This window comes from Pseudomonas sp. AN-1, assembly GCF_034057115.1.
In the GTDB taxonomy this organism is placed as follows: Bacteria; Pseudomonadota; Gammaproteobacteria; order Pseudomonadales; family Pseudomonadaceae; genus Geopseudomonas.
This window is the reverse complement of record NZ_CP139195.1, coordinates 2035167-2090534: the sequence shown is the minus strand read 5'-3', so window position 1 is coordinate 2090534 and position 55368 is coordinate 2035167. Positions and strand designations below refer to the sequence as shown.

The window sequence follows — 55368 nt, the reverse complement described above, 5'->3', positions numbered from 1 at the left end:
GATCCTCGCCCTCGGCGAGTGGGTGATGCACGAGGCCTGTCGCCAGGCCGTGCGCTGGGGCGAGGCGGGCCTGCCGGCGGTGCCGGTCAGCGTCAACCTGTCGCCGCGCCAGTTCCAGCATCTGGACGTGGTCGAGCTGGTGCGCCGCGCGCTGGAGGACAGCGGCCTGCCCGGCGCGCTGCTCGAGCTGGAGATCACCGAAGGCGCGCTGATGGCGCAGAACCTGGAGACCCAGGTGCGTCTGGCCGAGCTCAAGGCCCTGGGCGTGCACCTGGCGGTGGACGACTTCGGCACCGGCTACTCGTCGCTGGCCTATCTCAGCCGTTTCCCCATCGACAAGCTGAAGATCGACAAGAGCTTCATCGACGGCCTGGGTCAGGACGCACGCGCCGACAAGATAGTCGCCACCGTGATTGCCATGGGCCAGGGCCTGGACCTGCAGGTGGTCGCCGAGGGCGTGGAGACTGCCAGCCAGCTGGAGCTGCTGCGTGCGCTCGGCTGCGATGCGGTGCAGGGCTACCTGTGCGGCCGCCCGCTGCCCGCCGCCCAGGCGGGAGCGCGGCTGGCCCGCGAGCGCGATGGGGTGCCGGCCTGACGCCGTTCAGATCGCCAGCAGCGTGCGCAGCCAGGCGCTGACGTCGGCGGCGCCGGCCAGGCGCAGGCCCTCGCCGAGGGCGTCGGCGTCGGCCTGGCTGCGCGGCAGGAGGAGGAACTCCGGGCCGCCGCTGTCGCGCAGCAGGTTGAGGCGGGCGTAGGGCATGCCGGTGAGCAGCAGGCGCATGAAGCGCGCGTCGCTCCAGGCCGCGGCCGGCATGGCCAGTACATGGTAGCCGGCATCCAGCTGGTCGAGGCCGCTGCGGCTCAGGCGATATTCGCTGAGCAGCGCCGGCAGCTGGATGGTCAGGCCGCGGCGGCGGGCGTAGGCCACCGCACAGGCGAAGGCCGGCGCGGCCTGTTCGCCGCTCCAGAAGTAGCGCTCGCCGCGCCAGCTGGCCTGGCGCAGGTAGAGGGTCTCGCCGCTGGCATGGTGCGGCAGGGCCTGGGCCAGGGTGCGGCTGAAATCCTTGTAGCTGATCAGGCGGATGCTGCGGCAGGCGGACGAGGCGGCGTAGTCCTCGAAGCGGTTGAAGCGCCAGCCCGACTCCGGGGCGCCGCCGAGACCGTCGATCCAGCGCAGGTCGAACTCGCCGATCTGCCGTTCCTCGACCCGGATCAGCGCGCGCAGCGCGCCATGGGCGGCCGCCTTGTCTTCCTGCACCGGACCGGACAGGGCGCCGCGCGGCAGGTCGGCCAGGCGCTGCAGCGGCGGGCCGTCCTGCCACCAGATGCTGTCCGGCACCTCCGGCAGGGGAGCGAAGGGCAGGCGCAGACGCGCCGCCTGCTCGCGCAGCTGCTGGCTGCCGCGCCCGCCCAGCCCCAGACGCTGGAGCAGGGCCGCGAGACGCTCGGTCAGTGTGATGGGTGGCATGGTCATGCCCGAATGCTTCCTGCACACAGATGGATTATAGGCGGGGGAGTATGCCGCACGGACCTTGCCCCAAGGCCTAACAGAAGCCAAGACTACCCGACTTCGGCCGTCAAAAGAATGCTGGCGTTCTGTTGCCAGGCCGCTCTGGAGCGGCGGATTGCCGGCGGCGGCTTCGCCGCCCGGCGGTCACTGGGCTATAATCTGCGCCCTTCTGGCCTCCTGATGACCCCTGCCCATGTACGCTCTGGCTCGCGAGCTGCTGTTCAAGCTGTCCCCGGAAACCTCCCACGAACTGGCCATCGACCTGATCGGCGCCGGCGGCCGCCTCGGCCTCAACCGCCTGGTGTGCCAGACGCCGCGCCTGCCGGTGACGGTGATGGGCCTGGAGTTCCCCAATCCGGTCGGCCTGGCCGCCGGCCTGGACAAGAACGGCGACGCCATCGACGGTTTCGCCCAGCTCGGTTTCGGCTTCATCGAGATCGGCACCGTGACCCCGCGCCCGCAGCCGGGCAACCCCAAGCCGCGGCTGTTCCGCCTGCCGCAGGCCGAGGCGATCATCAACCGCATGGGCTTCAACAACCTCGGCGTCGACCACCTGCTGGCGCGGGTGCAGGCGGCCAAGTACCGCGGCATCCTCGGCATCAACATCGGCAAGAACTTCGACACCCCAGTCGAGCGCGCGGTGGACGACTACCTGATCTGCCTGGACAAGGTCTATGCCCACGCCAGCTACGTGACGGTCAACGTCAGCTCGCCGAACACTCCCGGGCTGCGCAGCCTGCAGTTCGGCGACTCGCTCAAGCAGCTGCTCGAGGCCCTGCGCGTGCGTCAGGAGGAGCTGGCGGTGCGTCATGGCCGGCGCGTGCCGCTGGCGATCAAGATCGCCCCGGACATGAGCGACGAGGAAACCGTGCTGGTCGCCCGTGCGCTGCTGGAGACCGGCATGGATGCGGTGATCGCCACCAACACCACCCTGAGCCGCGAGGGCGTGGAGGGGCTGGCGCATGCCGACGAGGCCGGCGGCCTGTCCGGGGCGCCGGTGCGCGACCGGAGCACCCACACGGTGCGCGTCTTGGCCGGCGAACTGGGCGGACGCCTGCCGATCATCGCCGTCGGCGGGATCACCGAGGGTGTGCACGCGGCGGAAAAGATCGCCGCCGGCGCCAGCCTGGTGCAGATCTATTCGGGCTTCATCTACAAGGGGCCGGCGCTGATCCGCGCGGCGGTGGATGCCATCGCCGCAGCCGGCAGGGCCTGAGGCCGGAAACAGGCAGGGCTCCCGCGGGAGCCCTGTGGTGGATGGATGGAAGAGCCGGTCGGAAGGTGAAGAGTGGGCTCAGCCTACGGCGTTCAGCTGGTTGAGACGATGGACGCCGGCGGTGCCGGTCATGCCCTCCCAGTTGTCGACCCGGCCCTCGCGCCAGCCGTTGAGCCAGGCCTGGCGTGCGGAAGGTTGGGTGAAGGGGCACATGTCGCGGGATTTGCCGCTGACGCCATACTGATAACCGCGCAAAAAGGCTCGTTCCAACGGATCACGCTTAAGTCTTCTCATCGGGTATTGCCCTCGGTCGTTGACTGTACTGTTCCCGTTGGCCTCTCGGGAGGCCTGGCAGAGGTTCTGCCACCTGCTGCTCGCTGCCGGCGTGGCGAGCGTGTCCCGCAGCGCTTGCGGCCGCGGATCTGTCTTGAGTTCTAAAGCAATGTCCGGGACTCTGTGAATGATCGTTTTGTCATAAAAAAATAATCCTAATGCTTTCATTGCGTTGGAGAGGGGACATATCCCCGTGGCAGACGGGCTGGCTCGCCTGGGCAGCCCTGTTGCGCCGATACTGAATACCCGACGGTGAGGCCGCCTGCGGCGCCCGCCTTCCGACGAGGGGTCATCCGCGACCCTGCGTCACACCCCATGACGGGCTCTGCCCCTGGAATACCGCATGTCCGATCTGTACCCGCTCGTTCTCACCAGTCCCAAGGGGCTGGAAACCCTGCTCCTCGAGGAGGCCGCCGCGCTCGGCCTGCAAGACGGCCGCGCCCAGGTGGCCGCCGTGCAGGGGCAGGGCAGCCTGGAAACCGCCTACCGCCTGTGCCTGTGGTCGCGTCTGGCCAACCGCGTGCTGCTGGTGCTCGGCCGCTTTGCGGTGGACAGCGCCGAGACGCTCTACCAGGCGGTGCGCGGCATCGACTGGAGCGAGCACCTGCTGCCCACCGGCAGCCTGGCGGTGGAATTCTCCGGCCGCGGCGCCGGCATCGACAACACCCACTTCGGCGCCCTCAAGGTCAAGGACGGCATCGTCGACGCCCTGCGCGCGCAGTCCGGCCAGCGGCCGTCGGTGGACAAGTACGAGCCCGACCTGCGTATCCACGCGCGCCTGGAGCGCGGCGAGCTGGTGCTGTCGCTGGATCTGTCCGGCTTCAGCCTGCACCAGCGCGGCTACCGCCTGCAGCAGGGCGCCGCGCCGCTCAAGGAAAACCTCGCCGCGGCGATCCTGATCCGCGCCGGCTGGCCGCGCATCGCCGCCGAAGGCGGCGCACTGGCCGACCCGATGTGCGGCGTCGGCACCTTCCTGGTCGAGGCGGGGATGATGGCCGCCGACATCGCGCCGAACCTCAGGCGCGAGAAGTGGGGCTTCTCCAACTGGCTGGGCCACGTGCCGGCGATCTGGAAGAAGCTGCACGAGGAGGCCGAGGCGCGCGCTGCCGCCGGCCTCGCCCGCCCGCCGCTGTGGATCCGCGGCTACGAGGCCGACCCGCGGCTGATCCAGCCGGGGCGCAACAACATCGAGCGTGCCGGCCTGTCCGAGTGGGTGAAGATCTACCAGGGCGAACTGGCCACCTTCGAACCGCGCCCGGACCAGAACCAGACCGGCCTGGTGGTGTGCAACCCGCCCTACGGCGAGCGCCTCGGCGACGAGGCCAGCCTGCTGTACCTCTACCAGAACCTCGGCGAGCGCCTGCGCCAGTCCTGCCTGAACTGGGAGGCGGCGGTGTTCACCGGCGCCCCGGAGCTGGGCAAGCGCATGGGCATCCGCAGCCACAAGCAGTACGCCTTCTGGAACGGCGCGCTGCCGTGCAAGCTGCTGCTGTTCAAGGTGCTGCCGGAGCAGTTCGTCACCGGCCGCAACGAGTCGGCCCAGCCGGCGCCGAGCCAGGCGCGGATGATCGGCGGCCAACTGGTCGAGCGCCCGCCGGCGGTGCGCACCGAGCCGGCGCGGCTGTCCGAAGGCGGGCAGATGTTCGCCAACCGCCTGCAGAAGAACCTCAAGACCCTCGGCAAGTGGGCGCGCAAGGCCGATGTCGAGTGCTACCGCCTGTATGACGCCGACATGCCGGAGTACGCCCTGGCCGTCGACCTGTACCGCGACTGGGTGCACGTGCAGGAGTACGCGCCGCCGCGCTCGATCGATCCGGACAAGGCGCAGGCGCGCCTGCTCGACGCCCTGGCGGCGATTCCCCAGGCGCTGGACATGGATCCGGCGCGGGTGGTGATCAAGCGCCGCGAGCGCCAGGCCGGCAAGAAGCAGTACGAGCGCCAGGATCAGCAGGGCCGCTTCATGGAGGTGAGCGAGGGCGGCGTCAAGCTGCTGGTCAACCTCACCGACTACCTCGACACCGGGCTGTTCCTCGACCACCGCCCGCTGCGCCTGCGCATCCAGAAGGAGGCCGCCGGCAAGCGCTTCCTCAACCTGTTCTGCTACACCGCGACCGCCACCGTGCATGCGGCCAAGGGCGGCGCGCGCAGCACCACCAGCGTCGACCTGTCGAAGACCTACCTCGACTGGGCGCGGCGTAACCTGGCGCTCAACGGCTTCTCCGACAAGCACCGCCTCGAGCAGGGCGACGTGATGGAGTGGCTGGAGGCCGATCGCGGCGAATACGAGCTGATCTTCATCGATCCGCCGACCTTCTCCAACTCCAAGCGCATGGAAGGCGTGTTCGACGTGCAGCGCGACCACGTGCACCTGCTCGACCTGGCCATGGCGCGCCTGGCCAGGGGCGGGGTGCTGTACTTCTCCAACAACTTCCGCAAGTTCCAGCTCGATCCGGCCCTGGAGCAGCGCTACGCGGTGGAGGAGATCAGCGCGCAGACCCTCGATCCGGACTTCGCCCGCAACCCGAAGATCCACCGCGCCTGGCGCCTGACTGCCCGGTAGGGAGCGTGACCAGGTAGGGTAGAGGACTCGCGCAGCGATCCTCTACCAGTGCCCGAGCAGGGGACTGGGCGGTGGAAAAGACCTGCGGTCGTTTTCCACCCTGCCGGACTACCGCCCATGAAAAAACCGCCTGTCCGGTGTCCCGGGCAGGCGGTTTTTCGTTGGCAGCTCAGCGGGCCAGTCCGGCGCTCAGGCTGCCCGGCTGGCGGTACAGCTCCTGCAGCACCTGGTCGAGGATCGCCGAGGCGCCCCACGGCCGCGGGTGGTTGAGGATCACCACCGCCGCCCAGGTGTGGCCCTGGGCGTCGCGGCTGTAGCCGGCCAGGGCGCGTACGTTGTTCAGGGTACCGGTCTTCAGGTGCGCGTTGCCGGCCAGCGGGGTGTTGCGCATGCGCTTGCGCAGGGTGCCGTCCATCGCCGCCAGCGGCATCGAGGAGATGAACTCGGCGGCATACGGGCTCTTCCAGGCCGCATGCAGCATGGTGGCCATCTCCCGCGCGCTGATGCGCTCGCGGCGCGACAGCCCGGAGCCGTTCTCCAGCACCAGGTTCGGTGCGCGGATGCCCTTGCGGGTCAGCCACTGGTCGATGGCCCGGTAGGCGGCCGCGGCATCGTTGGCGTCGCCCGGCAGGCGGTGGCGCGCGCCGATCGACAGGAACAGCTGCCGGGCCATGGTGTTGTTGCTGTACTTGTTGATGTCGCGAATGATCTCCACCACGTCCGGCGACCAGGCCTGGGCCAGCAGGCGGGCGTTGCCCGGGGTGGCGCCGAGGCGGTCCTGGCCGCTGATGCTGCCGCCCAGCTCGCTCCACAGCGCGCGCACGGTGCCGCCGGTGAAGGCCGGGTGGTCGAGCAGCGACAGGTAGCGCTGGCCGCTGCAGCCTTCCGGGATCTGCCCGGCGGCGATCACCTCGAGGCTGCCGTCGGCCTGCGGCTGGAAGTTGTAGGTCACCTGCGGCCAGCCCGGGCAGGCGGCCGGGGCGGTCACCTTCACCCGGTTGTCGATGCGGATGTATGGGATCGGCGGTTCGGCCTGCACCGCGGCGCCGCGCGCCTCGCCGCGCACGATCAGGCGCAGGGTCTTGAGGTTGACCATCAGCGCGTCGGGCTCGACCAGATAGGGCTTGGTGCGGTCGCCGCCGTCGTCGTCGAACGGCGTCTGGCCGTCGGTGCGGAAGTGGTTGCGCTCCAGCACCAGGTCGCCCTGCACCTGCTGCACGCCGGCGTGGCGCAGGTCGCGCAGCAGCAGCCACAGGCGCTCCATGGTCAGCTTGGGATCGCCGCCGCCCTTGAGGTAGAGGTTGCCCTGCAGCACGCCGTTGCGCAGCGGGCCGTCGGTGTAGAAGGCGGTCTTCCACTGGTGGGTCGGGCCGAGCAGCTCCAGCGCGGCGTAGGTGGTCACCAGCTTCATGGTCGAGGCCGGGTTCACCGGGCGGTCGGCGTTGAGGTAGCTGGGGGTGCCGGGGCCGTCGAGGGGGATCAGCGCCACCGACAGGGCGTCGCTGCTCAGCTTGCTGGCCTTGAGCGCCTGCTCCACCCGCGGCGGCAGGCTGGACGCGCTGGCAGGCAGCGGCAGGGTGGCGGGCAGCAGCAGGCCCGCGAGGCCGAGCAGGCGCAGCGGGCGGGCGATCTCGGATGCCTTGGCGAGCAAGGACTTGGTTACGCGCAACAGCATGGGGCGTCTCAACGTTCGCGGACGAAAGAATCGGGCAATTATGCCTCAAGCCCGCTATTTCGGGGCTTTTCGTGCCGAACGGAGCCCGCTGTCATGGGCCTGACCTGCGGAAGCTGGTAGAGTGCCGCACCCCATACGTTCGAGGATGCATCCATGGCTACCAATCGTTCCCGCCGCCTGCGCAAGAAGCTCTGTGTCGACGAGTTCCAGGAACTCGGCTTCGAGCTGATCCTCAACTACCGCGAGGATCTCGAGGGCGAAGCCGCCGAGGCCTTCCTCGGGCAGTTCCTCGACCAGGCCATCGAGGCCAACGGCCTGATCTTCATCGGCTGCGACGAGTTCGGCATGGTCTGCCTGAACAAGCGCGGCTCGGTCAGCGCCGAACAGCGCGCCGCCGTCGAGGCCTGGCTGCAGGGCCGCGGCGAGCTGGAAAGCTTCAAGATCGGCGAGCTGGCCGATGCCTGGTACCCGGAGAAGGCCATCAACGCCTGATCACCGCGTTTCCCCGCAAAAGCCCCGCGCCACGCCCGTGCCGCGGGGCTTTTGCGTTTCAGACCGGGCTGGAGCGGCCGGTCATCTCGCGGGCCATCTCGGTGGCGTAGCTGTCGGTCATCCCGGCGATGAAGTCGATCACCCGCAGGTAGGCCTGGTACAGCGGGCGGTGCGGATCGGGCGCGTTGTTGCCGAGCAGGTCGAGGATGCGCCGGTTCTTGAACGACGGCGTGCGCCCGCCGTGTTGCTCCAGCACCGCGCCGCAGAAGGCATTGAGGAGGATCTCCAGGGTGGTGTAGGCGCCGATCTCGTGCAGGGTCTTGCGCTTGTCCTGGAAGATCTTCTGCCGCGCCAGCGCCTTGGCGCGCAGCACGCACTGCTTGGCCGGGCCGTGCATGTGCTCGACCAGGTCGCCCTCCAGGCTGCCGGCGAGCAGCGCGTCGTGCTGGGCGACGAAGGCCCGCGCCGCGGCATTGGTCAGGTGCTCGATGGCCTTGCCGCGCAGGATCGCCAGCTTGCGCCGGCGCGAATCCCTGGGGCCGAGCTGGCGGTAGGTTTCCGGCAGGTCGTCGCCGACCAGGTCGAGCAGCAGCGCCTCGACCTCGGGATAGTCGAGCAGGTCCATCTCCAGGCCGTCCTCGAGGTCGATCAGGCCGTAGCAGATGTCGTCGGCCGCCTCCATCAGGTAGACCAGCGGATGGCGCGCCCAGCGCTCGGGCTCGAGCTGTGGCAGCTGCAGCTTGCGGGCGATCTGCTCGAGCAGCGGCAGCTCGCTCTGGTAGCAGCCGAACTTGTGCTTCTTGTAGCCCTGGGCGTCGGCGTGGCGGGCGCTCCACGGGTACTTCAGGTAGGTGCCGAGGGTGGCGTAGGTCAGCCGGGTGCCGCCGTCGAACTGGTGGTACTCCAGCTGGGTCAGTACCCGCAGGCCCTGGGCGTTGCCCTCGAAGCCGAGGAAGTCGGCGCGCTCGGCTTGGCTCAGGGCGTCCAGCCAGCCGCGCTCGTCGGCGAGCTGGAACCAGTGGCGGATGGCGTCCTCGCCGGAGTGGCCGAACGGCGGATTGCCGATGTCGTGGGCCAGGCAGGCCGACTGCACGATCACCCCCAGGTCACCGGGGTCGCACCAGATCGGCAGGGCGTCGCGCAGCATCTCGCCGACGCGCATGCCCAGCGAGCGGCCGACGCAGGCCACCTCCAGGCTGTGGGTCAGGCGGGTGTGGATGTGGTCGTTGCTGGAGACCGGGTGCACCTGGGTCTTGCGCCCGAGGCGGCGGAAGGCGCCGGAGAAGATGATGCGGTCGTGGTCCTTGTGGAAGGCGCTGCGGCCGAGCTCCTCGGAGCTCTGCACGGGTTTGCCCAGACGTTCGCGGGTAAGCAGGGTGTGCCAGTCCAAGGGGAGTCCTCAGCAGTCGCAAAGGCTCCAGCTTGCGGCTTGCGGCAGTGGCCGGCAAGCCCCGCCGGGGTAGCGGGGGGAGGCGGGGAGGCCAGGGCGCCGGCGTCGATGTCGACCAGCAGCAGGCGGCGACCCTGGTCGATGCAGCGGCCGGCGGTCAGGCAGTACTGGTTGCTGGTGGCGTCGCGGTAGGTCGGTGACAGGGTCAGGCGCTGTTCGTCGAGGCCCTCGGCCAGCAACTGGTGGAACCAGGGGCGCCACGACCAGTTGTGGCGCAGGTAGACGGGTTCCTCGTGCCAGGCGCCGCCGCGCCACTCGCAGTTGGGAGTGATCTGTTCGCCGCTGCGGTCGCACTGGTAGATACGCAGCAGCCAGGGATGCCCGGGTGCCGGCAGGGCGGCCGCCGGCCCCCGCTGCTCCGCCCAGGGGCGCAGGTGCTCCAGCAGCTCGCCGAGCTGGCGGCGCAGCTCGATCAGCCGCGCGCGCTCGGCCAGCTTGAGCTGCACGTAGTGGTCGCGCACCTCGGCGAAGCGCGCGGCGAAGGCGTCGGCGGCGAAGAAGCCGGGCTTGCCGGCGGCGAACAGGAAGCCCTGCACGTAGCGGGCGCCGCACTCGAGGGCGAAGTGCAGCTCGTCCTCGGTCTCCACCCCCTCGGCGATGATCCGGCAGCCGGTCTTCTCGGCCATCTGCGCCAGCGCCTTGACCAGCTCGCAGCCGGGGCCGCCGCGGGCGGCGTCCTGGAACAGGCGCATGTCCAGCTTGAGGATGTCCGGCTGCAGGGCCAGCACCCGGTCGAGCTGCGAATAGCCGGCGCCGAAGTCGTCCACGGCGATGCGCGCGCCGGCCTGGCGGTACTGGCGCACGGCCTGCAGCAGGCAGGGGATGTCGCCGTCCAGCTCGGTGATCTCGAAGACGATGCGTCGCGGGTCGATGCGGTAGCGCTCCAGCTGGCACAGGCTCGGCAGCGCCTGGCCGGGGCTCAGGCAACTGATCCAGCGCGGCGAGATGTTCAGGCTGAGGAACCAGTCCGCCGGCGCGTGGCGCAGCTGGTCGAGGGCGTGCTCGCGCACCTGGCGGTCGAGCCGCAGCAGGTCGGCCTGGTCGCTGGCCGGGTCGGCGAACAGCGCGCCGGCCGAGTGCAGCTGGCCGTCGGCGTCGCGCAGGCGGGCGAGTGCCTCGACGCCGGCGATCAGGCCGGTGGCGGTATCGACGAAGGGTTGGAACACGGCGAAGGGTTGGCCGGCGAACACGTCAGGCTCCAGCAGTGCCCGCAGGGGCGGTGGGCGGCTGTCTAGCAAGAATGCGGCCAGGTTTGCGCATGCACCGTGCTGGAGCATGGTCGTGCGCGGGCGTGCGGCGCCGCGGCGCAGCCCTGCACAGCCGCGGGGCGGTGGCGGGCTATGCTGGTCGAGGCAGGGGCAGGGCCGGGTGCGTCCGGCGTCGCCGGCCGCCTTGGCGTGCACGCTTTTGCAGCAGTGCTGCCTGTGGCTGGTGCGCGACGGCATGGCTCTTGCTTGGCTCAGCGGCGTGTGCGTCTGCGCCTGCCCGTTGGCGGATCTGGCGCGAAGGTCGACAGGACGTTGCCACACACGTCCAAGCCACTGATTCATAACAAGAAGCTACCCCGATCGCGGCACCAGGGCGGATTTTGCCCAAGGGTGTGGCGATCAAGACAAGCGGTTCGCAAGGTGGTGCACGCCTGTCCGTGGTGCGCCGATGGTCATCAGTGACCCGCTTTGGTGCTTCCCTGCCTACCGGAGGAGCGCGTCGCGCCGATGGAAAATCTTGATACTGCCGTAGCGAGCCTGGTCCATGGCTCCAACACCCTGTTCATCCTGCTCGGCGCGGTCATGGTGCTGGCCATGCACGCCGGTTTCGCCTTCCTCGAGGTCGGCACCGTGCGGCAGAAGAACCAGGTCAACGCCCTGTCGAAGATCCTCGCCGACTTCGCCGTGTCCTGCCTGGCCTACTTCTTCGTCGGCTACTGGCTGGCCTACGGAGTGAGCTTCCTCGAGCCGGCCGGCGCGCTGACCGCCGAGAACGGCTACGCGCTGGTGAAGTTCTTCTTCCTGCTGACCTTCGCCGCGGCGATCCCGGCGATCATCTCCGGCGGCATCGCCGAGCGCTCCCGCTTCGGCCCGCAGCTGTGCGCCACGGCGCTGATCGTCGCCGTGGTCTACCCGTTCTTCGAGGGGCTGATCTGGAACGGCAACCTCGGCCTGCAGGCCTGGCTCACCGAGCGCTTCGGCGCCGCCTTCCACGACTTCGCCGGCTCGGTGGTGGTGCACGCGGTCGGCGGCTGGCTGGCGCTGGCGGCGGTGCTGCTGCTCGGCCACCGCAACGGCCGCTATCGCGACGGCCGGCTGGTGGCCTTCGCGCCCTCGAACATCCCGTTCCTCGCCCTCGGCTCGTGGATCCTCATCGTCGGCTGGTTCGGCTTCAACGTGATGAGCGCGCAGACCCTGCAGGGGGTCAGCGGCCTGGTGGCGGTCAACTCGCTGCTGGCCATGGTCGGCGGTACCCTGGCGGCGCTGCTGGTCGGCCGCAACGATCCCGGCTTCCTGCACAACGGCCCGCTGGCCGGCCTGGTGGCGGTGTGCGCCGGCTCCGACCTGATGCACCCGATCGGCGCGCTGATCACCGGCGGCGTGGCCGGCGCGCTGTTCGTCTGGGCCTTCACCGCCACCCAGAACCGCTGGAAGATCGACGACGTGCTCGGCGTCTGGCCGCTGCACGGCTTGTGCGGCATCTGGGGCGGCATCGCCTGCGGCATCTTCGGCCAGAGCGCGCTGGGCGGCCTCGGCGGGGTCAGCCTGGCCAGCCAGCTGATCGGCTCGCTGCTCGGCATCCTGGTGGCGCTGGGCGGCGGCTTCGCGGTGTACGGCCTGCTCAAGGCCAGCCTGGGCATCCGCCTGAGCGCCGAGGAGGAGTACTACGGCGCCGACCTGTCGATCCACAAGATCGGCGCCACCAACCACGAATAGCCCCGCGCCAGAAACGCAGAAGCCCGCTTTCGAGCGGGCTTCTGCGTTTGCGGGCCGGTTACTGGGTGCCGGCCAGCAGACGCGCCTCGGCGCGCTCGATGCACTCCAGCGGGCCGGCGAGCAGCAGCGCGTCGCCTTCGCGCAGCGGCAGGTTGTCGCTCAGCTCCAGCTCGTCGCCCTCGCGGCGCACGCCCTGCAGTTCCACGCCCAGCCCGCTCAGCTTCAGCTCGGCCAGGCTGCGGCCGCAGGCGTAGGCGTCCTGGCTGAGGTTGACCGCGTGCAGCAGCACGCGCGGGCGGCCCTGCTGGTCGAGCAGGTTGGCGCTGGCGCCGTGGTAGAAGCCGTGCAGCAGGTGGTAGCGATCGCGGCGCACCTCGTCCATGTGCGCCTGCACCCGGCGCTCGGGCAGGCCGAGCATGACCAGCGCGTGGGAGGCGAGCATCAGGCTCGACTCCAGCACCTCCGGCACCACCTCGCTGGCGCCGGCCTCCAGCAGGCTGGCCAGGAAGCTGTCGTCGCGGGTGCGCACCAGGATCGGCAGCTCGGCCGACAGCGCCCGCGCCGCCTTGACCGTGGCCAGGGCGTGCTGGGGGTTGTCGGCGGCCACCACCAGCAGGCGTGCGCGGCTCAGGCCGAGGGCCTCCAGCAGCTCGCCGCGGCGCGCGTCGCCGAAGTGCACGTGGTGCTCGCCGGCCGCCGCCTCCTGCACGCGGATCGGGTCGTTGTCGAGGGCGACGAAGGGGATGCCCTCGCGGCGCAGGAAGCGGCCGATCGACTGGCCGACCCGGCCGAAGCCGCAGATCAGCACGTGGCCCTCGTGCTCGGCGCAGGCGCCGGCGATGTCCTCGGCGCGCGCCTCGGCATCCGGCTGCCGGCCGAGGCGGGCGGCCAACTGCGGCGCCGCGCGCAGCAGCAGCGGAGTGACCGCCATCGAGCAGAAGGTGGCGGCGAGGATCAGCCCGGCCAGCTCGCCGTCGACCAGCCTGGCCTGCTGCGCCTGGGCCACCAGGGCGAAGCAGAACTCGCCGCCCTGGGCCAGCGCCAGGCCGCTGCGCCAGGCGCTCTCGTTGCTGCCGCCGCGCAGGCGCACCAGCAGGGTGACCAGCGCGCCCTTGAGCGCCAGCAGCAGCACGGTCATGCCGAGGATCACCAGGCCGTGGCTGGCGAACAGGCCGACGTCGATCAGCATGCCGACGCTGACGAAGAACAGGCCGAGCAGCACGTCGCGGAACGGGCGGATGTCGGCCTCGATCTGGTGGCGGTAGTGGCTCTCGCCGAGCAGCATGCCGGCGAGGAAGGCGCCGAGGGCCATGGACAGGCCGAGCAGGTGGGTCAGCCAGGCGGTGAGCAGCACGATGACCAGCGCCAGCAGCACGAACAGCTCGGCGGCGTTGGCCTGCGCCACCTCGTGGAACAGCCGCGGCAGCAGCCAGCGGCTGGCCACTAGCAGGCCGCCGAACAGCAGCGCGGCCTTGCCCAGGGTGATCGGCAGCGCCCAGTACCAGGCCTGCTCGCTGCCGCCGGCGACCACCGGGATCATGGTCAGCAGCAGCACCGCGACCAGGTCCTGGAACAGCAGCACGCCGATGGCGTTCTGGCCGTGGTCGCTGAACACCTCGCCCATGCTGCTCAGCTCCTTGGTGACGATGGCGGTGGAGGACAGCGCCAGGCCGCCGCCGACTAGCAGCGCGGCCGGCAGGGCCAGGCCGGCCAGGTGCAGCAGGCCGGCCAGCGGCAGGGTGCAGGCGAGCACCTGCAGGCTGCCGAGGCCGAACACTACGCGGCGCAGCGCCAGCATGCGCGGCAGGGAGAACTCGAGGCCGAGGCTGAACAGCAGGAACACCACGCCGAACTCGGCCAGCAGCGGCATGTCCTCGTGCTGCTGCAGCCAGCCCAGGCTGCCCGGGCCGAGGGCCAGGCCGACGCTCATGTAGGCCAGCAGCGGCGGCAGCTTGAGGTGGCGGAACAGGGCGATGACCAGCAGCGAGGCGGCCAGGATGATCAGCAGGTTGACGAACAACGGCAGTGCTCCATGCGAGGGTTCGGCTGGACAAGCGGGATACCCGCGCCCGGGTGTCGGTGGCGGGCGACGGGGCAGGTAGCGCAAATGCTAAACTGCCGCCGGTCTGTTCACCATGAGAGATGTCATGCTGCCCGCCTGCCAACTGTTCGGAACCCTCGGCTGCCACCTGTGCGAACTGGCCGAGGAGGTGCTGATGCCCTTCGTCGGTCTGGGGCTCGAGGTGGAGCTGGTGGATATCGCCGAGCGCGAGGAGTGGGTCGAGGCCTACGGGGTGCGCATCCCGGTGCTGCGCCGGCTGGACAGCGGCGCCGAGCTGGGCTGGCCGTTCGCTGCGCCGCAGGTGGCGGCGTTCCTCGGCCTGGCCGAAGGGCAATAGCCGGCTGGGCAGCGCCGCCGCACCGGCGCCCGGGGAGTGACGCCAGCGCGGCAGCGCCGGTACGACCCGTCAGACCCCGGCGAGCAGCGCCTGCAGGCTGCCGTCGGCCTCCATGCCGAGGATGATGTCGCAGCCGCCGACCAGCTCGCCGTTGACGAACAGCTGCGGATAGGTCGGCCACTGCGAGATCTTCGGCAGCTTCTCGCGGATGTGCGGGGCGGTCAGCACGTTGACGAAGGCGAACGGCTTGCCGAGCTTGTGCAGCGCGCCCACCGCGGCGCGCGAGAAGCCGCACTCGGGCGCCTCCGGCGTGCCCTTCATGTAGAGGATCACCGGGTTGGCGGCGATCTGCTGGCGGATGCGTGCTTCGGTGTCGAGAACCTGCATGGTCGGTCTCCTCAGCCGTGCACGGCGACGCGCTGTTCGGCGACGCGCCGTTCGGCGCGGGCCGGCTGGCGCGGGCGTGCCTGCCAGGCGGCGTAGCCGCCGTCGAGGCTGTAGCAGTGGGCGAAGCCGTAGTCGCGGAAGAACTCGACCATCTCCTGGCTGGCGCGCGCCTCGTCGCCGCAGACGATCAGCTGCACCTGGCGCGGGGTGTGGCGCACCAGGGTACGCAGGGTCATGTCGCTGAGGTGGATGGCGCGCGGGTCGTGGCCCTGGCAGTAGGCGCGGGCATCGCGCATGTCCAGCAGCATGACGTTGTCCGCCCCGCTGAGCAGGGTCTCGGCCTGTTCGGCGCTGATGCGTTGGCAGTGGCTCATGACTCTTCTCCGAAACAGTCGTGATAGGTGGGGCAGGCTTGGCAGCTGGGCGAGCGGCACACGTAGGCGCCGTCCTGCTCGCACAGCTGGCGGTAGAAGAACTTCTTCCAGCGCATGTTTTGGACGTTGCGCGCGGCCAGCCGCGGGAAGTTGTATTCGAGCAGCGCGCGCAGCTCGTCGCGCGAGGCGAGGCCGAGATCGCGCCACAGGTGGTCGCCGCCCAGGCAGGCGGCGGCGACCACTGCGGCGACCACCGCCTCGCCCGCGCGCCCGGCGCGGCCGGCGAGCAGCAGGTCGCGCAGCTCCCGCCACTCGTCGCGGCGCAGCTCCAGCAGCTCGGCGCGCAGCGCGTCGCGCTCGCGGGCCTGCGGCGGAGCGCCAAGATACTGCCCGGCGCGCTCGGAAAAGCAGGCCTGGATCAAGGCCGTGTGGGTTTGCGGGTCGAGACCGAGATGCAGCGGCAGGCAGCTGCGTCCGGCGCGCTGGGCGGTGAGGATGCGCTGCAGCCAGTCCAGGTTGGGATCGCGTTCCACGCACTCTGCAGGGAGGCGGGCGAGGGCGGCGCGGCTCATGGCTGCGGCTCCTGCGGCGCGTGGCAGCTGGCGGTTGCCTCGGCGCCGTGCACGCAGCCGTCGAGCGGCGCGGCCGGCTCGGCCAGCCGGTGTCCGGCCGGCAGCAGCGCGTTGAGCGCCGCCACGTCGAAGCCGGCCAGATGGTGCTCGCCGAGGCGGATCAGCGGGCGGCGGATCAGGATCGGGCTCGCCAGCAGCAGGGCCAGCGCCGCTTCGGCATCCAGCCGCTCGGGATCGACCTCTCCCGACTTCACCGCCGGCGCTGCGCGGTTGAACCAGTCGGCCACCGGTCGCCCGGCGAGGAACGGCGCGAGCGTCTCGGCGCGCCACGGCTCGCCCAGCAGGTCGCGCACCTCCAGTTCCAGCCCTGCCGCGCGCAGCAGGCGCTGCTGCCGGGCGTTGCCGCCGCAGCCGGGTTTTTCGTAGAAGATCAGGGCACCCATGCCGGCCTCCTCAGCGCGCCTGGATTTCGCGCATGGCTTCAAGCAGGCGCTCCGGCGGGATGCCGGTCAGCGAGCCCGGCGGGTTGGCCGGGCTGCCGTCGGCGAGCAGGATCGCCCCCTCGATCGGGCAGATGCTGGCGCACTGCGGGTCGGCGAAGTCGCCGTCGCACTCGGTGCACTTGTGCGCGTTGATCCTGAAGTGCTGGCTGCCCTGGTAGATCGCCTCGCTCGGGCAGACGTCGACGCACGCCCAGCAGTTGACACAGGATTCCTCGATTTTCAGCGCCATCGGGCACCTCCTCGCATGGTGGGTTTCAGGCCTTGGCGCGCAGCGGCGCGGCGTCGGCGTCCAGCCGGCCGGCGGCGATCATTTCCTGGTAGACCGCCAGCACCGCTTCCTCGATCGGCTCCATGGCGTGCTCGCCGTTGGGCTGGATGCCGGCGGCCTCCAGCTGGCCCCACGGCTCGTAGCCGATCTTCGAGCAGAGCACCGCCTCGCAGCCCCTGAGCGCGCGGATGCTGCCGTTCAGCGCCGACTCCTTGTCGCCGCAGCTGTCGTCGCCGACGCAGTACTGGTCGACCTTGCGGTGGCCGATGAAGCGCACGCCCTTGCCGGAGGCCTCGTAGATCAGGAACTCGCTGGCATGGCCGTAGTGCTGGTTGACCAGGCCGCCGCCGCTGGTGGCCACCGCCATCAGCACCGGGCGGTAGTGGCGGGCCGGGGCGCTTTCCTGCGGTACGCCGAGGCCGGCCAGGCGCGCCTTCTTCGCCGCCTTGTCGTCCAGCTCCTCCTTGATCGCCGCGTGGATCGCGGCGCGCCTGACCATGGCTGCCGCGTAGTCGATGTCCATCGACTCGATCTTCTCCAGGGTGAACTCGTCGCCGCGGTCCTCGCCGAGCAGGCCGACCGCGTCGGCGCGGCACTGGCGGCAGTGGCGCATCATGTTCATGTCGCCGGCGCAGGCGTCCTGCAGGTCCTGCAGTTCTTCCGGCTCGGGGCTGCGCTGGCCCATCACGCCGTAGAAGGTGCCGTGCTCGGCCTCGGCGATCAGCGGCATGACGTTGTGCAGGAAGGCGCCCTTGGCCTTGACGATGCGGCTGACCTCCTTGAGGTGCTCGTCGTTGACCCCGGGGATCAGCACCGAGTTGACCTTCACCAGGATGCCGCGCGCCACCAGCATCTCCAGGCCCTTCTGCTGCTGCTCGATAAGGATCTTCGCCGCCTTGCGGCCGCGGATGCGCTGGTTGTTCCAGTAGATCCACGGATAGATCTTGGCGCCGACCGCCGGGTCGACGCAGTTGATGGTGATGGTCACGTGGTCGATGTTATGGCGGGCCAGCTCGTCGACGCAGTCGGGCAGGGCCAGGCCGTTGGTGGACACGCACAGCTTGATGTCCGGGGCCTGCTCGGAAAGCATGCGGAAGGTCTCGAAGGTGCGCTGCGGGTTGGCCAGCGGGTCGCCGGGGCCGGCGATGCCGAGCACGGTCATCTGCGGGATGGTGGCGGCCACCGCCTTGACCTTCTTCACCGCCTGCAACGGGTCGAGCAGCTCGGAGACCACGCCGGGGCGCGACTCGTTGGCGCAGTCGTACTTGCGGTTGCAGTAGTGGCACTGGATGTTGCAGGCCGGCGCCACCGCCACGTGCATGCGCGCGAAGTAGTGGTGGGCCTCTTCCGAGTAGCAGGGGTGGTTGTGCACCTTGGCGCGGATGTGCTCCGGCAGGTGGGACAGCTGGTCGTCGGTGCTGCCGCAGGAGCCGGAGGAGCAACCACCGGCGGCGTGCTGCCCCGCATCGTTCTGCCCAAGTACGCTCAGTTCCATGGTTGGTCTCCGGAGGAAAGAGAGATTCACCATTAGCTGAGCAAGTGCCGTGCCGTTCGTTTATGTCATTGTTTTTGAAGAATTATTTGTGGAGCTGCTGGCCTTTTTGTCAGGCTGCCGACAGGGGCGCGGGCGGGGCTTTGTCGGATAGGCGACAAGTGGGGCGGCGAGAGCGATCGCATGGAGGGTTGCCGAGCCCGCTGTAGGGGCGAATTCATTCGCCAGCGTGGCCCCGGTCAGGCGAATGAATTCGCCCCTGCAGGTGGAGTCATGCGCGTGCCCTGGCCGCCGCCGGGCACACGCCGCGCAACTCAGATCTTGCGCATGTGGATGTTGAGGGTCTGGATGCGGTAGGCGATCTGGCGCGGGGTCATGCCCAGCAGGCGCGCGGCCTTGGCCTGCACCCAGCCGGCCTGCTCGAGGGCGGCGATCACCCGCTCGCGGTCGTCCAGCGCCTCGTCGGCCAGGTTGACCTCCGGCAGCGGCGCCAGCGCCACGCTGTCGTGGTCGAGGCCGCCGAGCGACACCACGTCGCGGCTGATGGTGCCGTCCTCGCTCATGATCGCCGAGCGCTCCAGGCAGTTCTCCAGTTCGCGCACGTTGCCCGGCCAGCGGTGGCCCATCAGCAGGCGGATGGCGCTGTCGGTGATGCTCAGCTTGCGCCCCTGCAGACGGCCGATCTTGGCGAGGAGGAATTCGGCCAGCTCGGGGATGTCGGCGCTGCGCTCGCGCAGCGGCGGGATGCGGATGGCCATCACGTTGAGGCGGTAGTAGAGGTCCTCGCGGAACTTGCCCTTCTCCACCTCGGCCTCCAGGTCGCGGTTGGTGGCGGCGACGATGCGCACGTTGACCTTCACCGTCTGGTTGCCGCCGACCCGCTCGAACTCGCCCTCCTGCAGCACGCGCAGCAGCTTGGCCTGGAACATCGGCGAGATCTCGCCGATCTCGTCGAGGAACAGGGTGCCGCCGTCGGCCTGCTCGAAGCGCCCCTTGCGCTGCTTGACCGCGCCGGTGAAGGCGCCCTTCTCGTGGCCGAACAGCTCGGACTCGAGCAGGGTCTCCGGCAGCGCCGCGCAGTTCAGGCGCACGAACGGCTGGTGGGCGCGCGGCGAGTTGTAGTGGATGGCGCTGGAGATCACCTCCTTGCCGGTGCCCGACTCGCCGAGCACCAGCACCGTGCTGTCCCACTTGCCGACCCGGCGCACCTGGTCGAACACCCGGCGCATCGCCGGGGTGTTGCCCACCACCATGTTCTCGAAGCCGTACTTGCCGCGCACCTCGCGGCGCAGTTCGTCGCGCTCGTTGGCCAGCTCGCGACTGTCCTCGAGGTTGACCACCAGGCGCACGGTCTGCGCCAGCAGGTTGGCGACTATCTCCATGAAGCGCGCGCGGTCGGGCAGCAGTTCGTCGGCGCGGCCCTCCGGCTGGGCGGCCAGCACGCCGATGGTGTTGCCCTCGTGGGTCTTGATCGGCACCGCGATGAACGGCAGCTCGAGATCGTAGAGCGCCAGGCGGTCGAGGAAGCGCGGTTCGGACGAGATGCGCCCGAGTACCACGCTGTTGCCGTGCTTGAGCACGTTGCCGATCACCCCCTCGCCGATGCGGTAGCGCACGTTCTCGCAGGCGCTGACCACCGCCTGCGAGTCGCTGTGGATGGCGCCGACCTGCAGGGCGCCGTGCTGCGGGTCGCTGATCGACACCAGGCCGTGCAGCAGGCCGAGGTGGTCGTGCAGCACGGCGAGGACCTGGGCGAGGATGTCCTCGATCTGCTGCACCCGGCTGAGGGTGCGGGAAATGCGCGCCAGGGCCTGCAACTGCTTGTCGTAGAGGTCGGCACGCGAGGTGGTGCCGGGACGCTGGGCGAGCTGGATACTGCTCATCGGCCTGCTCTCCTTGGATTCAACCGGCGGCGCTGAAGGGCAGTTCGACCACCACCCGGCAACCGTCGCGATAAGTGGTGTCGATGTGCACGGTGCCGGCGTGTTCGCTGACGATCTCCTGCACCATGGCCAAGCCCATGCCGTGGCCGGCGGCGTGCGGCGGCTTGGTGCTGAAGAACGGTTCGAACACCTTGAGCGCCAGCTCGGCGGGGATGCCCGGCCCGCTGTCGACGATCTCCAGGCGCACCACCTGCTGGTTCTCCACCCGGGTGCTGATGAACAGCTCGCGGCGGCTGACCTGGCTGTGGGCGACGGCCTCGATGGCGTTCATCACCAGCTGCTTGATCACGCTGCGCAGGCGGCTCTCGGCGCCCATCACCCAGGGCAGGCGCAGCGCCGGCTGCCAGTCGACGACGATGCCCTGGGCGAGCAGCTCGTCGGTGCACAGGCTGATCACCTCGCGGATCAGCTGGTTGACGTTGACCGGCATCTTGGCCTCGGCGCGGCGCACCGGCATGGCCCCGGACAGGCTGTCCAGCGCCTCCTGGCCGGCCATGCTGGCCTCGCGCATGGCACTGAGCACCGGGTCGTTGCCGGCCTGCTCGCCGAGGCGGCGCTCGAGCATGCGCAGCGCCGCGCTGATCAGGTTGACCGGGCCCTGCAGGCGGTGGATGGCGCCGCTGAAGGTCTCGCGCATGCCGTCGAGCAGCTCCTCCTCGGCCATCAGCGCCTTCAGCGCGTTGAGCCGCGAGTCCTGCTGCTTCTGGCGCAGCTCGGAGATGTCGTTGAGGGTCAGCAGCAGGTAGCGCTCGGCGCCGGGGGCGAAGAACACCTGGGCGCGCTCGTCCTCGACGTGGATGGCCATGCCGTGGCAGGACAGCCAGCGCGGCGCATGGCCGCCCAGGTCGAGGGGGATCTCCTTGCCGGAGAAGGCGCGGCCCTCGCCCTCCAGCGCCGCGAAGGGTACCGCGAGGTTCTCGCGCACCAGCGCCACCAGGCTGTCGCCGCTGCCGCCCTCGGTCAGCTCGCGGGCCAGGCGGGCGAAGCTGGGGTTGGACAGCACCACGCGGTTGTCGCGATCGAGCACCACCATGGCCGCTGGCGCCGCGCCGACCACCGCCTCGATCATCAGCCGCTGGTTGCTGACCCGCTGCTCCAGCTCGTGCAGGTCGCTGGTGTCGCGGTGCATGCCCAGGTAGTAGAGGGTCTCGCCGCGTTCGTCGAACACCGGCGCCACGGTCAGCTCGGCCAGGTACAGGCTGCCGTCCTTGCGCCGGTTGACCAGCACGCCGGACCACGGCTTCTTCTGCGCCAGACGGCTCCACAGCGCCTGGTAGACCAGCCGCGGGGTGGTGCCGTTGGACAGCATGGATTCGTTCTTGCCGATCACCTCCGCCAGCGCGTAGCCGGTGGTGGTGCTGAAGGCGCGGTTGGCATAGAGGATGTTGGCCTTGAGGTCGGTGATGGAGATGGCGATGGGGGCGTGCTCCGCCATCTGCCGGAATGCCTCGGGGAGCAGCTCGGCGCCGGCGGCTGGCGCCGGCACGTCGCTGCTGCGGGACGGTTTGCCCTGGGTCATGGGTTGAGCCTCATCAGTCCACGGGAGTGGCAGCGCCGCGCCGGTCGAGCGGGGCGCGGCGGACAAGGGGGTTTTGCAAAGGCCATGCCGCTGTCCGCACGGGCGCGGGAGTGGCGGAAGTGGCGGGGCAGAGCGGTTCGTCGCGCCGGCGACGGGCTTTTCTGTGGGAAAGCCCACGGATGGCGTCGCGATGGCGGCCGTTGTCTGTCGCAAAGCCGACAAGACCGGCGCCGGCGCCGCGGCGGCGGGCGGATCTGCGCGCGCTTCCCTTGATCTGGATCAGGTTTTCCGCGGCCTGCAGCGCCGCGCAGGGTGTCGCCCGAGCCATGGCACGCTTGCTGCAATTCCCCCCGGCAACGGGATGTGCCCGACAAGGGTGCAGCCCAGGGTTCAGCCGGGAGGGTGGGTCGCTATGGAATATGTGCTGTTTCTGATCGGCACCGTGCTGGTCAACAACGTGGTGCTGGCGCGTTTTCTCGGCCTGTGCCCGTTCATGGGGGTGTCCAGCAAGCTCGACCCGTCGATCGGCATGGGGGTGGCTACCACCCTGGTGATGACCCTCGGCGGCATCAGCAGCTGGCTGCTCGAGCACCACGTGCTGCAGCCGCTGGGCATCGGCTTCCTGCGCATCCTCGCCTACATCGTGGTGATCGCCGCCATGGTGCAGCTGATCGAGATGATCATCCGCAAGGTCAGCCCCTCGCTGTACCGCGCCCTCGGCATCTACCTGCCGCTGATCACCACCAACTGCGCGGTGCTCGGCGTGCCGCTGATCAGCGTGCGCGAGGGCCACAGCCTTGTGCAGGCCGGCCTGTTCGGCTTCGGCTCGGCGCTCGGCTTCACCCTGATCATGATCATCTTCGCCGGCCTGCGCGAGCGCCTGCAGCTCGCCAGCGTGCCGGCGGCGTTTTCCGGTCCGCCGATCGCCTTCGTCACCGCCGGCCTGCTGGCGCTGGCGTTCATGGGCTTCGGCGGGCTGATCTGAATGGCTGACCGGCAGGCGCCGGCGAGGAGAGCGAGATGCTGATGGCAACCCTGGCCCTGGCCACCATGGGTCTGATCCTGGGCGGCGGACTGGGCGTGGCGGCGCGCAGGTTCGCGGTCACCGACGAGAATCCGCTGATCAAGGAGATCGAGGCGCTGATGCCGGGCAGCCAGTGCGGCCAGTGCGGCTTCCCCGGCTGCGCCGGGGCGGCGGCGGCGCTGGTCGAGGGCCAGGCGGACGTGACCTGCTGCCCGCCCGGCGGGGTGGCGCTGGCCGAGAAGCTCGCCGCGCTGCTCGGCGTGACCCTCGACGCCGGCCAGATGAGCGCGCCGCAGCTGGCGACCATCGACGCCGCGCAGTGCACCGGCTGCACCCGTTGCTACCGCGCCTGTCCGACCGACGCCATCGTCGGCGCCAGCGGGCAGATCCACGTGGTGCTGCAGGGCGCCTGCACCGGCTGCGCCAGGTGCCAGGACGCCTGCCCGGAAGACTGCGTCGCCCTCGTCACGCAGGAGCCGACCCTGGACACCTGGCGCTGGACCAAGCCCCAGGCCGCCTGAATCACCCACGGAGTCCCAGCATGTTCAATCCCGCCCGCATCCGCGGCGGCGTCCACCCGGCCGCCCACAAGGACCGCTCCTCGGCGCTGACCATCGGCAGCCTGCCGCTGCCGCCGCGCCTCTACCTGCCGCTGCGCCAGCACGCCGGCGCCGAGGCCCTGCCGCTGGTCAGGGTCGGCGAGCGGGTGCTCAAGGGCCAACTGATCGCCAGCTCGCCCTCGGAGCTGTCGGCGCCGATCCATGCGCCGAGCTCGGGGACCGTGGTCGAGATCGGCCCGATCCTCGCCCCGCATCCGTCCGGGCTGACGGTCAACGGCATCGTCCTCGACACCGACGGCGAGGATCGCTGGATCGAGCTGGAGGTGCCGGCCAACCCGTTCGAGGAGAGCCCGCTGCTGCTCGCCGAGCGGGTGGCGCAGGCCGGCATCGTCGGCATGGGCGGGGCGATTTTCCCGGCGGCGGTCAAGCTCAAGCAGGGCACCCGTCACGAGATCAAGACCGTGCTGGTCAACGGCAGCGAGTGCGAGCCCTACCTGACCTGCGACGACCGCATCATGCGCGAGCGCGCCGAGGCCATCGTCGACGGCGCGCGGCTGATCCAGCACATCCTGCGCGCCTACCGGGTGGTGATCGGCATCGAGGACAACAAGCCCGAGGCGCTGGCGGCCATGCGTGCGGCCAGCGAGCCCTACGGCGCCATCGAGGTGGAGGCGGTGCCGGCGCTCTATCCGATGGGCTCGGCCAAGCAGCTGATCCAGGCGGTCACCGGCCGCGAGGTGCCGGCCGACGCGCGCAGCACCTCGGTGGGCGCGCTGGTGCACAACGTCGGCACCGTGTACGCCATCCAGCAGGCGCTGCGCCACGGCCGGCCGCTGATCTCGCGGGTGGTCACCGTGGCCGGCAGCTGCGTGGGCAACCCGCGCAACCTGGAGACCCTGATCGGCACCCCGGCGCAGGCGCTGATCGACGCCTGCGGTGGCCTGGTCCGCGAGCCGGCGCGCCTGCTGCTCGGCGGGCCGATGATGGGGGTGACCCTGCCGTCGCTGCAGGCGCCGGTGATCAAGGGCGCCACCGGTCTGCTGGCGCTGGCGCCGCACGAGCTGCGCAACGACGAGGCGTCGCCGTGCATCCGCTGCGCCAGCTGCGTGGACGCCTGCCCGATGGGCCTGCTGCCGGTGGAGATGGCCGCCCGCGCGCGGGTCGACGACCTCGACGGCGCCAACGACTACGGCCTGCGCGACTGCATCCTGTGCGGCTGCTGCTCCTACGTGTGCCCCTCGCACATCCCGCTGGTGCAGTACTTCCAGTACGCCATGGGCCGCCAGGACGAGCGCCGCCAGGGCGCGCGCAAGACCGACTACATCAGGCAGCTGACCGAGGCGCGCGCCGCGCGCCTGGCCGAGGAGGAGGCCGCCAAGGCCGCGGCCAAGGCGGCCAAGGCAGCCGCCAAAACCAAACCGGGCAAGACCAGCGAGGTGGAGTCATGAGCACCCCGAGCGCCATATCCGGGCCCTTCGCCCACGACCGCTCGTCGGTCAACCGCATCATGCTGCAGGTGTGCCTAGCGCTGCTGCCGGCCACCCTGTTCGGCCTGTACCTGTTCGGCTGGCCGGCGATCAACCTGTGGCTGCTGACCTGCGTCAGCGCGCTGGCCACCGAGGCGCTGTGCCTGCACTGGCTCGGCCAGCCGCTCAGGCGCCTGCTGGACGGCTCGGCGCTGCTCACCGGCTGGCTGCTGGCGCTGTCGCTGCCGCCGTGGGCGCCCTGGTGGATCGGCGTCGGCGGCGCCGCCTTCGCCATCGGCATCGGCAAGCAGCTGTACGGCGGCATCGGCCAGAACATCTTCAACCCGGCGATGCTCGCCCGCGTCGCCCTGCTGATCGCCTTCCCGCTGCAGATGACCAGCTGGGCGCTGCCGGCGCCGCTGGGCTCGACGGCAGCGCCGGGCTTCGTCGAGGGGCTGGCGATCACCTTCGGCGGCGCCCTGCCCGACGGCATGAGCGGCGCCACCGCCCTCGGCAACCTGAAGACCGAGCTGACCCTCGGACGCAGCGCCGAGGCGATCCTCGCCGGCGACTTCGCGCTGGTCCCGGCGCTGCTCGGCAGCAGCGCCGGCAGCCTGGGCGAGACCTCCGAGCTGCTCCTGCTGCTCGGCGGCCTGTGGCTGCTCTTCCGCCGCGTCATCCACTGGGAGATCCCCCTGAGCATGCTGCTCGGCGTGCTGGTCCTCGCCGCCATCGCCCACCAGATCGACCCCGCGCGCTATCCCGGCGGCCTCTACCACCTGGCCAGCGGCGGGCTGCTGCTCGGCGCGCTGTTCATCGCCACCGACCCGGTGACCTCGCCGGTCAGCCGCAAGGGCCGGCTGATCTTCGGCGCCGGCTGCGGGGTGCTGGTCTACGTGATCCGCACCTGGGGCAGCTTCCCCGAGGCGGTGGCCTTCGCCGTGCTGTTCATGAACGCACTCAGCCCGCTGATCGACCGCTACTGGCGCCCGCGCGCCTACGGCCGCACGGCGGGCGGCAAGCCGCTGGCCATCGGCCGGCAAACCAGCCAGGTCAAGCAGGAGGGCTAGGCATGAGCGAGACCATTCCGATTCCGGCGGAGCCGGCAGCCACCCCGCCGTCGCTGCTCGCGCGCTGGCGCGGGCGCATCGAGTACCAAGGCCTGTCGCTGGCCGCGGTGTGCGCGCTGGTCGCCGTGCTGCTGCTGGTCGGCGACCGCCTGACCCACGGGCAGATCGCCGCCCAGCAGCTCGAGGACCGCCTGGCCGTGCTGCGCCAGGTGCTGCCGGCCGCGCTGTACGACAACAACCCCCTGCAGGACGCCTTCACCGTGCAGGACGCCGAGCTGGGGGCGGTCGAGGTCTACCCGGCGCGCCAGGACGGCCGGCTGACGGCGGTGGCCTTCCAGGTCAGCAACATCGGCTACGGCGGGCCGATCCTGCAGCTGATCGCCCTGGATGCCGAGGGCCGCATCCTCGGCGTGCGCGTGCTGAGCCACAAGGAGACCCCGGGCCTGGCCGACAGGATCGAGGCCTCGCGCAGCGACTGGATCAGGGCCTTCGACGGCCTGTCGCTGGCCAGCACGCCGCTGGAGCAGTGGAAGGTGAAGAAGGACGGCGGCCGCTTCGACCAGTTCGCCGGCGCCACCATCACCCCGCGCGCGGTGGTCAGGAGCGTGCTGCAGGCCCTGCAGTTCCAGGTCCGCCAGGCCGAACGCCTGAGCGCCCGCCAACAGGAGAAGCAACCATGAGCAGCAGTTGCACAGCCGCCAGCGCGCCGGCCTCGGCCAGTCCCTGGAAGTACTTCACCAGCGCCCTGTGGGACTACAACGTCGCCCTGGTGCAGATGCTTGCCCTCTGCCCGGCGCTGGCGGTGACCACCACCGCCACCAACGGCCTGGGCATGGGCCTGGCCACCACCCTGGTGCTGATCTGCACCAACGCGATCATCTCGGCGCTGCGCCACACCATCGCCCCCGAGGTCCGCAACCCGGTGATGATCGCCATCATCGCCGGCGTGGTGACCCTGATCGACATGGCGATGAACGCCTGGATGCACGAGCTGTACAAGGTGCTCGGCCTGTTCATCGCCCTGATCGTCACCAACTGCGCGGTGCTCGGCCGCGCCGAGTCGTTCAGCCTCAAGCACCCGGTGATTCCCGCGATGCTCGACGGCGCCGGCATGGGCATCGGCTTCACCTGGGTGCTGGTGCTGATCGGCGGCATCCGCGAGATCCTCGGCAGCGGCACCCTGTTTTCCCAGGCTTCGTCGCTGCTGGGGCCGCACTTCCAGTGGCTGGAGATCACCGTGCTGCCCGGCTTCCAGGGCATCCTGCTGGCCATCCTGCCGCCCGGCGCCTTCATCGTCCTCGGCTTCCTGCTGGCCGCCAAGCGCGTGCTCGACCGCAGGCGCGCCGAGCGGCGCATCCGATCCCACGGCGAGCTGATCGTCCTGCAATGAGCCCGGTACAGGAGTGAATGCCATGAAAGTCGCTGTGGTGTACGCCGCCCCCCGACCGCTGCTGCTGAGCTGCCAGGTCGCCGAGGGCAGCAGCGTGGCGCAGGCCATCGAGCAGTCCGGCCTGCTGCGCTACTGCCCGGAGATCGACCTGAACAAGCACAAGGTCGGCGTGTTCGGCAAGTTCGTTAAGCTGGACAGCCCGCTGAAGGAGGGCGACCGCGTGGAGGTCTACCAGCGCATCACGCGGGTGCTCGACGAAGACGATGACGACGATGACGACGATGACGATTGATTGACCCGCCGAGGAAGCCGCCGATGGATACCCAACCGAACATGAGTCGCGACACCGCACTGCGCATCGCCCTGGCCGCCCGGGCCTTGCCCGGCGTGGCGGTCGGCCAGTTGCTGGAGATCCTCCACCAGCACATCAACGGCCCGCTGACCGAGCAGAGCCTGCAGGGGGTCACAGTCACCGACCTCAAGGTCGGCTTGGCCGGCTCCGAGGAGGACGTCGACCTGCTCGATACGCCGATGAGCGCGCTCAAGGAGGCCGTGCGCATCCTCTGGGGCGAGACCGTGGCCGACGACCTGCCCAGGCCGGTGGCGCTCGCCGAACTGCCGCCCGGCTCGATCCGCGTGGCCGTCGCCTCCAACAACGGCGAGCAGCTCGACGGCCACTTCGGCTCCTGCCTGCGCTTCCTGGTCTACCAGCTCGGCGCCGGCGGCAGGACGCTGGTCGACATCCGCTCGACCCTGGACGGCGACCTCGCCGAGGACAAGAACGCCTGGCGCGTCGAACAGATCGCCGACTGCCAGGTGCTCTGCGTGGTCTCCATCGGCGGCCCGGCGGCGGCCAAGGTGGTCAAGGCCGGCATCCACCCGCTCAAGCAGCCCAAGGGCGGCCCCGCCGCGCAGGTGCTCGACGAACTGCAGCGGGTGATGGCCGACGCGCCGCCGCCGTGGCTGGCCAAGCTGCTCGGCAAGAGCGCGGAGGAGCGGGTGCGGTTCGAGCTGAGCGAGGATGAGGTGGCCTGATAGGCTCTTGTAGGTAGCACAGGTGGAGACTGGGCCGGGGCGGAGGGATCCGCTTCGGCCGTTTTGCTCTTACGGGGTGGCTTCGCAGCCCGGCGCGGTTCCGATGGACAAGGCTCGCGCGGCGGCGTTAACGTCCGACCGGCGGAATGCAGGCATTCGCACCGGGATTGCCCGGCCAGTCCGCATGCGGATGACCGGGCACATGGAGGGGCCTGCTGTTGTATCAGACGACGATCTTCTGGCCGGTCGCGGCCCTGATGGGCTGGACCCTGCTGGTCCTCCTGCTGATTCCCTGGCGCCGCCTGCGCGCCGCCTTCGCCGGGCAGCTCACCGCCGAGGACTTCCGCTGCGGCGAGTCGGAGCGGGTGCCGGCGCAGGTGCGGCTGCCGAACCGCGTGTTCATGAACCTGCTGGAAGTGCCGCTGCTGTTCTATGTGCTGGCGCTGATGCTGTTCGTCACCCATGCGGTCGATGGGCCGTTCCTCGGCCTGGCCTGGGCCTACGTGGCCCTGCGCGTTCTGCATAGCCTGATCTACCTGACCTACAACCACGTGATGCACCGCCTGCTGGCCTTCGCCGCCAGCAACCTGCTGGTGGCGGGGATCTGGCTGCGCTTCGTGATCGTCGTCCTGGGCGGACACTGAGCGAGGTTTGCCCATGGACCAGCTGCTGTCTCTCGTCGTCCGCCTGCTAGCCGACATCGTCGGCGATTTCCTGCTCGGCACCCTGTGCTACTGGCTCGGCTGGCCGTGGGTAAAGCTGCTCACCCTAGGCCGCTATCCGCGCCATGGCTGGCGCAGTGGTCACCGCGAGGAGATCTGGGTGCAGTGCGTCGGCCTCCTCGTGGCGGTGCTGGGCATGATGGCGGTCTTTGGCCAGTTCGACGTCTGAGGCTGCGCCAGGCAACTCGCGAGCACCTAGAACTGCGTCTTCAGCAGGTCGGCGAGCCTGCTGGCCTGCGGGCCGATCGAGCCGGCGTCCACCAGGCCGATGCCGAGCACCAGGCCATGGCGCCGCTCGACATGGCAGAGCCGGGACAGGGGCAGGGCGCAGAGCCCCTGCGCCTCGAGCAGGGCGACCAGCCGGGTGTCGTCCGGTCCCTGCTGCCAGCTGATGGTCAGCTGCAGCCCGCCGCCCTGCTCGGGAATCTTCACGCCCGGCGGAGCGCCGGCCTTCAGCGTGTCGATCAGCGTGCGCATGCGAGCTGCATAGAGCGCATTCATCCTGCGGACATGCCGGCGCAGGAAGCCGTGGCGCATGAAATCCGCCAGCGCCAGCTGCAGGTGCACGGGCACCGCCATGCCCGCCAGGCTGGCGACGGCGTGGGCCAGTCTGGCGAAGCGTGGCGGGACGATCAGGTAGGCGACGTGCATGCCCGGGGCCAGGGTCTTGGAGAAGGTGCCCACGTACATCACCCGCTGCGCGCGATCCAGGCCCTGCAGGCTGGCAATCGGCAAGCCCGCATACTGGAACTCGCTGTCGTAGTCGTCCTCGAGAATGACGGCGTCGACCTGCCTGGCGCGTTCGAGCAGGGCGAAGCGCCGCGGCAGGGAGAGGGGCGCGCCGCTCGGGTATTGGTGCGACGGGGTGACGTGGATCAGCCGGGGCCTGCTGCGCTCGTGCTCGAAATTCATGCCCTGGGCGTCGACGGGGACATCCACGATCCGCGCGCCATGGCCCCGCCAGAGGCCACGCACGCCCGGGTAGCCCGGGTCCTCCAGCCATACGCAGTCGCCCGCCCGCAGGCAGCAGCGCGCCGCGACGTCGAAGGCCGCCTGGGCGGAGGGCAGGACGACGACCTGGGCGGGATCGGCATTCACGTGTCGCGCCTGGGCGACGTGGCGGACGATTTCCGCCTGCAGCGCGGGCACCCCGGTGTAGCCCTCGTAGCTGAGGTCATGGGCGAGCGGGCGGCGGGCCCGAGAGGCCAGGCAGGCGGCCCAGTCCGCGGCGGGGAAGGCGCCGAGGTCGGGCAGCCCCGGACGAAAGGCCCGGCGGGTCACCGCGCTGGGCGGGTCGTCGTTGACCCACAGGGCCGATGCCACGTCCGCCATCGCGCCGGCAGCCGGTTCGCCGGGCATGCCAGTGGCGCCGGCGGGAGGCGCGCGAAACTCGGCGACGCGCGTCGCGGCGCCCTGGCGAGTCTCGAGGTAGCCCTCGAACTTGAGCTGGTCGAGGGCCTCGACCACGGTGCTGCGCGCGATGCCCAGCGCGGCAGCCAGTTGCCGGGTCGAGGGCAGCGCATGGCCGGGGCGTAATCTGCCGGTCACGATCGCCTCGCGCAGTTGCCGGTAGAGTTGCTGGCGCAGCGAATCGCCCGCCTTGTCACGGTCGAGTTGCAGCAGGGAGGCGAGAGCCGTCGACTGGTTTGTCATTTTCTTCAGAACTGGTGCTTATCCGGGCGCCGCGGCCGTCACCCTGGAAACCGCCGAGACCAACGTCGGGGCTCAGCGGCTCTACGAGTCGCTCGGCTACACGCGGGTGACCGGATTCGTCGGCTATAGCCGAGCAGTCCAGCTTCGGCCTGCTCATCAGTGATCGGGGGCGAGAGTCATGCGCACTACAGGAAATGGCTCCCCATCGCCATCCCTGGCTAGAGTGTGAGTCGGTACAAAGCCGATGGCCTCATAGAAGCGGTGTGCCGCCAGGTTGTCTTGGTAGACGCTGACGTGCAGTCGCTGCTCCGGCGCACGGAGTCTTTGTACCAGCGCCCTGCCGATACCTCGCCCCTGCCAGGCCGGGGATACGAACAGGCCGGCCAGTTCGTCACCGCAAAGACACGCGAAGCCGATCACTGCGTCGGATGCCACGCAAACCCATGTTTCGGCGGCCGCGATCCAGGTCGAGCGCAGGCTGGCGGCCTGCCGGGTCAGTACGGCTTCGGGAAGGAAGGGGTGTCCCTTGCGGCTGGCGTCCTGCCAGACGGTCATGCAGTCCTCCAGGTCATGGGGCAGGTAAGGGCGAATCGTCCACGAGTTCATGCTCAGGTGATGCTCCAGGTGAGTGTCAGTACTTCGCGAGGGCTGCGGCGCTATGCCGCCACACCGGCACGACCACCAGCAGGGCGAGTGACAGGTAGAAGATTTCGATTGCCCACAACGGCAGCGTCCCAGTGTGGAACAGGGCGGCCGGCACGTCGATCAGGGCATGGGCCAGCACGGCAGCGGCGAGCCAGGCCGCTCGCCGCCGCTCGATGGCGTTCCAGACCATCCACACCAGGCCGATCTGCAGCACGACCGCGGCGGCGCGCTCGGTCAGCAACCAGATCGCCGTTGCTGCGTCGAGAGCCGCGATCCGCTGCTGCAGGGCGGCGACGGCCGCGGCCGGCATACCGTCCTGCAGGCGTGCCAGCAGCTCGCCGTCGCTGGCGAGCAGCAGCAGTTGGACGTGGCCGCTGCCCACCACCCAGGTTTCGCAGATGGCGTAGCCCGCGGCGAAGCTGAGCACCCAGGGCTTGGCGAGCGTCCGTCGGCGGTGCCCCGCACGCAGGGCGATCCACTTGCCGGTTTCCTCGAACAGGCCCGCGATGCCGGCGCTGCCCAGGACGAACGCGAGCAAGGCCGCAGCGTCCGCCGGGCCGGGGATGGGCAGCGGACCTGTGGCCGCCTGCCCGAGGGGCTTGAGCACGAGGGCGAAGGCCACGAAGGTCAGCGCGCCCCACAGGGCCGGCCGCAGCCCCTGGCGGCAGGCGCGGACGACGGCCACGACGAAGGTCGCGCTGACCAGCGCGAGTGCGGTCAGCGTCAGGCTGTTGAGCAGTATCGGATCGGTCAGCGCGACGCTGGATGACATGCACAGGGCTCCCCGTTGAACGATGCGGCCGCCGCCCCGGCGTTCGGGCCCGCCGAGGCGGCCGGTGCGCGGCGGTCAATCCTGCCCGCTCGATGCGCGGGGGGGGAAGGATCAGTTCGCCCAGCCCGGGCATACCAGTTGCCAGCGCCAGGCAGGGGCAGTCACGGCTAAGCAACCTCGCCGCGCAGCTCGATCACCTTCTGCCGCAACACCTCCGGCTCGGCTGCCTGCGCCGCCACCGGCTCGCCCACCTTGAGGGTGACGCGGCGCAGCGGATGCAGCTGGCCGAGGCGCCGCAGCAGTGAAGTGGCCCGGCGCGAGAACGGGCTGGCCCACAGCCCGGACAGCGCCATGGGCAGCACCGCCACCGGGTGGCGCCTGAGGATGCGCTGGATGCCGGGGCGGAACGGGCCGACTTCGCCGTCCGGAGTCAGGCGGCCTTCGGGGAAGATCGCCACCAGCTCACCAGCGGCCAGCGCCGCGGCCACCTCGGCATAGGCCTTCTCCAGCAGCGCGGCATCCTCCTTGGCCGGGGCGATGGGGATGGCGCGGGCGTGGCGGAACACGAACGACAGCAGCGGCCAGCGGAAGATGCGGTGGTCCATCACGAAGCGGATCGGCCGGCGGCAGGCGGCGGCGATCACCAGGGCGTCGACGTAGCTGACGTGGTTGCACACCAAGAGCGCCGGGCCGCTCTGCGGGATGTGCTCGACGCCCTGCTTGTCCAGGCGGTAGACCGAGTGCACCAGCAGCCAGTCGAGGAAGCGCAGCAGGAACTCCGGCACCAGCCGGTAGATGTACACGGCGACCAGCGCGTTGATCAGCGCGGCGGCAGCGAACAGCTCGGGAATCGACAGCCCGGCGGCGAGCATCCCGGCCGCGGCGCCGGCGCCGACCACCATGAACAGCGCATTGAGGATGTTGTTGGCGGCGACGATCCGCGCGCGGTGCGCCGCGGCCGAGCGCAGCTGCATCAGCGCGTACAGCGGCACGATGAAGAAGCCGCCGAACAGGCCCAAGGCGAACAGGTCGAACAGCACGCGCAGGGTACCCGGCGCCTGCAGCAGCTCGGCCAGCGCCAGCGGCGCCGGCGGCGGCACGGCCGGCGAGGCGAAGGCCAGATCGAGACCGAAGACGGTCAGGCCGATCGAGCCGAGTGGCACCAGGCCGATCTCCACCAGCTTGCCGGACAGCCGCTCGCAGAGCATGGAGCCGGCGCCTATCCCTAAGGTGAAGATGCCGAGCAAGAGGGTCACGCCGCTCTCGCTGCCGCCCAGCACGTCCTTGGCGTAGGCCGGGAACTGGGCGAGCAGCAGTGCGCCGTACAGCCAGAACCAGGAGATGCCGAGGATCGACAGGAACACCGTGCGGTTCTCGCGGGCGAAGCCGATGTTGCGCCAGGTCTCGCTCAGCGGGTTGGGGTTGACCTTCAGTTGCGGTTCGGGGGCCGGCGCGGCGGGGATGGCCAGGCTGCTCCAGTAGCCGACCACGGCGACCGCCAGGCAGGCGGCGGTGATCCACAGGCTGCCGCCCTCGACGGCGGCGAGCAGACCGCCGGCCAGGGTGCCGATCAGGATGGCGACGAAGGTGCCGGCCTCGATCAGCGCGTTGCCGCCGACCAGCTCGTCCTCGTGCAGGTGCTGGGGGAGGATGGCGTACTTCACCGGGCCGAACAGGGTCGACTGCAGGCCGAGCAGGAACAGCGCGGCGAGCAGCAGCTCCAGGCTGTGCGCCCAGAAGCCGGCGCCGGCGAGCAGGACGATGACGATCTCCAGCAGCTTGGTCCAGCGCGCCAGGGTGGCCTTGTCGTACTTGTCGGCGAGCTGGCCGGCGGTGGCGGAGAACAGGAAGAACGGCAGGATGAACAGGCCGGCCGCCAGGTTGGCCAGCAGGCCGATGGACAGGCTGGTCCACTGCGCGGCCTGGAAGGTCAGCAACACCACCAGGGCGTTCTTGTACAGGTTGTCGTTGAACGCGCCGAGGAACTGGGTGACGAACAGCGGGGCGAAGCGGCGTGCCCTGAGCAGGTCGAGCGGCGAACTCATGACGGCTGCTCCGTGGCGGCGAGGCGCTTGAGGGCGACGTGGTCGGTCTTGCCGGTGCCGAGCAGCGGCAGGGCGTCGAGGCGGCGGATGTCGCGCGGCACCGCCAGCTCGCTGGCGCCCAGGCGTCGCGCGGCGGCCAGCAGCTGCTCGCGGGCCAGCTCGGGGGCGGTGGTGAACAGCACCAGTGCCTCGCCCTTGGCGGCGTCGCCTCGGGTCGCCGCGGCGTGGGCGAAGCCGGGCGCGGCCTCGCCGGCGATCTGCTCGACCACCTCCAGCGAGACCATCTCGCCGGCCAGCTTGGCGAAGCGCTTGAGGCGGCCGCGGATGTGCAGGAAGCCGTCGGCGTCGAGCTCGACGATGTCGCCGGTGGCGTACCAGCCGGGGCGGATCGCCGGCGGGGCCTGGATCACCCCGGGCTGGTCGAACAGCAGGTAGCCCTTGAGCAGGTTCGGGCCGTGCAGGTGCAGGGCGCCGCCATGGTCGATGCCCGGTACCGGTTCCAGCTCATGCTCGATGCCCGGCAGCAGCTGGCCGACGCTGCCGCGCCGGCAGGCCATCGGCACGTTGACCGCCACCACCGGCGCGCACTCGGTGATGCCGTAGCCTTCGAGGATGCGGATGCCGAACCTGTCGATCCAGGTCTGGCGCACCTCTTCGTTGAGGCGCTCGGCGCCGGCCACCACGTAGCGCAGGCGGCCGAAGTCGTAGGGGTGGGCGTACTTGGCGTAGTTGCCGAGGAAGGTCGAGGTGCCGAACAGCACGCTGCAGTCGCGGTCGTAGACCAGCTCGGGGACGATGCGGTAGTGCAGCGGGCTGGGATAGAGGAACACCTTGCAGCCGGACACCAGCGGCAGCAGCACGCCGCAGGTCAGGCCGAAGGAGTGGAACAGCGGCAGCGCCATCATGAACTTGTCGAGCGGGGTGAAGTCGGCCACCGCGCGCACCTGGGCGACGTTGGCCAGCAGCGAGTCGTGCGAGTGCACCACGCCCTTGGGCTTGCCCTCCGAGCCGGAGGTGAACAGCACCAGCGCCGGATCGTCGGGGCTCTGCGCCGCGGCCGCGCGCTGGGGCATCAGCAGGTGGGCGAGCAGCCACAGGCGGTCGGTGAGCGTCAGCTCGGCCTTGAGGTCCTCCAGGTAGAGCACGCGGACGCCCTCGAGCCCGTCGAGCAGGCCGCCGAGGCGTGCCTTGTCGACGAAGGTGCGCGAGGCGACCACGGTGCGGATGGCGGCGGCGGTGCAGGCCGCCTGCAGGCCGTCTTTGCCTGCGGTGTAGTTGAGCATCGCCGGGATGCGCGTATTCAGCGACAGGCCGAGCACCAGGCCGAGGGTCGGCGCGGCGTTGGGGGTGAGCACGCCGACGATCTCGCCGGGCGCGGTGTGGCGGCTGAGCAGGCGACCGAGGCCGAGGGCCATCTTCAGCAGCGAGCCGTAGGACTCCTCGACCATGCGCACGTCCTCGACCAGCTGGTAGTCGCTGCCGAACACTGCCTTGGCGTCGAGGAAGGCTTCGAACAGGGTGCGCCGCGGCCGGCTGGCCACCAGCATGTCGAGCAGGATGTGGCGCATCAGCTCGCCGGCGCGGCGGCGGCGCTGCTTGGCCGAGGGCAGCGCCGGCATGGCGATCTGCCGCGGCGGCTGCACGTACAGGTCGACCTGCGGCAGCAGGCGGCGCGGATAGACCCCGGCCAGGCGGCCGAAGTAGCTGCGCGCGGCGCCGTCGATGCGCACCGGCACCACGGTGGCGCCGGTCTTGGCGGCGACGAAGCCGGCGCCGTCGTAGACCTTCATCAGCGAGCCGGTGCGGGTGATGCGCCCCTCGGGGAAGATCACCACCGGCCGGCCGCTCTCCACCAGGCGGACGATCTGCTTCATCGTCAGCGGGCTGGTCGAGTCGACCGCCAGGTGCGGCACGAAGCGCAGCAGGAAACCCAGCAGCGGCCGGCTGGCGATCTGCGAGTGCACCACGAAGGTGGCGTCCACCGGCAGGAACAGGCCGAGCAGCAGGCCGTCGAGGAAGGATTCGTGGTTGGCGACGATCAGCGTGCGCGGGTTGGCGAACACGTCCGTTTCGCCGTGCACGCGCACGCGCAGCAGGCGCTGCAGCAGGTTGCGCAGGAGGAGCTTGAGCATGATCGGTCCCTGAGCTCAGGAGTGGTGGAGGGAATGGCGCGATGGTGCCACCGCGTCCGTGTCGCTGGCCAGCGGCGCGCGGCGCGCCAGCTGGGCGACCACCACCGCGGTAGCGGCGGCGGACAGCAGGTGCTTGAGGGTATGGCCGGTGAGCGGAGCGAGCAGGGCGGCCAGCTGGTGGTCGAGCAGCTCGGCGAGCTTGGCCAGCAGGTACAGGCCCATGGCACCGGCGAAGGCCAGGCGCTCGCCGCGCGGGCGGCCATGCAGCCACTGCCACAGCGGGATCAGCAGGATGGTCAGCAGCTGCAGCAGCAGGTAGGGGCGCAGGTCGCCGACGCCGGTCAGCTCGGTGACGTACCACCACAGCACGCCGGCCAGCGCGAAGGCTCCGAGCAGGGCGGCGAAGGCGCGGCCATCGCGTTGCCGACAATCGGCCCACACCCCGGCGAGCAGCCCGGCGCTGGCCAGGGCGATCGGCAGGCGGTCCCACAGCAGGCGGTGGTCGTCGGGTGCCAGGTGGTACCAGCTCGAACCCGCGGCGGTGAGCAGCAGGCCGGCGAGGAACAGCGCGTAGCCCGGCCAGCTGTGCGCGAAGTGGCTGCGGCGGCGCGGCGCCAGGCGCCACAGCCCCCACAGGGCGACCACGGCGAAGCCGAGGTTGGACAGCACGTCGCAGAAGTGGGGGATGCCGAACAGGGTCAGCCGGTCGGCGAAGGCGTGGTAGTCCTCGAACTGGGCGATGGGCCCGTGCAGCAGGGCGGCGGCCGACAGCAGCAGGGTGAGCAGCAGCGGCAGGTGGCGGGAGCAGCGATCCATGGCGGTCTCCAGGGGATAGGTGAGCCGAGCATGGCCTCGGGAAGCGTGATGCGAAACTCCGGCGGAAAAGGTCGCGTCGCGTACACTACAAGGTATCGAAAAACGCTACTTTCCCGTGTCCCATGAGTGAACTCGACCAGCTGCTGTCCACCCTCAAGCGCCAGCTCAAGGCGCGCGGCATGACCTACCGCGACCTCGCCGGCCAGCTCGACCTCTCCGAGGCCAGCGTCAAGCGCCTGTTCGCCAGCGGCAGCTTCACCCTGGAACGCCTGCTGCAGATCGCCAATCTGCTCGGCTTCACCCTCGCCGAGCTGAGCCAGGAGGCGGCCGCCAGCGGCCAGCGCCTGCACACCCTGAGCGAGGCCCAGGAGCGCGAGCTGGTCTCCGACGACCAGCTGCTGCTGGTGGCGGTGTGCGTGCTCAACCAGTGGAGCCTGGCCGACATCCTCAGCGTATACCGCCTCAGCGAGGCCGAGGCGATCCGCTGCCTGGCGCGCCTCGACCGCCTGCGCCTGATCGAGCTGCTGCCCGGCAACCGCGTGCGCCTCAACGTGGCGCGCGACTTCGACTGGCGGCCGGACGGGCCGATCCAGCGCTTCTTCCTGCGCCAGGGTCTCGGCGAGTTCCTCGCCAGCGATTTCGCTGGCGCCGACCAGGCCCTCGGCTTCGCCCACGGCATGCTCACCGAGGCGGCGCTGGCCCAGCTGCAGGCCGAGGTGCGCCGCCTGCGCCAGCGCTTCGCCGAGCTGCACGAGGAGAGCCTGGCCGCGCCCCTGGCCAGGCGCCGCGGCTGCGGCCTGCTGCTGGCGCTGCGCGAGTGGGAGCTGGGCGCGTTCACTGCGCTGCGCCGCGAGCCCTGAAAAGAAAACTCCCCCAGGAGCGGGGGAGTGGCTCAGGAGCCAGGCAGGCTCACGACAAGGTCGGTAGGAGCGAATTCATTCGCGACTTCGCGGCAAGGTCGCGAATGAATTCGCTCCTACCCTGCACAGTGCGTGCGTCCTGACCCGGCTTGGCAGCCGAAAGGGACTGCGGAGAGTCAGACCGGACCGCGGTGCTCGCGCTTGACGGTGCTGACGAAGGCCAGGCACTGCTCGAAGCTCAGGCTGTCGAGCTTCGGCTTGTAGTCGGCCAGGCCCTCGGCCATGGTGATCACCTTGTCCTCGGCGCTCTGGCCCTTGAAGTCGTCCTTGTCCAGGCGCAGGTCGTCCATCAGGGTCTGCCAGGCCGCGCCGCCGTCCGGGTGCGGCAGCAGGATGATGCCGACGCCGTCGAGGTCGGTGGCCAGCGCCTTGGTCAGGTCCTCGACGTAGAACAGCACGTGGATGTCCGGCGCCAGGTCGTGGCGGTAGCGCTCGACGAACAGCGGCACCTCGGCCAGGTGGACGACGATGCCGCTGACCATGGCCAGCTTGTCGCCCTTGACCAGCACGGTAGCCTGCTTGACCACCGCGGTCGGCGGCAGGCGGCGGCCGGCGTCGTCGGCGATCTCGCCCTCGGCCAGCACCAGGTCGCCGCGGTAGGCGTAGGTGTCGGCCTGGCTGGTGGCGCCGTTGACGCTCAGGTTGCAGAGGAGGTTCTTCTCTTCGTAGGTTTTCAGCAGCATGGTGAGGCTCTCTTGTCGATCAAGGGATTCGGGCCACGAGCGTGGCGGTGGGGTTGCCGGCCGGGATGGCGGGTGCGGCTGCCGCGAGCAGCTCGCTCCAGTCGGCCTCGACCAGCTGAAGGTTCTTGCGCGCGCAGACCTTGCGTTCCTTGTCGGTCGGCTCGGCGATCAGCACCCAGCCGGCCGGTTCGGCGGCGTCGTGGATCAGGTCGCTCATCACCATGCGCTCGGTGTCGCGGTTGAAGCGCATGCCGAGGAACAGGTAGCGCTTGTTCTTGCGGCGCAGCTTGAGCCAGGCCGGCACGGCGAAGCCGCCCATCAGCTCGGTGATGTAGTCGACGAAGTCGGCGTCCGAGGCGACAAAGCTCGGCCTGGGCAGCGGCGTGCCGAGCGGCTTGAACAGCACCGGCAGGGCGGTGTCGACCTCGGCCAGTTCGAGCGGGCGGTAGTGGCCGGCCTCGCCCTGGTAGAGGTCGAAGCGATAGGGGGTGGCGGCGATGCGTGCGGCGCCGACCACCAGGGTGTGCGGGCGCTCGGCGTAGCGGCGCTGCAGCAGGTTGTCGCGGTTGCAGTCGATGAGGTAGGGCAGCTCCAGGTCGGCCAGCCACTGGTGCACGGGCGACGCCGTCCAGTTGTCGCCGGCGTAGGCCTGGGTCAGGAAGCGCTCGATGAAGCTGCGGCCCTTCTTGTTCTCCAGGTGCATGGCGGCGCGCGGGAACTCGTACATCAGCCGCGGCGACATCGGCTGGCCGCCGGTCATGGCGAGGATCAGGCTGTCGCTGTCGGCCGGCATCGGTCGGCCGCTGTCGCGGTCGGCCACCCCGCGCAGCACCTCGGGCCCCAGGTAGGGCACCACATGGCCCGTACGGAGCTCGGCGAGGATTTCGTTGATCAGGCTGCTGTTCACAGGGTTCTCCTGCTGGATGGTGCGTGATGGCGCGTTGAGCTACGCAATATCCGCACCACTCCCAGCAGGAGCTGGCAAGTCCTTGATATTCAATGATTAATCAATTGCGCCAGGAATCCTGGGTAATTATCCGGCCCGACAATAGGAAGTGCGCGGCCGACAATTGTCATGTTTGCCACAGGCCCCGGTGGCGAACTTTTTCGGCAATAAGGAAGGGGTTGAGAAGTTTGTTGGGTTGTCGCCATTGCCACATGTCTTGCGGGGATTTTGTTGTGTCCCGAACCGCTTCCGCTGTTTCTCGCCTTTATTGAAATTCCTTTGGATACAACGGCTTGCGAGTGTTTTTTGCGGCTGGCACAGACACTGCATTGACCAGGTTGCGCAGGCTTGTTCGGGCCTACAGCCCACGACAGTGGAAACGAAACCTGAGGAACTCAATTATGGCAATGCGTCAATGCGCTATCTACGGCAAGGGTGGGATCGGCAAGTCCACGACCACCCAGAACCTGGTCGCCGCCCTGGCCGAAATGGGCAATAAGGTGATGATCGTCGGCTGCGACCCGAAGGCCGACTCCACTCGCCTGATCCTGCACTCCAAGGCCCAGAACACCATCATGGAAATGGCCGCCGAGGCCGGCACCGTGGAAGACCTCGAGCTGGAAGACGTGCTCAAGGTCGGCTTCGGTGGCGTCAAGTGCGTCGAGTCGGGCGGCCCGGAGCCGGGCGTCGGCTGCGCCGGCCGTGGCGTGATCACCGCGATCAACTTCCTCGAAGAGGAAGGCGCCTATGACGACGACCTCGACTTCGTGTTCTACGACGTGCTCGGCGACGTGGTGTGCGGCGGCTTCGCCATGCCCATCCGCGAGAACAAGGCCCAGGAAATCTACATCGTCTGCTCCGGCGAGATGATGGCCATGTACGCCGCCAACAACATCTCCAAGGGCATCGTGAAGTACGCCAACTCCGGTGGCGTGCGTCTGGCCGGCCTGATCTGCAACAGCCGCAACACCGACCGCGAAGACGAGCTGATCATCGCCCTGGCCGAGAAACTGGGCACCCAGATGATCCACTTCGTGCCGCGCGACAACGTGGTGCAGCGCGCCGAAATCCGCCGCATGACCGTGATCGAGTACGACCCGCAGGCCAAGCAGGCCGACGAGTACCGCGCCCTGGCCAGCAAGATCGTCAGCAACAAGAAGCTGATCATCCCGACCCCGATCACCATGGACGAGCTGGAAGCGCTGCTGATGGAGTTCGGCATCATGGAAGAAGAGGACATGAGCATCGTCGGCAAGACCGCTGCCGAGGAAGTCAGCGCCTGAGCGCATCGCTCGTAGGACGGGGCAGGGCAGATGGGCCCTGCCGGAGCGTCGCACTGCGCCAGGCGCAGTGCGGCCCATCCGTTACCCGCACATGAACGCAAGGCAAGAGGAGTCATACCCATGTCCGGTATGTCGCGCGAAGAGGTCGAATCCCTCATCCAGGAAGTCCTGGAAGTTTATCCCGAGAAAGCCCGCAAGGACCGCGCCAAGCACCTGGCCGTCAACGACCAGTCGGTCGCCCAGTCGAAGAAGTGCATCACCTCCAACAAGAAGTCGCTGCCCGGTCTGATGACCATCCGCGGCTGCGCCTACGCCGGCTCCAAGGGCGTGGTGTGGGGTCCGATCAAGGACATGATCCACATCTCCCACGGCCCGGTGGGCTGCGGCCAGTACTCCCGCGCCGGCCGCCGCAACTACTACATCGGCACCACCGGCGTGAACGCCTTCGTGACCATGAACTTCACCTCGGACTTCCAGGAGAAGGACATCGTCTTCGGCGGCGACAAGAAGCTGTCCAAGCTGATCGACGAGGTGGAAACCCTGTTCCCGCTGAACAAGGGCATCTCCGTGCAGTCCGAGTGCCCGATCGGCCTGATCGGCGACGACATCGAGGCGGTGTCCAAGCGCAAGGCCGCCGAGCACGAGACCACCGTGGTGCCGGTGCGCTGCGAGGGCTTCCGCGGCGTGTCGCAGTCGCTCGGCCACCACATCGCCAACGACGCGGTGCGCGACTGGGTGCTGGGTGCCCGCGACGAGGACAACTCGTTCGCCACCACCCCCTACGACGTGGCGATCATCGGCGACTACAACATCGGCGGCGACGCCTGGTCTTCGCGCATCCTGCTGGAAGAGATGGGCCTGCGCGTGGTCGCCCAGTGGTCCGGCGACGGCTCCATCGCCGAGATCGAGCTGACCCCCAAGGTCAAGCTGAACCTGGTGCACTGCTACCGCTCGATGAACTACATCTCCCGCCACATGGAAGAGAAGTACGGCATCCCGTGGATGGAGTACAACTTCTTCGGCCCGACCAAGACCATCGAGTCGCTGCGCGCCATCGCCGCCCAGTTCGACGAGTCGATCCAGGCCAAGTGCGAGGAAGTGATCGCCAAGTACCAGCCGGAGTGGGAAGCCGTCGTCGCCAAGTACCGTCCGCGCCTGGAGGGCAAGCGCGTCATGCTCTACATCGGCGGCCTGCGTCCGCGCCACGTGATCGGCGCCTACGAGGACCTGGGCATGGAAGTGGTCGGCACCGGCTACGAGTTCGCCCACAACGACGACTACGACCGCACCATCAAGGAAATGGGCAACGCCACCCTGCTCTACGACGACGTCACCGGCTACGAGTTCGAGGAATTCGTCAAGAAGGTCAAGCCCGACCTGATCGGCTCCGGCATCAAGGAGAAGTTCATCTTCCAGAAGATGGGCATCCCCTTCCGCCAGATGCACTCCTGGGACTACTCCGGCCCGTACCACGGCTTCGACGGCTTCGCCATCTTCGCCCGTGACATGGACATGACCCTCAACAACCCGTGCTGGAAGAAGCTGCAGGCGCCCTGGCAGAAGGCCGAGGAGGCCGAGCTGAAGGTCGCCGCCAGCGCCTGACAGTCCGCAATCGTACCAGCCGTCCGCTGCGCGCGGCCCACCCCCCGGGGCCGCCCGCAGCCGACATCCGCCATCGCCGGCACAGATGAGTGCGGCGCAGGAGAAGAGTCATGAGCCAGCAAGTCGACAACATCAAACCCAGCTACCCGCTGTTCCGCGACCAGGAATACAAGGACATGCTTGCCCGCAAGCGCGATGCCTTCGAGGAGAAGCATCCGCAGGACAAGATCGACGAAGTGTTCCAGTGGACCACCACCCGGGAATACCAGGAACTCAACTTCCAGCGCGAAGCCCTGACCATCAACCCGGCCAAGGCCTGCCAGCCGCTCGGCGCCGTGCTGTGCGCCCTCGGCTTCGAGAAGACCATGCCCTACGTGCATGGCTCGCAGGGCTGCGTGGCCTACTTCCGCACCTACTTCAACCGCCACTTCCGCGAGCCGGTGTCCTGCGTGTCCGACTCGATGACCGAGGACGCCGCAGTGTTCGGCGGTCAGCAGAACATGAAGGACGGCCTGCAGAACTGCAAGGCCACCTACAAGCCGGACATGATCGCGGTGTCCACCACCTGCATGGCCGAGGTGATCGGCGACGACCTCAACGCCTTCATCAACAACTCGAAGAAGGAGGGCTTCATCCCGGACGAGTACCCGGTGCCCTTCGCCCACACCCCGAGCTTCGTCGGCAGCCACGTCACCGGCTGGGACAACATGTTCGAGGGCATCGCCCGCTACTTCACCCTGAACCACATGGAAGACAAGGTGGTCGGCAGCAACCACAAGGTCAACGTGGTACCGGGCTTCGAGACCTACCTGGGCAACTTCCGCGTGATCAAGCGCATGCTCAAGGAGATGGACGTCGGCTACAGCTTCCTCTCCGACCCGGAAGAAGTGCTGGATACCCCGGCCGACGGCGAGTTCCGCATGTACGCCGGCGGCACCACCCAGGACGAGATCAAGGACGCGCCGAACGCCATCACCACCCTGCTGCTGCAGCCCTGGCAGCTGGAAAAGACCAGGAAGCTGGTCGAGAATACCTGGAAGCAGGAGGTTCCCAAGCTCAACATCCCGATGGGCCTGGACTGGACCGACGAATTCCTGATGAAGGTCAGCGAGGCCACCGGCCAGCCGATCCCGGCCAGCCTGGCCAAGGAGCGCGGTCGCCTGGTCGACATGATCACCGACTCGCACACCTGGCTGCACGGCAAGAAGTTCGCCATCTGGGGCGACCCGGACTTCGTCATGGGCCTGGCCAAGTTCCTGCTGGAGCTGGGTTGCGAGCCGACCCACATCCTCTGCAACAACGGCAACAAGCGCTGGAAGAAGGCCATGGACGCCATCCTGGAGGCCTCGCCGTACGGCAAGGACTGCACCGTGTACATCGGCAAGGACCTCTGGCACCTGCGCTCGCTGGTGTTCACCGACAAGCCGGACTTCATGATCGGCAACAGCTACGGCAAGTTCATCCAGCGCGACACCCTGCACAAGGGCAAGGAGTTCGAGGTGCCGCTGATCCGCATCGGCTTCCCGATCTTCGACCGCCACCACCTGCACCGCTCCACCACCCTCGGCTACGAGGGCGCCATGCAGATGCTCACCACCATCGTCAACGCGGTGCTCGAGCGTCTCGACGAGGAAACCCGCGGCATGCAGGAAACCGACTACAACTACGACCTGGTCCGCTGAGTCGCAGCCCGTAGCGGTAGCGGCCGGGGCGGCGTGCGCCGCTCCGGCCCGCTTCGCACCACTGTCCGCCGGCGCCGGGGCCCGGCCCCCGGCGCCGGCGGACAGCCCATCCCGAACCGGAGAGCCGCCATGCCCAGCGTCATGATCCGCCGCAACCCCCAAGGTCAGCTGACCTTCTACATCGCCAAGAAGGACCAGGAAGAGATCGTCGTCGCCCTCGAGCACGACAGCGCCGAACTGTGGGGCGGCGAGGTCACCCTCGGCGACGGCTCGAGCTACTGGATCGAGCCGATCCCCCAGCCCAAACTGCCGATCACCCTGCGCGCCAAGCGGGCCGGCGAGGCCTGACGGTCATGAGCGCGCATCCCCCCCGGCATGCGCCGCTGCCCGCCCACCTGGCCCTGCGCATCGCCCTGGCCGCCCGTGCGCTCAGGGGCATCGACACCGCCCACCTGCTGCGCGCGCTGATCGCCGCGGTCGGCGAACCCATCACCGAGGCCCGCCTGCGCAAACTGCGCGCCGCGCGCCTGCAGGCCCGCCTGCAGGACACCGCGCCGCCCGGCGCCGCGGCGGAGATCGGCGAGCGCGCGCTGCACAGCGCCCTCGGCCTGCTCAAGGGCCGCGGCGTCAGCCTGCCCAGCGAACCGCCACCGCCGCCCGAGGCCTACCGCGACGGCGAGTTCGCCGGCTCGGTGCGCATCGCCTGCGCCTCCGACAACGGCGCGCGCATGGACGCCAGCTTCGGCCACTGCGCGCGCTTCCTGATCTACCAGATCTCGCCGCGCGCCAGCCGCCTGGTCGATGTGCGCGAGGCCGCCGCCTGCGCTCCCGACGAGGACCGCAATGCGCGGCGCGCCGAGCAGCTGCACGACTGCCAACTGCTCTACACCCTGAGCATCGGCGGCCCGGCCGCCGCCAAGGTGATCCGCGCCGGCGTGCACCCGATCCGCCAGGCCGAGGCCGTGCCGGCCGCCGAGATCGTTGCCGAACTGCAGCGCGTGCTGGCCGCCGCCCCGCCGCCCTGGCTGGCCAAGGCGATGGGCGCCGACGCCGACCTGCGCGTGCGCTTCACCAGTGACAGCCCCGAACGAGGACAGTGAGATGATCAGCCAGGAACTGCTCGACGACGTCATCCGCCAGGCCGAGGAAAGCATCCTCGACGACGCCCTGATCGCCCGCCTGCGCGCCGCCCACCCCGGCGTGCACTTCACCTGGTGCATGGACGACGACATCGCGGTCAACGCCCGGCCGGTGGCCGAGCGCGCCGCCTTCAACCTCTACCTGGTCAACTCCAGCGACCACTGCTCGGTGCTGACCAACGACGGCGACGCGGCTTCCGGCATCGTGCTGGCGGAAATCATCCCCGACTGAGGTGCGGCATGCTCGAGCAAGGTCCGGACAACACCCCCATCGGCGACTGCCGCGGCTGCGCCTTCAGCCGCCACCTGCTGCTCGCCGGGCGCTGCACCCCGGGCGACGCCTGCGTGGCGGTGCAGAGCGGCCGGCAGATCGACCGCTTCTTCCGCAACAACCCGCAGCTGGCGGTGCAGTACCTGGCCGACCCGTTCTGGGAGCGCCGCGCCATCGCCGTGCGCTACGCGCCGCTGGAGGCGCTGCCGGCCATGGTCCGCGACATCGACGAGGCGGTGCGCCGCGCGGTGGCCTACCGCCTGCCGCGCGAGCAGCTGCACCTGCTGATGCAGGACGAGGACCGCGAGGTGCGCATCACCGTGGCCGACCGCCTGCCGGTCGAGCAGCTCGAACAGATGGCCGCCGACCGCGACTACCTGGTGCGCGCCTACGTGGTCCAGCGCATCGCCCCGGGCCGGCTGTTCCGCTTCATCCGCGACGACGACCGCCAGGTGCGCAAGCTGGTCGCCAGGCGCCTGCCGGAGATCAGTCTCGGCCTGATGAGCCAGGACCCCGAACCGGAAATCCGCCGCATCGTCGCCTCGCGCCTGCACGGCGACGACGTGCTGCCGATGCTCCACGACCCCGACTGGACCGTGCGCCTGGCGGCGGTGGAGAACGCCCCGCTGGAGGCGCTGCGCACGCTGGACGAGCAGGACCCGGAGGTGCGGGCGGCGATCGGGGAGCGATTGGGGTAGGGGGCGCCGGGCGCAGCCTGGGCGTGTGCAGGCCGAGCTGCAGTTCTTCTGTCGGGCGCTGCTGCACCTGCCCGGCATGCCTGTTTACCTGCCGTGCTGCAGCACCCGCAGCGCCGCCTCGGCGAGGAAGCCCGAGCGGCTCTTCTGCTCCGGATGGTTCTTCACGTAGGCATCGATCCGCGCCAGCAGATGCTCCGGCAGCGTGGCGTTGAAGCGCACGGCCTTGCCCAGATAGGGCGTCACGTCGAAGTCGACCAGTGCCCAGACGCCACCGGCATAGTCCGGGTTCGCCGCGTGCACGTCGAGCTCCTGCGGCTGGGGCAACGGCACGCCATCGGCCACCAGCCCCTCGAAATGCAGCTCCAGCGCCTCGCGAACATTCTCCAGCGCCTCGTTCATGGTCGTACCTGCGGAGAAGCAACCCGGCACGTCGGGCACGGTCACCCCGTAGTCGCTGCCCTGGTCCTTGTGAATCACGACGGGATATTTCATCTGGCGCCTCCTCCTGCTGATGCAGGTCAATTGCATGAAGCCAATTTCCCAGTCCGTAGGGGCGAATTCATTCGCCTTGGCGGGGTATTTGGGCGAATGAATTCGCCCCTACAGCGGATTGACCAGGCTCTGAAGCTATTCATGCGATTGCCCTGCCTGCTGATGGCGGCCTCATTTCAGGCCGGCCTGTTTCAATATGCTCTGCAGTGTTCCCTTTGGAATCTCCGACTTCGGGTTGCCGGGCTTGGTCGGGTGCTTGAACTGGTGATGACTGCACTTGGCCGCCACCTCGTACCAGCCATCCGCCTCGAGCAACGCGATCACTTCCCTGCTGCGCATTGCCGTCTCCTTGTGCTGTGCGGTGTGTGGCGTACACACTTTTTGGCGCCTGCCTCTGGGCCACCCTTGGCGCCTGACGCCAAGCCGCCGGCCCAGGCAGTGCAACCCTCCCGGGATAACGAAGATCGCCCTGCCACAGCCAGCGCGCTGGCGGCTATCATCGCCACCTTCACGCCCAACATAGGTGATATCCGATGTCCCTGAGCGCAGAGCAACTCGCCGAGTACCAGGCCTTCGCCGAGCAACTGGCCGATGCCGCCGCCGCCGCCATCGCCCCTCACTTCCGCGCCCCGCTGGCGGTGGAGGACAAGGGCGGCCGGCTGTACGACCCGGTCACCGCGGCCGACAAGGCCGCCGAGCGGGCCATGCGCGAGCTGATCCTCGCCCGCTACCCCGAGCACGGCATCCTCGGCGAGGAAGAAGACGCCGTGGTCGGCAGCAGCGCGCTGACCTGGGTGCTCGACCCCATCGACGGCACCCGCGCCTTCATCACCGGCCTGCCGCTGTGGGGCACGCTGATCGCCCTCAACGACGGCCAGCGCCCGCTGCTCGGGGTGATGAACCAGCCGTTCACCGGCGAGCGCTACGTCGGCACCCCGGCCGGCGCCTGGCGCAACGGCGCGCCGCTGAAGACCCGCGCCTGCGCCAGCCTGTCCAGCGCCCGGCTGATGTGCACCACCCCGGACATGTTCGACACCCCGGCGCGGCGCCAGGCCTTCGACGCCGTGGCCGCCCAGGCCCAGCTGCTGCGCTTCGGCGGCGACTGCTACGCCTACTGCATGCTCGCCTCGGGCTTCGTCGACGCCATCGTCGAGGCCAGCCTGCAGCCCTACGACATCCAGGCGCTGATGCCCATCGTCGAGGGCGCCGGCGGCGTGGTGACCGCCTGGGACGGCGGCTCGGCGCAGAACGGCGGTGCGGTGATCGCCTGCGGCGACCCGCAGCTGCACGCCCAACTGATCGAGCTGCTGCGCCACGCCGCCTGAGGCGCGCGTCTGCCACTCTTTGATCGCTCCCACGCTCCGCGTCCGCTTCGGTGACGCCGAGCGTCACGGGCTGCGTTCCCACGCGGAGCGTGGGAACGATCAATTCCTGCATTGGCAACCGGACCGCGAGGGCTGCTCCGGTTGTTTTTTGTTTATGCGCTGCGATAACCTCGCTGACTATTGGATACCCCCGCAAGCAAGGGATTTGCAGTCATGGCGTATAAGCTGCCTTCATACCCAGATTCTTCCCCGAGGCCGCATTCCAGAGCGGTTCCTTTCTCCTGCTTGGGGATGTTATCCACCAACCCCCGCTCGGGGTGTTATGCACCAGTTGGTGTCTATTTATAGTTAGGCGTCATGCCTAGTGCGCGCAAAATAATCATGCCAAATCGGCTAGGAGAGAACATGAAAATCACACTATTTACCACGGCAATTTTTGTCCTTCTCGTTGGCTGCGTGAGTCCACAGATCCAGCGAAGCCCATATCAAATGAAGGTAACTGATTGGAGTGGAAATTCTCGTCCGTACTACCTTGCCGGCGAAGCGATCAATCTGCACGTTTGGTGGGATGCAAATTACGACACTGGAAAAGCCATTGATTGCTCATTCTCAAATTCATTCAATGGCACCATTGCATGGCGCGGGGTATTGGTAGTTCCCGAGTCCAAGCCGGGCCAACTACTACAGACCATTTGGAATCCAGCCTTTCCCACCGAAGGGCTAAAGCTTAAAGAGGGTTCATACGTTGCTGTATGTAACTTCAACAACGAAGGTAAAGCATCTGTCCCGCTGAATGTTGTTAGTGGAAAATCTGCGCAATAAAACGCCTAACAAGTCGTTGCAGCATCGCACGCTTCGCGTGCTGGACAGTTTTTAAGTCGCGGCTTTATGGTTTTGCTGCGCAAAAGTATTCCATAAAACCACAACTTAAAAACTGCCGCTGAACTCAGCGTTAGACCATCATCTCAAGCGAGGCGTGTGTGCAAGTGGAGTGCGAGAAGGACCGTGAAGAGCGATTGCCATCGCTGAACCTGGCGGGACGCAGTGGTCATCGCACTCGCACCGGCGGGTGGGGAGCAGGCGGTAACTGGCGTGACTAGAAACAGGTGCAATGGGTTGCTGCCCCTGCACTGGAATCGTTGCATGGTGCGGTGCTGCGGCCACACTGGAAGAATAACTCTTACATTAAGATAATGGAAACCATGGCCTCCTTACGTGAATCACTCGAAGCAGCCATCACCGAACTCACCATTCTCATAAACAACGAGGATGCGGGCGAGCAAGAGTTTCAGTCGTGGTTTGAGCGACACCCTGCTGCTTGGGAGGTGCTCGGGTTCCGGCGGTTTTTTCCTCACCCCGCGCTGAATCTTCCCGGGCAGACTCCCATGATTCTCGATTTCTTGGCAGAGCGGCCCGACGGCCTTTGGGAAATCGTTGAGCTTAAGCGTCCCGATACTGCCGTTCTCAAGAACCCTGAACGACGTACGACCTTCTACAGCGACATGACCTCTTATATCTCGCAATGCCGCGAGTATTCATTGCGGTGTTCGGATTCAGTCGTAATTTCGGATCTTCTCAATTCACGCGGGATTCGGATGAATGGCTGGCCCCATAGCATCATCATCGCCGGTCGCAGTTCCGGACTTGATCGAGTGAAGGTCCACGAATTGCTGCGGCATCTGACCCCGAAGATCACGCATTACACCTATGACGATATCCTTGATGCTCTCAATCAGCATTACGCCATTAAGTCGGAAGATGCCGCGGAGCCGGGACTTAATCTATTCTTCAATATCGGGCTAGGCGCCAAGACCTCCGACGCTGAAGAGTTCATCTTTGATCTTGGCGGCGCGAAGAATAAGGGGAGAATCTCGGTTGTTCGTCGCAGCGACGATGTAATCACCTTCATCGTTGTAGATGACGACGGACTTCGTTTTTCGCAAGACATCAAGCTTTCACGCCACTGCGACAAGGATGCCTTCGCATTCGGCCTCCGTACGGTAAAAACGGCGGACTCGTCATGGATCCTTCTTGAGATTAATGGATCCTACGTCGGTCAACATGAAGTGGCAGGCAATTCCTTCACTTTGGAATACGACACACCGTTTACCTTGGCTGCAGATATGAATGGCGCTCATGCAGCCGAGATGTTTGCTGGCGCTCTGCTGTACGTGCGGAAATCTGTCTCTATCGTGGAGCGATCATTCACGCGCGAGTACATGTTTGAGGACTTGTGGCCGCGGGACGATAGCAAGAGAACCACTCGAGTGAGGTTTCACTCCGGTCGATTTATGTACTCAATGGGACACCCCATTCTCGACCCAGGTCAACCGCCTTCGAATGACATGGTTCAGAGGAACTCTGATCTTCGGCCGTCTCTTGTGAATTGGGTTTCATCGAGTGCCGAATACACCGAATCTGAGGAGGCTCGGATTGGGCGAATTAATAGCAGCGTGCGCCGATAAGTGAGGCTTCCTCCCATCGGCGAATCCTTGCACCTCACACTGAGGTCTAACTTGGCAATCGACGCGGACGTCCTATCGGCCGGCCTTCGTCGGCCTACTGTCCGCCGGTCATTTCAACGTTAGGGCTTCCCAAGGTGCGGACCAATAACAAAAATTGCTCTACTTGCGGGTATAAGCTGACTGAGGGTGGCGATTGTCCTATATGTGGAAAACGGTGCTCAGCAGCACGGCGTCGCGCTGTAAACCCCTCTCGTGCCACTGCGAAGAAGGTTGCCCTATGGCGGTTTTTTCCGTATGGCTTGGCAGCGGCAAAAACTGAGTGCAACACCTGACCTTTCCGGTACGGTGTTGCCATGTCTTACCACGAACTCAGCGTTGAAGAGCGCTCCAACATCCAGGTCGGTCTGCTGCGCGGCATGAGCCAGAGGGCCATTGCCCGAATGCTCAACCGCAGCCCCTCGACGATCAGTCGCGAAATCCGCCGTAACCGCAGTACTCAGGGCGACTACATCACTCAGCATGCCCAGCGAGCGATGCGTGAACGCCGCATACCCTGCCGGCCCCGGCAAAAGCTGGTTCCCGGCAACGAGCTGTTCGAGTTGGTCATCCATCTGCTGCGAAAACGCTTTTCTCCCGAGCAGATTGCCGGCAAGCTCCGCGCCATGGAATTTCCAAACTTCGAAGACGCCTACGTCTGCCGCGAAACGATCTACAACGCGATCTATGCCTTGCCAGTCGGCGAGCTGCGCAAGGAGCTGATCATCTGCCTGCGGCAAGGCAAAACCACCCGCCGTCCGCGCTCTGGCGGGGTAGATCGACGTGGTCAGATCCCCGACATGGTCAGCATCCACGTGCGCCCACCGGAGATCGAGGATCGCGTGATGCCCGGCCACTGGGAAGGCGATCTGATCAAGGGTAAGGCCAACGCCTCGGCGGTAGGCACCTTGGTGGAGCGCACCAGCGGCTACCTGATGCTGGTAAAGATGAGCGATGCGACGGCGACCTCGGCTGTGGAGGGGTTCAGCGCGGCGCTGAATCGCATGCCGCTGGCTGTACGCAAGAGCATGACCTACGACCAGGGACGGGAAATGGCGCGGCACGCCGAAATCACGCAGAAGACCGGGGTGGCGATCTACTTCTGCGACCCGCACAGCCCCTGGCAGCGCGGCAGCAACGAGAACATCAACGGCCTGATCCGCCAGTACCTGCCCAAGGGTACGGACCTGTCGGTATACAGCCAGGAGCAGCTGGATGCCATTGCCTACGAGCTGAACATCCGGCCGCGCAAACGCTTCAATTGGAAGTGCCCGATTGAGATCATGACAGAGGTGGTGGCGTTGCAGCATGATGCACCTGCTTCAATCCAGTAACCGTGTTGCACTCAGCTCCTGCAACCGCCCGGCCTTTGCTGGGCGTTGCCGCCCGGGCCACTCTGTAGTTCGCGCAACGGGGGCCAAGCGCTCAATCGATCACGGGGATCATGATTGTTATCGGCCTTGTTCCGTTGCAGGACTCGCCTGTTCCGATAGTGTCGCTGTTCACCACAACCACAAGAAAATCTGCTCCTGCTTGGTGATCGCTCCCACGCTCCGCGTGGGAGTGCCTCACCGGACGCTCCGCGTCCGCTTCTGTGACGCAGAGCGTCACAGGCTGCGTTCCCACGCGGAGCGTGGGAACGATCAAAGTCGACAAGGCCGCCCCTCCGGCCTCACGCGGCCTTGTCGTTTCCACCCACCACCAGCCCCCCTTGTCGCAAACCCGACACCCCGCCATCTTTCCGACAACGCCATTCCAGATAAAAGACATATAAATCAATGAGTTAGCGCCTGGCACCGCCCTTGCAACACCCCCGTCACCAGCCAGCGACGTACCCACGGGGGTCAGCGATGAAAGCCAAGGACATTGCCGAGCTGCTCGACGAGCCTTCCTGCGAGCACAACAAGAAGGAGAAGTCCGGCTGCGCCAAGCCCAAGCCGGGCGCCACCGACGGTGGCTGTGCCTTCGACGGCGCGCAGATCGCCCTGCTGCCGATCGCCGACGTGGCGCACATCGTCCACGGGCCGATCGCCTGTGCCGGCAGTTCCTGGGACAACCGCGGCACCCGCTCCAGCGGCCCCGACCTGTATCGCATCGGCATGACCACCGACCTCAGCGAGCAGGACGTGATCATGGGCCGCGCCGAGAAGCGCCTGTTCCATGCCATCCGCCAGGCGGTGGAGAGCCACGCGCCGCCGGCGGTGTTCGTCTACAACACCTGCGTGCCGGCGCTGATCGGTGACGACCTCGACGCGGTGTGCAAGGCCGCCAGCGAGCACTTCAAGACCCCGGTGGTGCCCATCGACTCGGCCGGCTTCTACGGCACCAAGAACCTCGGCAACCGCATCGCCGGCGAGGCGATGCTCAAGCACGTGATCGGCAGCCGCGAGCCCGATCCGCTGCCGGCCGGTAGCGAACGCCCCGGCATCCGCGTCCACGACGTCAACCTGATCGGCGAATACAACATCGCCGGCGAGTTCTGGCACGTGCTGCCGCTGCTCGACGAGCTGGGTTTGCGCGTGCTGTGCACGCTGTCCGGCGATGCGCGCTTTCGCGAGGTGCAGACCATGCACCGCGCTGCGGTGAACATGATGGTCTGCTCCAAGGCCATGCTCAACGTCGCCCGCAAGCTGCAGGAGCGCTACGGCACGCCGTGGTTCGAGGGCAGCTTCTACGGCATCACCGACACCTCGCAGGCGCTGCGCGACTTCGCCCGGCTGATCGGCGATGCCGATCTCAGTGCGCGCACCGAGGCGCTGATCGAGCGCGAGGAGACGCGCATCCGCGCCGCCCTGGAGCCCTGGCGCGCGCGCCTGGAGGGCAAGCGCGTGCTGCTCTACACCGGTGGGGTGAAGTCCTGGTCGGTGATCTCCTGCCTGCAGGACCTGGGCATGAAGGTGGTCGCCACCGGCACCAAGAAGTCCACCGAGGAGGACAAGGCGCGCATCCGCGAGCTGATGGGCGACGAGGTGAAGATGCTCGACGAGGGCAACCCGCGCGCGCTGCTGAAGACCGTGGAGGAGTACCAGGCCGACATCCTGATCGCCGGCGGCCGCAACATGTACACCGCGCTCAAGGCGCGCATCCCTTTCCTCGACATCAACCAGGAGCGCGAATTCGGCTACGCCGGCTACGCCGGCATGCTCGAGCTGGTGCGCCAGCTGTGCCTGACCCTGGAGAGCCCGGTATGGGAGGCGGTGCGCCGCCCGGCGCCGTGGAGCGACATCGGCGGCGCGCCGCTCGGCGCTCCGCTTTCCGCGCTGTCTACGACCGCCTGAGGAGATCGCCATGGCCGAGATCGTCAATCGCAACAAGGCCCTCGCGGTCAGTCCGCTGAAGGCCAGCCAGACCATGGGCGGCGCCCTGGCCATCCTCGGCCTGGCGCGCAGCATGCCGCTGCTGCACGGCTCCGCCGGCTGCACGGCGTTCGCCAAGGTGTTCTTCGTCCGCCACTTCCGCGAGCCGGTGCCGCTGCAGACCACGGCGATGGACCAGGTCAGCTCGGTGATGGGCGCCGACGACAACGTGGTCGAGGCGCTCAAGACCATCTGCGAGAAGCAGAACCCGGCGGTGATCGGCCTGCTCTCCACCGCGCTGGCCGAGACCCAGGGCTGCGACCTGAACAGCGCGCTGCACGAGTTCCGCAGCCAGTATCCCGAGTTCGCCAGGGTGGCGGTGGTGGCGGTGAACACCCCGGACTTTTCCGGCAGCTTCGAGAGCGGCTTCGCCGCCACGGTGAAGGCGCTGATCGAGACCCTGGTGCCGGAGCGCCGCGACCAGGTCGGCAGGCGGCCGCGCCAGGTCAACGTGCTGTGCTCGGCGAGCCTGACGCCGGGCGACCTGGAGTTCATCGCCGAGAGCATCGAGAGCTTCGGCCTGCGCCCGCTGCTGATCCCCGACCTGTCCGGCTCGCTGGACGGCCACCTCGACGATGCGCAGTTCAATCCGCTGACCACCGGCGGCCTGACCCTCGACGAGCTGGCGACGGCCGGGCAGAGCGTCGCCACCCTGGTGGTCGGGCCCAGCCTGGAGGGCGCCGCCGATGCCCTGGCGGCGCGCACCGGCGTGCCGGAGCGGCGCTTCGGCCTGCTCATGGGCCTGGATGCGGTGGACGCCTGGCTGCTGGCGCTCAGCCGGATCAGCGGCAACCCGGTGCCGCAGCGCTGGCAGAAGCAGCGCCGCCAGCTGCAGGACGCCATGCTCGACAGCCACTTCATGCTCGGCGATGCGCGGGTGGCCATCGCCGCCGATCCCGACCTGCTGCTCGGCTTCGACGCCCTGCTGCGCGGCATGGGTGCGCGTACGGTGGCCGCGGTGGTGCCGGCGCGGGCGCCGGCGCTGGCCGCCTCGCCCCTGGCGAGCATCCAGGTCGGCGATCTCGAGGATCTCGAGCACGCCGCCGCCGCGCAGGGCGCGCAGCTGATCCTCGGCAACAGCCACGCGCTGGCCAGCGCCGGGCGCCTCGGCGTGCCGCTGCTGCGCGTAGGCTTCCCGCAGTACGACCTGCTCGGCGGCTTCCAGCGCTGCTGGAGCGGCTACCGGGCGACCGCCCAGACGCTGTTCGATCTGGCCAACCTGCTGGTCGAGCACCACCGGGGTCTGGCGCCCTACCACTCGATCTACGCGCAGAAGCCGGCCGCCGAGCGGCCGCAATGGAGGCACTGAGCATGGCCAGCCCGACCCGGCAGTTGCAGGTACTCGACGGCGAGGACGACGGCACCCTGCTGAAGGTGGCGTTCGCCTCCGCCGATCGCGAGACGGTCGACCAGCATTTCGGCTCGTCGCGCGCCTTCGTCATCTACGGCGTCAATCCCGAGCACGCCCAGCTGCTCAAGGTCATCGAGTTCGGCGACCTGGAGCAGGACGGCAACGAGGACAA

54 protein-coding genes and 1 pseudogene (2 of these 55 running past the window's edge) are annotated in these 55368 nt (G+C 68.5%); 31 read left to right on the top strand and 24 right to left on the bottom strand.

The window, feature by feature from the left end:
• Positions 1 to 595, top strand: partial view of an EAL domain-containing protein gene (locus SK095_RS09635; RefSeq protein WP_320548716.1) — the 3' end only. 2936 nt of this gene lie to the left of the window's left edge; 595 of the gene's 3531 nt are visible here — the last part of the coding sequence; its start codon lies beyond the left edge, outside the window; it ends in the stop codon at positions 593 to 595.
• A gap of 6 nt (positions 596 to 601) precedes the next feature.
• Here the strand turns inward: SK095_RS09635 and SK095_RS09630 are convergent, their stop codons facing one another.
• Positions 602 to 1474, bottom strand: a complete 873-nt coding sequence (locus SK095_RS09630) for a DUF6685 family protein (protein WP_136489292.1) — start codon at positions 1472 to 1474, stop codon at positions 602 to 604.
• A 229-nt stretch (positions 1475 to 1703) separates the two neighbouring features.
• On the opposite strand from SK095_RS09630, the gene SK095_RS09625 reads away from it, so the two are divergent.
• Positions 1704 to 2726 (top strand): quinone-dependent dihydroorotate dehydrogenase, encoded by a 1023-nt coding sequence (locus SK095_RS09625; RefSeq protein ID WP_201485630.1) that lies wholly within the window; start codon positions 1704 to 1706, stop codon positions 2724 to 2726.
• Between the two features lie 78 nt (positions 2727 to 2804).
• Here SK095_RS09625 and rmf read toward each other — a convergent pair whose 3' ends face one another.
• Positions 2805 to 3020, bottom strand: coding sequence for a ribosome modulation factor (gene rmf, locus SK095_RS09620; protein WP_136489301.1), 216 nt, complete (start codon positions 3018 to 3020; stop codon positions 2805 to 2807).
• A gap of 382 nt (positions 3021 to 3402) precedes the next feature.
• Between rmf and rlmKL the strand changes: the two genes are divergently transcribed.
• Complete coding sequence (rlmKL, locus tag SK095_RS09615) at positions 3403 to 5619, top strand: bifunctional 23S rRNA (guanine(2069)-N(7))-methyltransferase RlmK/23S rRNA (guanine(2445)-N(2))-methyltransferase RlmL (protein ID WP_320548715.1); 2217 nt, start codon at positions 3403 to 3405, stop codon at positions 5617 to 5619.
• A gap of 169 nt (positions 5620 to 5788) precedes the next feature.
• Here rlmKL and dacB read toward each other — a convergent pair whose 3' ends face one another.
• The gene (gene dacB / locus SK095_RS09610; RefSeq protein WP_414153874.1) at positions 5789 to 7294 is read right to left on the bottom strand and encodes a D-alanyl-D-alanine carboxypeptidase/D-alanyl-D-alanine-endopeptidase; all 1506 of its coding nucleotides are present in this window, start codon (positions 7292 to 7294) and stop codon (positions 5789 to 5791) included.
• 153 nt (positions 7295 to 7447) lie between these two features.
• On the opposite strand from dacB, the gene SK095_RS09605 reads away from it, so the two are divergent.
• A complete protein-coding gene (locus SK095_RS09605) occupies positions 7448 to 7786 on the top strand; it encodes a YggL family protein (RefSeq protein ID WP_136489288.1) in 339 nt (112 codons plus the stop codon).
• A 58-nt stretch (positions 7787 to 7844) separates the two neighbouring features.
• Here SK095_RS09605 and SK095_RS09600 read toward each other — a convergent pair whose 3' ends face one another.
• Together SK095_RS09600 and SK095_RS09595 are read right to left on the bottom strand one after the other, a co-directional pair.
• Positions 7845 to 9176, bottom strand: coding sequence for a deoxyguanosinetriphosphate triphosphohydrolase (locus SK095_RS09600; protein ID WP_136489287.1), 1332 nt, complete (start codon positions 9174 to 9176; stop codon positions 7845 to 7847).
• A 92-nt stretch (positions 9177 to 9268) separates the two neighbouring features.
• Positions 9269 to 10426, bottom strand: a pseudogene (locus tag SK095_RS09595) (EAL domain-containing protein); the annotation flags it as partial.
• A gap of 525 nt (positions 10427 to 10951) precedes the next feature.
• Here SK095_RS09595 and SK095_RS09590 point away from each other — a divergent pair.
• Entirely contained in the window at positions 10952 to 12160 is a 1209-nt protein-coding gene (locus SK095_RS09590; protein ID WP_201485632.1) for an ammonium transporter, read from the top strand.
• Between the two features lie 58 nt (positions 12161 to 12218).
• Here the strand turns inward: SK095_RS09590 and SK095_RS09585 are convergent, their stop codons facing one another.
• Positions 12219 to 14180, bottom strand: coding sequence for a cation:proton antiporter (locus SK095_RS09585; protein ID WP_320548714.1), 1962 nt, complete (start codon positions 14178 to 14180; stop codon positions 12219 to 12221).
• 127 nt (positions 14181 to 14307) lie between these two features.
• Here SK095_RS09585 and SK095_RS09580 point away from each other — a divergent pair, with 127 nt between their 5' ends.
• The gene (locus SK095_RS09580) at positions 14308 to 14559 is read left to right on the top strand and encodes a glutaredoxin family protein (protein WP_201485634.1); all 252 of its coding nucleotides are present in this window, start codon (positions 14308 to 14310) and stop codon (positions 14557 to 14559) included.
• 69 nt (positions 14560 to 14628) lie between these two features.
• Here the strand turns inward: SK095_RS09580 and grxD are convergent, their stop codons facing one another.
• The 8 genes from grxD to nifL all read right to left on the bottom strand — a co-directional run bounded on the left by grxD (position 14629) and on the right by nifL (position 21617).
• Entirely contained in the window at positions 14629 to 14946 is a 318-nt protein-coding gene (gene grxD / locus SK095_RS09575; protein ID WP_136489282.1) for a Grx4 family monothiol glutaredoxin, read from the bottom strand.
• An 11-nt stretch (positions 14947 to 14957) separates the two neighbouring features.
• A complete protein-coding gene (locus tag SK095_RS09570) occupies positions 14958 to 15320 on the bottom strand; it encodes a rhodanese-like domain-containing protein (RefSeq protein ID WP_320548713.1) in 363 nt (120 codons plus the stop codon).
• Positions 15317 to 15892, bottom strand: coding sequence for a nitrogen fixation protein NifQ (locus SK095_RS09565; RefSeq protein ID WP_320548712.1), 576 nt, complete (start codon positions 15890 to 15892; stop codon positions 15317 to 15319). The genes SK095_RS09570 and SK095_RS09565 overlap by 4 nt, the downstream gene beginning before the upstream one ends.
• Positions 15889 to 16335 carry an ArsC/Spx/MgsR family protein gene (locus SK095_RS09560; protein WP_320548711.1) on the bottom strand — a complete coding sequence of 149 codons (447 nt, stop codon included), beginning with the start codon at positions 16333 to 16335 and terminating at the stop codon, positions 15889 to 15891. The genes SK095_RS09565 and SK095_RS09560 overlap by 4 nt, the downstream gene beginning before the upstream one ends.
• Positions 16336 to 16345: 10 nt before the next feature.
• Positions 16346 to 16624 (bottom strand): 4Fe-4S binding protein, encoded by a 279-nt coding sequence (locus SK095_RS09555; protein WP_136489278.1) that lies wholly within the window; start codon positions 16622 to 16624, stop codon positions 16346 to 16348.
• A 25-nt stretch (positions 16625 to 16649) separates the two neighbouring features.
• Complete coding sequence (nifB, locus tag SK095_RS09550; protein ID WP_320548710.1) at positions 16650 to 18158, bottom strand: nitrogenase cofactor biosynthesis protein NifB; 1509 nt, start codon at positions 18156 to 18158, stop codon at positions 16650 to 16652.
• A 311-nt stretch (positions 18159 to 18469) separates the two neighbouring features.
• Positions 18470 to 20038 carry a nif-specific transcriptional activator NifA gene (gene nifA / locus SK095_RS09545; protein WP_320548709.1) on the bottom strand — a complete coding sequence of 523 codons (1569 nt, stop codon included), beginning with the start codon at positions 20036 to 20038 and terminating at the stop codon, positions 18470 to 18472.
• A gap of 19 nt (positions 20039 to 20057) precedes the next feature.
• Positions 20058 to 21617 (bottom strand): nitrogen fixation negative regulator NifL, encoded by a 1560-nt coding sequence (gene nifL / locus SK095_RS09540; RefSeq protein ID WP_320548708.1) that lies wholly within the window; start codon positions 21615 to 21617, stop codon positions 20058 to 20060.
• Between the two features lie 412 nt (positions 21618 to 22029).
• Between nifL and rsxA the strand changes: the two genes are divergently transcribed.
• The 10 genes from rsxA to SK095_RS09490 all read left to right on the top strand — a co-directional run bounded on the left by rsxA (position 22030) and on the right by SK095_RS09490 (position 29053).
• Positions 22030 to 22602, top strand: a complete 573-nt coding sequence (gene rsxA, locus SK095_RS09535; protein ID WP_136489274.1) for an electron transport complex subunit RsxA — start codon at positions 22030 to 22032, stop codon at positions 22600 to 22602.
• A 35-nt stretch (positions 22603 to 22637) separates the two neighbouring features.
• Complete coding sequence (locus SK095_RS09530) at positions 22638 to 23162, top strand: RnfABCDGE type electron transport complex subunit B (protein ID WP_320548707.1); 525 nt, start codon at positions 22638 to 22640, stop codon at positions 23160 to 23162.
• A 20-nt stretch (positions 23163 to 23182) separates the two neighbouring features.
• Positions 23183 to 24649 carry an electron transport complex subunit RsxC gene (gene rsxC, locus SK095_RS09525; protein ID WP_320548706.1) on the top strand — a complete coding sequence of 489 codons (1467 nt, stop codon included), beginning with the start codon at positions 23183 to 23185 and terminating at the stop codon, positions 24647 to 24649.
• Entirely contained in the window at positions 24646 to 25737 is a 1092-nt protein-coding gene (locus tag SK095_RS09520; protein WP_320548705.1) for an RnfABCDGE type electron transport complex subunit D, read from the top strand. The genes rsxC and SK095_RS09520 overlap by 4 nt, the downstream gene beginning before the upstream one ends.
• Positions 25738 to 25739: 2 nt before the next feature.
• Complete coding sequence (gene rsxG, locus SK095_RS09515; protein WP_320548704.1) at positions 25740 to 26417, top strand: electron transport complex subunit RsxG; 678 nt, start codon at positions 25740 to 25742, stop codon at positions 26415 to 26417.
• Positions 26414 to 27127 carry an electron transport complex subunit E gene (locus SK095_RS09510; protein ID WP_136489269.1) on the top strand — a complete coding sequence of 238 codons (714 nt, stop codon included), beginning with the start codon at positions 26414 to 26416 and terminating at the stop codon, positions 27125 to 27127. The genes rsxG and SK095_RS09510 overlap by 4 nt, the downstream gene beginning before the upstream one ends.
• Positions 27128 to 27149: 22 nt before the next feature.
• On the top strand, positions 27150 to 27419 hold the full coding sequence (locus SK095_RS09505) for an RnfH family protein (RefSeq protein ID WP_320548703.1): 270 nt from the start codon (positions 27150 to 27152) through the stop codon (positions 27417 to 27419).
• Positions 27420 to 27442: 23 nt separating this feature from the next.
• Positions 27443 to 28162 (top strand): dinitrogenase iron-molybdenum cofactor biosynthesis protein, encoded by a 720-nt coding sequence (locus SK095_RS09500; protein WP_320548702.1) that lies wholly within the window; start codon positions 27443 to 27445, stop codon positions 28160 to 28162.
• Positions 28163 to 28380: 218 nt separating this feature from the next.
• Entirely contained in the window at positions 28381 to 28806 is a 426-nt protein-coding gene (locus SK095_RS09495) for an MAPEG family protein (RefSeq protein ID WP_320548701.1), read from the top strand.
• Between the two features lie 13 nt (positions 28807 to 28819).
• Entirely contained in the window at positions 28820 to 29053 is a 234-nt protein-coding gene (locus SK095_RS09490) for a hypothetical protein (protein WP_320548700.1), read from the top strand.
• A 26-nt stretch (positions 29054 to 29079) separates the two neighbouring features.
• On the opposite strand, the gene SK095_RS09485 is transcribed toward SK095_RS09490, so the two are convergent.
• From SK095_RS09485 to SK095_RS09460, 6 genes are all read right to left on the bottom strand, one after another.
• Entirely contained in the window at positions 29080 to 30537 is a 1458-nt protein-coding gene (locus SK095_RS09485; protein WP_320548699.1) for a PLP-dependent aminotransferase family protein, read from the bottom strand.
• A 156-nt stretch (positions 30538 to 30693) separates the two neighbouring features.
• On the bottom strand, positions 30694 to 31092 hold the full coding sequence (locus SK095_RS09480; protein ID WP_320548698.1) for a GNAT family N-acetyltransferase: 399 nt from the start codon (positions 31090 to 31092) through the stop codon (positions 30694 to 30696).
• 76 nt (positions 31093 to 31168) lie between these two features.
• On the bottom strand, positions 31169 to 31954 hold the full coding sequence (locus SK095_RS09475) for a YhfC family glutamic-type intramembrane protease (RefSeq protein WP_320548697.1): 786 nt from the start codon (positions 31952 to 31954) through the stop codon (positions 31169 to 31171).
• A 167-nt stretch (positions 31955 to 32121) separates the two neighbouring features.
• Entirely contained in the window at positions 32122 to 33999 is a 1878-nt protein-coding gene (locus tag SK095_RS09470; protein ID WP_320548696.1) for an MFS transporter, read from the bottom strand.
• A complete protein-coding gene (gene aas, locus SK095_RS09465; protein ID WP_320548695.1) occupies positions 33996 to 36131 on the bottom strand; it encodes a bifunctional acyl-ACP--phospholipid O-acyltransferase/long-chain-fatty-acid--ACP ligase in 2136 nt (711 codons plus the stop codon). Before aas ends, SK095_RS09470 begins: the two co-directional genes overlap by 4 nt.
• A 15-nt stretch (positions 36132 to 36146) precedes the next feature.
• Positions 36147 to 36947, bottom strand: coding sequence for a protein phosphatase 2C-like protein (locus SK095_RS09460; protein ID WP_320548694.1), 801 nt, complete (start codon positions 36945 to 36947; stop codon positions 36147 to 36149).
• Between the two features lie 122 nt (positions 36948 to 37069).
• Between SK095_RS09460 and SK095_RS09455 the strand changes: the two genes are divergently transcribed.
• Positions 37070 to 37807, top strand: coding sequence for a helix-turn-helix transcriptional regulator (locus SK095_RS09455; RefSeq protein ID WP_320548693.1), 738 nt, complete (start codon positions 37070 to 37072; stop codon positions 37805 to 37807).
• A 176-nt stretch (positions 37808 to 37983) separates the two neighbouring features.
• Here the strand turns inward: SK095_RS09455 and SK095_RS09450 are convergent, their stop codons facing one another.
• Entirely contained in the window at positions 37984 to 38550 is a 567-nt protein-coding gene (locus SK095_RS09450; RefSeq protein ID WP_320548692.1) for a hypothetical protein, read from the bottom strand.
• 19 nt (positions 38551 to 38569) lie between these two features.
• Positions 38570 to 39457 carry an SIR2 family protein gene (locus SK095_RS09445; RefSeq protein ID WP_201485709.1) on the bottom strand — a complete coding sequence of 296 codons (888 nt, stop codon included), beginning with the start codon at positions 39455 to 39457 and terminating at the stop codon, positions 38570 to 38572.
• A gap of 440 nt (positions 39458 to 39897) precedes the next feature.
• On the opposite strand from SK095_RS09445, the gene nifH reads away from it, so the two are divergent.
• The 7 genes from nifH (at position 39898) to SK095_RS09410 (ending at position 46171) form a co-directional block, all read left to right on the top strand.
• On the top strand, positions 39898 to 40779 hold the full coding sequence (gene nifH / locus SK095_RS09440; protein WP_136489255.1) for a nitrogenase iron protein: 882 nt from the start codon (positions 39898 to 39900) through the stop codon (positions 40777 to 40779).
• Between the two features lie 120 nt (positions 40780 to 40899).
• Entirely contained in the window at positions 40900 to 42381 is a 1482-nt protein-coding gene (gene nifD / locus SK095_RS09435; RefSeq protein ID WP_320548691.1) for a nitrogenase molybdenum-iron protein alpha chain, read from the top strand.
• Between the two features lie 110 nt (positions 42382 to 42491).
• Positions 42492 to 44063, top strand: a complete 1572-nt coding sequence (gene nifK / locus SK095_RS09430) for a nitrogenase molybdenum-iron protein subunit beta (protein ID WP_320548690.1) — start codon at positions 42492 to 42494, stop codon at positions 44061 to 44063.
• A gap of 129 nt (positions 44064 to 44192) precedes the next feature.
• Entirely contained in the window at positions 44193 to 44411 is a 219-nt protein-coding gene (gene nifT / locus SK095_RS09425) for a putative nitrogen fixation protein NifT (RefSeq protein WP_136489252.1), read from the top strand.
• Between the two features lie 5 nt (positions 44412 to 44416).
• Positions 44417 to 45163, top strand: a complete 747-nt coding sequence (locus SK095_RS09420) for a dinitrogenase iron-molybdenum cofactor N-terminal domain-containing protein (RefSeq protein ID WP_320548689.1) — start codon at positions 44417 to 44419, stop codon at positions 45161 to 45163.
• A 1-nt stretch (position 45164) separates the two neighbouring features.
• On the top strand, positions 45165 to 45434 hold the full coding sequence (locus tag SK095_RS09415) for a DUF6129 family protein (protein ID WP_136491790.1): 270 nt from the start codon (positions 45165 to 45167) through the stop codon (positions 45432 to 45434).
• A gap of 8 nt (positions 45435 to 45442) precedes the next feature.
• Complete coding sequence (locus SK095_RS09410; RefSeq protein ID WP_320548688.1) at positions 45443 to 46171, top strand: 4Fe4S-binding leucine-rich repeat protein; 729 nt, start codon at positions 45443 to 45445, stop codon at positions 46169 to 46171.
• Positions 46172 to 46255: 84 nt separating this feature from the next.
• Here SK095_RS09410 and SK095_RS09405 read toward each other — a convergent pair whose 3' ends face one another.
• Both SK095_RS09405 and SK095_RS09400 read right to left on the bottom strand, forming a co-directional pair.
• A complete protein-coding gene (locus SK095_RS09405) occupies positions 46256 to 46663 on the bottom strand; it encodes a type II toxin-antitoxin system HicB family antitoxin (protein ID WP_320548687.1) in 408 nt (135 codons plus the stop codon).
• 171 nt (positions 46664 to 46834) lie between these two features.
• Positions 46835 to 47002 (bottom strand): type II toxin-antitoxin system HicA family toxin, encoded by a 168-nt coding sequence (locus SK095_RS09400; RefSeq protein ID WP_320548686.1) that lies wholly within the window; start codon positions 47000 to 47002, stop codon positions 46835 to 46837.
• 194 nt (positions 47003 to 47196) lie between these two features.
• Between SK095_RS09400 and hisN the strand changes: the two genes are divergently transcribed.
• The 7 genes from hisN to SK095_RS09365 all read left to right on the top strand — a co-directional run.
• Positions 47197 to 47988 (top strand): histidinol-phosphatase, encoded by a 792-nt coding sequence (gene hisN / locus SK095_RS09395; protein WP_320548685.1) that lies wholly within the window; start codon positions 47197 to 47199, stop codon positions 47986 to 47988.
• A 405-nt stretch (positions 47989 to 48393) separates the two neighbouring features.
• Positions 48394 to 48810: a hypothetical protein gene (locus tag SK095_RS09390; RefSeq protein ID WP_320548684.1), complete on the top strand. Its 417-nt coding sequence runs from the start codon at positions 48394 to 48396 to the stop codon at positions 48808 to 48810.
• Between the two features lie 284 nt (positions 48811 to 49094).
• On the top strand, positions 49095 to 50453 hold the full coding sequence (locus SK095_RS09385; protein ID WP_320548683.1) for a Shedu anti-phage system protein SduA domain-containing protein: 1359 nt from the start codon (positions 49095 to 49097) through the stop codon (positions 50451 to 50453).
• 353 nt (positions 50454 to 50806) lie between these two features.
• Positions 50807 to 51823: an IS30 family transposase gene (locus tag SK095_RS09380; RefSeq protein ID WP_320548682.1), complete on the top strand. Its 1017-nt coding sequence runs from the start codon at positions 50807 to 50809 to the stop codon at positions 51821 to 51823.
• A 516-nt stretch (positions 51824 to 52339) separates the two neighbouring features.
• Entirely contained in the window at positions 52340 to 53767 is a 1428-nt protein-coding gene (gene nifE, locus SK095_RS09375) for a nitrogenase iron-molybdenum cofactor biosynthesis protein NifE (RefSeq protein WP_320548681.1), read from the top strand.
• Positions 53768 to 53777: 10 nt separating this feature from the next.
• The gene (nifN, locus tag SK095_RS09370) at positions 53778 to 55154 is read left to right on the top strand and encodes a nitrogenase iron-molybdenum cofactor biosynthesis protein NifN (protein WP_320548680.1); all 1377 of its coding nucleotides are present in this window, start codon (positions 53778 to 53780) and stop codon (positions 55152 to 55154) included.
• Positions 55155 to 55156: 2 nt separating this feature from the next.
• Positions 55157 to 55368, top strand: the 5' portion of a protein-coding gene (locus SK095_RS09365) for a NifB/NifX family molybdenum-iron cluster-binding protein (RefSeq protein ID WP_320548679.1). Its footprint extends 265 nt past the window's final position; only the first 212 of its 477 coding nucleotides appear in the window; it begins with the start codon at positions 55157 to 55159; its stop codon lies beyond the right edge, outside the window.

What these genes read in the sequence shown, in the direction of transcription:
- SK095_RS09630 (WP_136489292.1), bottom strand. Translation starts at nt 1,474, where the DNA reads ATGACCATGCCACCCATCACACTGACCGAGCGTCTCGCGGCCCTGCTC.
- SK095_RS09625 (WP_201485630.1), top strand. Translation starts at nt 1,704, where the DNA reads ATGTACGCTCTGGCTCGCGAGCTGCTGTTCAAGCTGTCCCCGGAAACC.
- rmf (WP_136489301.1), bottom strand. Translation starts at nt 3,020, where the DNA reads ATGAGAAGACTTAAGCGTGATCCGTTGGAACGAGCCTTTTTGCGCGGT.
- rlmKL (WP_320548715.1), top strand. Translation starts at nt 3,403, where the DNA reads ATGTCCGATCTGTACCCGCTCGTTCTCACCAGTCCCAAGGGGCTGGAA.
- dacB (WP_414153874.1), bottom strand. Translation starts at nt 7,294, where the DNA reads ATGCTGTTGCGCGTAACCAAGTCCTTGCTCGCCAAGGCATCCGAGATC.
- SK095_RS09605 (WP_136489288.1), top strand. Translation starts at nt 7,448, where the DNA reads ATGGCTACCAATCGTTCCCGCCGCCTGCGCAAGAAGCTCTGTGTCGAC.
- SK095_RS09590 (WP_201485632.1), top strand. Translation starts at nt 10,952, where the DNA reads ATGGAAAATCTTGATACTGCCGTAGCGAGCCTGGTCCATGGCTCCAAC.
- SK095_RS09580 (WP_201485634.1), top strand. Translation starts at nt 14,308, where the DNA reads ATGCTGCCCGCCTGCCAACTGTTCGGAACCCTCGGCTGCCACCTGTGC.
- grxD (WP_136489282.1), bottom strand. Translation starts at nt 14,946, where the DNA reads ATGCAGGTTCTCGACACCGAAGCACGCATCCGCCAGCAGATCGCCGCC.
- SK095_RS09570 (WP_320548713.1), bottom strand. Translation starts at nt 15,320, where the DNA reads ATGAGCCACTGCCAACGCATCAGCGCCGAACAGGCCGAGACCCTGCTC.
- SK095_RS09565 (WP_320548712.1), bottom strand. Translation starts at nt 15,892, where the DNA reads ATGAGCCGCGCCGCCCTCGCCCGCCTCCCTGCAGAGTGCGTGGAACGC.
- SK095_RS09560 (WP_320548711.1), bottom strand. Translation starts at nt 16,335, where the DNA reads ATGGGTGCCCTGATCTTCTACGAAAAACCCGGCTGCGGCGGCAACGCC.
- SK095_RS09555 (WP_136489278.1), bottom strand. Translation starts at nt 16,624, where the DNA reads ATGGCGCTGAAAATCGAGGAATCCTGTGTCAACTGCTGGGCGTGCGTC.
- nifB (WP_320548710.1), bottom strand. Translation starts at nt 18,158, where the DNA reads ATGGAACTGAGCGTACTTGGGCAGAACGATGCGGGGCAGCACGCCGCC.
- nifA (WP_320548709.1), bottom strand. Translation starts at nt 20,038, where the DNA reads ATGAGCAGTATCCAGCTCGCCCAGCGTCCCGGCACCACCTCGCGTGCC.
- nifL (WP_320548708.1), bottom strand. Translation starts at nt 21,617, where the DNA reads ATGACCCAGGGCAAACCGTCCCGCAGCAGCGACGTGCCGGCGCCAGCC.
- rsxA (WP_136489274.1), top strand. Translation starts at nt 22,030, where the DNA reads ATGGAATATGTGCTGTTTCTGATCGGCACCGTGCTGGTCAACAACGTG.
- SK095_RS09530 (WP_320548707.1), top strand. Translation starts at nt 22,638, where the DNA reads ATGCTGATGGCAACCCTGGCCCTGGCCACCATGGGTCTGATCCTGGGC.
- rsxC (WP_320548706.1), top strand. Translation starts at nt 23,183, where the DNA reads ATGTTCAATCCCGCCCGCATCCGCGGCGGCGTCCACCCGGCCGCCCAC.
- SK095_RS09520 (WP_320548705.1), top strand. Translation starts at nt 24,646, where the DNA reads ATGAGCACCCCGAGCGCCATATCCGGGCCCTTCGCCCACGACCGCTCG.
- rsxG (WP_320548704.1), top strand. Translation starts at nt 25,740, where the DNA reads ATGAGCGAGACCATTCCGATTCCGGCGGAGCCGGCAGCCACCCCGCCG.
- SK095_RS09510 (WP_136489269.1), top strand. Translation starts at nt 26,414, where the DNA reads ATGAGCAGCAGTTGCACAGCCGCCAGCGCGCCGGCCTCGGCCAGTCCC.
- SK095_RS09505 (WP_320548703.1), top strand. Translation starts at nt 27,150, where the DNA reads ATGAAAGTCGCTGTGGTGTACGCCGCCCCCCGACCGCTGCTGCTGAGC.
- SK095_RS09500 (WP_320548702.1), top strand. Translation starts at nt 27,443, where the DNA reads ATGGATACCCAACCGAACATGAGTCGCGACACCGCACTGCGCATCGCC.
- SK095_RS09490 (WP_320548700.1), top strand. Translation starts at nt 28,820, where the DNA reads ATGGACCAGCTGCTGTCTCTCGTCGTCCGCCTGCTAGCCGACATCGTC.
- SK095_RS09485 (WP_320548699.1), bottom strand. Translation starts at nt 30,537, where the DNA reads ATGACAAACCAGTCGACGGCTCTCGCCTCCCTGCTGCAACTCGACCGT.
- SK095_RS09480 (WP_320548698.1), bottom strand. Translation starts at nt 31,092, where the DNA reads ATGACCGTCTGGCAGGACGCCAGCCGCAAGGGACACCCCTTCCTTCCC.
- SK095_RS09475 (WP_320548697.1), bottom strand. Translation starts at nt 31,954, where the DNA reads ATGTCATCCAGCGTCGCGCTGACCGATCCGATACTGCTCAACAGCCTG.
- SK095_RS09470 (WP_320548696.1), bottom strand. Translation starts at nt 33,999, where the DNA reads ATGAGTTCGCCGCTCGACCTGCTCAGGGCACGCCGCTTCGCCCCGCTG.
- aas (WP_320548695.1), bottom strand. Translation starts at nt 36,131, where the DNA reads ATGCTCAAGCTCCTCCTGCGCAACCTGCTGCAGCGCCTGCTGCGCGTG.
- SK095_RS09460 (WP_320548694.1), bottom strand. Translation starts at nt 36,947, where the DNA reads ATGGATCGCTGCTCCCGCCACCTGCCGCTGCTGCTCACCCTGCTGCTG.
- SK095_RS09455 (WP_320548693.1), top strand. Translation starts at nt 37,070, where the DNA reads ATGAGTGAACTCGACCAGCTGCTGTCCACCCTCAAGCGCCAGCTCAAG.
- SK095_RS09450 (WP_320548692.1), bottom strand. Translation starts at nt 38,550, where the DNA reads ATGCTGCTGAAAACCTACGAAGAGAAGAACCTCCTCTGCAACCTGAGC.
- nifH (WP_136489255.1), top strand. Translation starts at nt 39,898, where the DNA reads ATGGCAATGCGTCAATGCGCTATCTACGGCAAGGGTGGGATCGGCAAG.
- nifD (WP_320548691.1), top strand. Translation starts at nt 40,900, where the DNA reads ATGTCCGGTATGTCGCGCGAAGAGGTCGAATCCCTCATCCAGGAAGTC.
- nifK (WP_320548690.1), top strand. Translation starts at nt 42,492, where the DNA reads ATGAGCCAGCAAGTCGACAACATCAAACCCAGCTACCCGCTGTTCCGC.
- nifT (WP_136489252.1), top strand. Translation starts at nt 44,193, where the DNA reads ATGCCCAGCGTCATGATCCGCCGCAACCCCCAAGGTCAGCTGACCTTC.
- SK095_RS09420 (WP_320548689.1), top strand. Translation starts at nt 44,417, where the DNA reads ATGAGCGCGCATCCCCCCCGGCATGCGCCGCTGCCCGCCCACCTGGCC.
- SK095_RS09415 (WP_136491790.1), top strand. Translation starts at nt 45,165, where the DNA reads ATGATCAGCCAGGAACTGCTCGACGACGTCATCCGCCAGGCCGAGGAA.
- SK095_RS09410 (WP_320548688.1), top strand. Translation starts at nt 45,443, where the DNA reads ATGCTCGAGCAAGGTCCGGACAACACCCCCATCGGCGACTGCCGCGGC.
- SK095_RS09405 (WP_320548687.1), bottom strand. Translation starts at nt 46,663, where the DNA reads ATGAAATATCCCGTCGTGATTCACAAGGACCAGGGCAGCGACTACGGG.
- SK095_RS09400 (WP_320548686.1), bottom strand. Translation starts at nt 47,002, where the DNA reads ATGCGCAGCAGGGAAGTGATCGCGTTGCTCGAGGCGGATGGCTGGTAC.
- hisN (WP_320548685.1), top strand. Translation starts at nt 47,197, where the DNA reads ATGTCCCTGAGCGCAGAGCAACTCGCCGAGTACCAGGCCTTCGCCGAG.
- SK095_RS09390 (WP_320548684.1), top strand. Translation starts at nt 48,394, where the DNA reads ATGAAAATCACACTATTTACCACGGCAATTTTTGTCCTTCTCGTTGGC.
- SK095_RS09380 (WP_320548682.1), top strand. Translation starts at nt 50,807, where the DNA reads ATGTCTTACCACGAACTCAGCGTTGAAGAGCGCTCCAACATCCAGGTC.
- nifE (WP_320548681.1), top strand. Translation starts at nt 52,340, where the DNA reads ATGAAAGCCAAGGACATTGCCGAGCTGCTCGACGAGCCTTCCTGCGAG.
- nifN (WP_320548680.1), top strand. Translation starts at nt 53,778, where the DNA reads ATGGCCGAGATCGTCAATCGCAACAAGGCCCTCGCGGTCAGTCCGCTG.